The 57,671-nt window shown below is 55.6% G+C and carries 46 protein-coding genes (2 of these 46 cut by a window edge); 14 read left to right on the top strand and 32 right to left on the bottom strand.

Translation table 11 applies throughout. The annotated features are described in order from the left end of the window. The 3 genes from BR04_RS04810 to BR04_RS04800 form a co-directional block, all read left to right on the top strand. Positions 1–481, top strand: the 3' portion of a protein-coding gene (locus tag BR04_RS04810) for an MBL fold metallo-hydrolase (protein WP_496354862.1). The gene continues 359 nt to the left of window position 1, outside the view; 481 of the gene's 840 nt are visible here — the last part of the coding sequence; its start codon lies beyond the left edge, outside the window; the stop codon is at positions 479–481. Positions 482–625: 144 nt separating this feature from the next. Next, positions 626–1,384: an SIR2 family NAD-dependent protein deacylase gene (locus tag BR04_RS04805; protein WP_496354861.1), complete on the top strand. Its 759-nt coding sequence runs from the start codon at positions 626–628 to the stop codon at positions 1,382–1,384. Between the two features lie 19 nt (positions 1,385–1,403). After that, positions 1,404–3,260: a response regulator gene (locus BR04_RS04800; RefSeq protein ID WP_496354860.1), complete on the top strand. Its 1,857-nt coding sequence runs from the start codon at positions 1,404–1,406 to the stop codon at positions 3,258–3,260. A gap of 15 nt (positions 3,261–3,275) precedes the next feature. Here BR04_RS04800 and BR04_RS04795 read toward each other — a convergent pair whose 3' ends face one another. Together BR04_RS04795 and BR04_RS04790 are read right to left on the bottom strand one after the other, a co-directional pair. Continuing rightward, positions 3,276–6,197: a caspase family protein gene (locus BR04_RS04795; protein WP_496354859.1), complete on the bottom strand. Its 2,922-nt coding sequence runs from the start codon at positions 6,195–6,197 to the stop codon at positions 3,276–3,278. A 302-nt stretch (positions 6,198–6,499) separates the two neighbouring features. Beyond that, the gene (locus BR04_RS04790) at positions 6,500–7,423 is read right to left on the bottom strand and encodes a formylglycine-generating enzyme family protein (protein WP_496354858.1); all 924 of its coding nucleotides are present in this window, start codon (positions 7,421–7,423) and stop codon (positions 6,500–6,502) included. Positions 7,424–7,935: 512 nt separating this feature from the next. Here BR04_RS04790 and BR04_RS04785 point away from each other — a divergent pair. Then, positions 7,936–9,657: an ATP-binding protein gene (locus BR04_RS04785; RefSeq protein WP_496354857.1), complete on the top strand. Its 1,722-nt coding sequence runs from the start codon at positions 7,936–7,938 to the stop codon at positions 9,655–9,657. Between the two features lie 66 nt (positions 9,658–9,723). Next, positions 9,724–9,879 carry an AAA family ATPase gene (locus tag BR04_RS04780; RefSeq protein WP_496354856.1) on the top strand — a complete coding sequence of 52 codons (156 nt, stop codon included), beginning with the start codon at positions 9,724–9,726 and terminating at the stop codon, positions 9,877–9,879. A gap of 156 nt (positions 9,880–10,035) precedes the next feature. On the opposite strand, the gene BR04_RS04775 is transcribed toward BR04_RS04780, so the two are convergent. From BR04_RS04775 to BR04_RS04735, 9 genes are all read right to left on the bottom strand, one after another. Beyond that, positions 10,036–11,391, bottom strand: a complete 1,356-nt coding sequence (locus BR04_RS04775; RefSeq protein ID WP_496354855.1) for an RDD family protein — start codon at positions 11,389–11,391, stop codon at positions 10,036–10,038. A gap of 80 nt (positions 11,392–11,471) precedes the next feature. Continuing rightward, positions 11,472–12,323, bottom strand: a complete 852-nt coding sequence (locus BR04_RS04770; protein ID WP_496354854.1) for a formylglycine-generating enzyme family protein — start codon at positions 12,321–12,323, stop codon at positions 11,472–11,474. Between the two features lie 46 nt (positions 12,324–12,369). Continuing rightward, positions 12,370–13,344, bottom strand: coding sequence for a hypothetical protein (locus BR04_RS04765; RefSeq protein ID WP_496354853.1), 975 nt, complete (start codon positions 13,342–13,344; stop codon positions 12,370–12,372). Beyond that, complete coding sequence (locus BR04_RS04760) at positions 13,341–14,444, bottom strand: AAA family ATPase (protein WP_496354852.1); 1,104 nt, start codon at positions 14,442–14,444, stop codon at positions 13,341–13,343. Before BR04_RS04760 ends, BR04_RS04765 begins: the two co-directional genes overlap by 4 nt. Continuing rightward, a complete protein-coding gene (locus BR04_RS04755; RefSeq protein WP_496354851.1) occupies positions 14,437–15,570 on the bottom strand; it encodes a DUF262 domain-containing protein in 1,134 nt (377 codons plus the stop codon). The genes BR04_RS04760 and BR04_RS04755 overlap by 8 nt, the downstream gene beginning before the upstream one ends. A gap of 314 nt (positions 15,571–15,884) precedes the next feature. Continuing rightward, the gene (locus BR04_RS04750) at positions 15,885–17,618 is read right to left on the bottom strand and encodes a DUF6178 family protein (RefSeq protein WP_496354850.1); all 1,734 of its coding nucleotides are present in this window, start codon (positions 17,616–17,618) and stop codon (positions 15,885–15,887) included. A 26-nt stretch (positions 17,619–17,644) separates the two neighbouring features. After that, a complete protein-coding gene (locus BR04_RS04745; protein WP_496354849.1) occupies positions 17,645–19,015 on the bottom strand; it encodes an AmpG family muropeptide MFS transporter in 1,371 nt (456 codons plus the stop codon). 85 nt (positions 19,016–19,100) lie between these two features. Beyond that, on the bottom strand, positions 19,101–19,667 hold the full coding sequence (locus BR04_RS04740; RefSeq protein WP_496354848.1) for a nitroreductase family protein: 567 nt from the start codon (positions 19,665–19,667) through the stop codon (positions 19,101–19,103). Then, the gene (locus BR04_RS04735; RefSeq protein ID WP_496354847.1) at positions 19,657–20,328 is read right to left on the bottom strand and encodes an XTP/dITP diphosphatase; all 672 of its coding nucleotides are present in this window, start codon (positions 20,326–20,328) and stop codon (positions 19,657–19,659) included. Before BR04_RS04735 ends, BR04_RS04740 begins: the two co-directional genes overlap by 11 nt. A gap of 368 nt (positions 20,329–20,696) precedes the next feature. Here BR04_RS04735 and iorA point away from each other — a divergent pair, with 368 nt between their 5' ends. The 5 genes from iorA (at position 20,697) to BR04_RS04710 (ending at position 25,746) form a co-directional block, all read left to right on the top strand. After that, on the top strand, positions 20,697–22,553 hold the full coding sequence (gene iorA, locus BR04_RS04730) for an indolepyruvate ferredoxin oxidoreductase subunit alpha (RefSeq protein WP_496354846.1): 1,857 nt from the start codon (positions 20,697–20,699) through the stop codon (positions 22,551–22,553). A 48-nt stretch (positions 22,554–22,601) separates the two neighbouring features. Beyond that, positions 22,602–23,189: an indolepyruvate oxidoreductase subunit beta gene (locus BR04_RS04725; RefSeq protein ID WP_496354845.1), complete on the top strand. Its 588-nt coding sequence runs from the start codon at positions 22,602–22,604 to the stop codon at positions 23,187–23,189. 234 nt (positions 23,190–23,423) lie between these two features. Further along, positions 23,424–24,386 (top strand): GGDEF domain-containing protein, encoded by a 963-nt coding sequence (locus tag BR04_RS04720; RefSeq protein WP_496354844.1) that lies wholly within the window; start codon positions 23,424–23,426, stop codon positions 24,384–24,386. Further along, positions 24,350–24,823, top strand: a complete 474-nt coding sequence (locus tag BR04_RS04715) for a GNAT family N-acetyltransferase (RefSeq protein WP_496354843.1) — start codon at positions 24,350–24,352, stop codon at positions 24,821–24,823. The genes BR04_RS04720 and BR04_RS04715 overlap by 37 nt, the downstream gene beginning before the upstream one ends. Continuing rightward, on the top strand, positions 24,820–25,746 hold the full coding sequence (locus BR04_RS04710) for a DUF2156 domain-containing protein (RefSeq protein ID WP_496354842.1): 927 nt from the start codon (positions 24,820–24,822) through the stop codon (positions 25,744–25,746). The genes BR04_RS04715 and BR04_RS04710 overlap by 4 nt, the downstream gene beginning before the upstream one ends. Here the strand turns inward: BR04_RS04710 and BR04_RS04705 are convergent. The 12 genes from BR04_RS04705 to BR04_RS04650 form a co-directional block, all read right to left on the bottom strand. Continuing rightward, positions 25,718–28,672 (bottom strand): sensor domain-containing protein, encoded by a 2,955-nt coding sequence (locus tag BR04_RS04705; RefSeq protein WP_496354841.1) that lies wholly within the window; start codon positions 28,670–28,672, stop codon positions 25,718–25,720. The two genes, BR04_RS04710 and BR04_RS04705, sit on opposite strands and share 29 nt — an antisense overlap. A gap of 45 nt (positions 28,673–28,717) precedes the next feature. Continuing rightward, the gene (locus tag BR04_RS04700) at positions 28,718–29,824 is read right to left on the bottom strand and encodes a lipocalin-like domain-containing protein (protein ID WP_496354840.1); all 1,107 of its coding nucleotides are present in this window, start codon (positions 29,822–29,824) and stop codon (positions 28,718–28,720) included. Then, positions 29,821–32,412 (bottom strand): ABC transporter permease, encoded by a 2,592-nt coding sequence (locus tag BR04_RS04695; RefSeq protein ID WP_496354839.1) that lies wholly within the window; start codon positions 32,410–32,412, stop codon positions 29,821–29,823. The genes BR04_RS04700 and BR04_RS04695 overlap by 4 nt, the downstream gene beginning before the upstream one ends. Continuing rightward, positions 32,409–33,170: an ABC transporter ATP-binding protein gene (locus BR04_RS04690; RefSeq protein ID WP_496354838.1), complete on the bottom strand. Its 762-nt coding sequence runs from the start codon at positions 33,168–33,170 to the stop codon at positions 32,409–32,411. The genes BR04_RS04695 and BR04_RS04690 overlap by 4 nt, the downstream gene beginning before the upstream one ends. 106 nt (positions 33,171–33,276) lie before the next feature. Then, positions 33,277–33,588, bottom strand: coding sequence for a hypothetical protein (locus BR04_RS04685; protein WP_496354837.1), 312 nt, complete (start codon positions 33,586–33,588; stop codon positions 33,277–33,279). A gap of 305 nt (positions 33,589–33,893) precedes the next feature. Further along, complete coding sequence (locus BR04_RS04680; protein WP_496354836.1) at positions 33,894–36,215, bottom strand: hypothetical protein; 2,322 nt, start codon at positions 36,213–36,215, stop codon at positions 33,894–33,896. 17 nt (positions 36,216–36,232) lie between these two features. Continuing rightward, the gene (locus BR04_RS04675; protein WP_496354835.1) at positions 36,233–37,090 is read right to left on the bottom strand and encodes a hypothetical protein; all 858 of its coding nucleotides are present in this window, start codon (positions 37,088–37,090) and stop codon (positions 36,233–36,235) included. 366 nt (positions 37,091–37,456) lie between these two features. Next, positions 37,457–38,131, bottom strand: coding sequence for an arylesterase (locus BR04_RS04670; RefSeq protein WP_496354834.1), 675 nt, complete (start codon positions 38,129–38,131; stop codon positions 37,457–37,459). Between the two features lie 74 nt (positions 38,132–38,205). Next, a complete protein-coding gene (locus BR04_RS04665; protein ID WP_496354833.1) occupies positions 38,206–40,704 on the bottom strand; it encodes an ABC transporter permease in 2,499 nt (832 codons plus the stop codon). Further along, positions 40,688–41,359: an ABC transporter ATP-binding protein gene (locus tag BR04_RS04660; RefSeq protein WP_496354832.1), complete on the bottom strand. Its 672-nt coding sequence runs from the start codon at positions 41,357–41,359 to the stop codon at positions 40,688–40,690. Before BR04_RS04660 ends, BR04_RS04665 begins: the two co-directional genes overlap by 17 nt. A gap of 19 nt (positions 41,360–41,378) precedes the next feature. Beyond that, positions 41,379–42,050, bottom strand: coding sequence for a DVU0298 family protein (locus BR04_RS04655; RefSeq protein ID WP_496354831.1), 672 nt, complete (start codon positions 42,048–42,050; stop codon positions 41,379–41,381). 40 nt (positions 42,051–42,090) lie between these two features. After that, complete coding sequence (locus BR04_RS04650) at positions 42,091–42,438, bottom strand: cytoplasmic protein (protein ID WP_496354830.1); 348 nt, start codon at positions 42,436–42,438, stop codon at positions 42,091–42,093. A 198-nt stretch (positions 42,439–42,636) separates the two neighbouring features. Here BR04_RS04650 and BR04_RS04645 point away from each other — a divergent pair, with 198 nt between their 5' ends. Beyond that, positions 42,637–44,184: a hypothetical protein gene (locus BR04_RS04645; RefSeq protein WP_496354829.1), complete on the top strand. Its 1,548-nt coding sequence runs from the start codon at positions 42,637–42,639 to the stop codon at positions 44,182–44,184. 93 nt (positions 44,185–44,277) lie between these two features. Here the strand turns inward: BR04_RS04645 and BR04_RS04640 are convergent, their stop codons facing one another. The 8 genes from BR04_RS04640 to BR04_RS04605 all read right to left on the bottom strand — a co-directional run bounded on the left by BR04_RS04640 (position 44,278) and on the right by BR04_RS04605 (position 49,421). Continuing rightward, positions 44,278–44,472: a ferredoxin gene (locus BR04_RS04640; RefSeq protein ID WP_496354828.1), complete on the bottom strand. Its 195-nt coding sequence runs from the start codon at positions 44,470–44,472 to the stop codon at positions 44,278–44,280. Further along, the gene (locus tag BR04_RS04635; RefSeq protein ID WP_496354827.1) at positions 44,472–45,674 is read right to left on the bottom strand and encodes an FprA family A-type flavoprotein; all 1,203 of its coding nucleotides are present in this window, start codon (positions 45,672–45,674) and stop codon (positions 44,472–44,474) included. The genes BR04_RS04640 and BR04_RS04635 overlap by 1 nt, the downstream gene beginning before the upstream one ends. 94 nt (positions 45,675–45,768) lie before the next feature. Beyond that, entirely contained in the window at positions 45,769–45,924 is a 156-nt protein-coding gene (rd, locus tag BR04_RS04630) for a rubredoxin (protein ID WP_496354826.1), read from the bottom strand. A gap of 130 nt (positions 45,925–46,054) precedes the next feature. After that, complete coding sequence (cydB, locus tag BR04_RS04625; protein ID WP_496354825.1) at positions 46,055–47,071, bottom strand: cytochrome d ubiquinol oxidase subunit II; 1,017 nt, start codon at positions 47,069–47,071, stop codon at positions 46,055–46,057. Positions 47,072–47,113: 42 nt separating this feature from the next. After that, positions 47,114–48,442 (bottom strand): cytochrome ubiquinol oxidase subunit I, encoded by a 1,329-nt coding sequence (locus tag BR04_RS04620; protein ID WP_496354824.1) that lies wholly within the window; start codon positions 48,440–48,442, stop codon positions 47,114–47,116. An 84-nt stretch (positions 48,443–48,526) separates the two neighbouring features. Continuing rightward, positions 48,527–48,682: a rubredoxin-like domain-containing protein gene (locus tag BR04_RS04615; protein ID WP_496354823.1), complete on the bottom strand. Its 156-nt coding sequence runs from the start codon at positions 48,680–48,682 to the stop codon at positions 48,527–48,529. A gap of 58 nt (positions 48,683–48,740) precedes the next feature. Beyond that, positions 48,741–49,121, bottom strand: coding sequence for a desulfoferrodoxin (locus BR04_RS04610; RefSeq protein ID WP_496354822.1), 381 nt, complete (start codon positions 49,119–49,121; stop codon positions 48,741–48,743). 81 nt (positions 49,122–49,202) lie between these two features. Further along, a complete protein-coding gene (locus BR04_RS04605; RefSeq protein WP_496354821.1) occupies positions 49,203–49,421 on the bottom strand; it encodes a hypothetical protein in 219 nt (72 codons plus the stop codon). Between the two features lie 483 nt (positions 49,422–49,904). Between BR04_RS04605 and BR04_RS04600 the strand changes: the two genes are divergently transcribed. Beyond that, a complete protein-coding gene (locus BR04_RS04600) occupies positions 49,905–50,267 on the top strand; it encodes a DVU0772 family protein (protein WP_496354820.1) in 363 nt (120 codons plus the stop codon). A gap of 130 nt (positions 50,268–50,397) precedes the next feature. On the opposite strand, the gene BR04_RS04595 is transcribed toward BR04_RS04600, so the two are convergent. Next, positions 50,398–52,236 carry an LTA synthase family protein gene (locus BR04_RS04595; RefSeq protein ID WP_496354819.1) on the bottom strand — a complete coding sequence of 613 codons (1,839 nt, stop codon included), beginning with the start codon at positions 52,234–52,236 and terminating at the stop codon, positions 50,398–50,400. 147 nt (positions 52,237–52,383) lie between these two features. Here BR04_RS04595 and BR04_RS04590 point away from each other — a divergent pair, with 147 nt between their 5' ends. Next, entirely contained in the window at positions 52,384–54,843 is a 2,460-nt protein-coding gene (locus BR04_RS04590; protein ID WP_496354818.1) for a TonB-dependent receptor, read from the top strand. 90 nt (positions 54,844–54,933) lie between these two features. Beyond that, positions 54,934–57,671, top strand: partial view of a hypothetical protein gene (locus tag BR04_RS04585; RefSeq protein ID WP_496354817.1) — the 5' portion only. It continues 520 nt past the right edge of the window; 2,738 of the gene's 3,258 nt are visible here — the first part of the coding sequence; it begins with the start codon at positions 54,934–54,936; the stop codon falls past the right edge of the window.

Here is a 57,671-nt window from a genome sequence, read left to right as displayed (position 1 = left end):
CGATCTGAAGGCCAGGATACGGTTCAAGGACGGATGTCCCGGAAGTTTTTCCCTGGGTTCCCTGCACATCACGTCCATTGCCCTGAGCCATCCCAATGGTGGATGCGGCTACCGTTTTACGGAAAAGGGGAAGACCTTTGTCTTTCTGACGGACAACGAGCTGGCCTACCGGCATCCCGAAGGTCTCTCCTTTGAAGACTACCGTTTTTTCTGCGAAGATGCGGATCTGCTCATTCACGATGCGGAATATTATCCGGATGAGTACCTCAGAAAAATCAAATGGGGCCATTCAGCCTATACGGACGCTCTGAGGCTGGCCATGGAAGCCGGGGTCAAGCGTCTCGGGCTGTATCATCACAACCAGGATCGCTCCGATGAGGCCATCGACGCCATTGTTGACGATGCAAAGCAGCGTATTCAGCACTCAAACAGCCCCCTTGACTGTTTTGCCGTAGCCGCAGACATGGAATTTACGCTGTAGGCCGGGCCCCGCCAGAAACAGGCCCCAGGACCCGCAGCAGAAATGCACGCCTGGGTCTGATCTGGCATTCCTTCCCGTAGTTTCAGTGCCCCGGCCTGTGCCCTGTGTTTCACCATAGTTTTACCCGAAGAAAGCAGACGGATCATGGAAATCTCCCTCCAGGAAGCCGCAGGAATCCTGCATCACAGCCGCTTTGCTGTCGCCCTGACAGGAGCGGGGATTTCCGTTGAAAGCGGCATTCCCCCTTTCCGGGGAAAGGGGGGACTCTGGGAAAAGATGGATCCCATGGAAGTGGCCCATATCCGGGCCTTCCGGCAAAATCCGGGCAGGGTCTGGGATGTTCTCCTGCGCAGCATGAAAAACATTCTGGAAAAGGCCAGCCCCAATGCGGGGCATAAGGCGCTCTTTCATCTGGAAAAAACAGGAAAGCTCAAGGGCATCATTACCCAGAACATCGATGGCCTGCACCAGAAGGCGGGCAACAGAAACGTCATCGAATTCCACGGAAGCTTTGCAAAAATCCTGTGTACCGAGTGCGGAAACCACCTTGCCCTCACGGCCCTTCAGCTTGAAACCCTCCCCCCGCTCTGCTCCTGTGGAGGTGTTCTGAGACCGGATTGTGTTTTCTTCGGAGAAGCCATCCCGAAAGAAGCCATGGAAAGGGCCAAAGAACTGAGCCTTTCCTGCGATCTCATGCTGGTGATCGGTACCTCGGCAGAGGTCTGGCCTGCTGCGGAACTGCCCCAGCTTGCCCGCGCTTCCGGTGCCAGGATCCTCGAAATCAATCCGGAACCAACGCCGCTTTCCTCCGGAATCTCCCATGGCCTTCTCCGGGGATCGGCGGCAGTACTGCTGCCCCGGCTTGTGGATGCCCTGGATCACCCTGAAACGGAATCGCCCTGAAAAGAACTCCGGAGTTTTCATGCACGGTTCCACGGTTCATATTTTCTGGAATGCTCCCATCGGAAAACAGCATCTGGCCCTGTGGCTGGAAAGGCTGGGGTTTGTCCCTGTCCGTCAGGAGGCGACGCTCCTCTGCCCCGGCCATCTTGTCTTCATCGGCTTTCCCCCTTCCGAACTCCCGGAGATCCCCCCGGAAATACTCCGTATCGGTGCAGGCCGCCCCCTGAAAGACAGCCCCTTTTTTCTGAAAACGCCCATTGCTCCGCGTGCCCTGGCCCATATGCTGAGCAACCTCCGGTGCCCGGAAAAAATCATGGCCTATCTGCCCGGCGTACCGTCGGATTTTCTGGAAATCCTGCCCTGGCTGGATACCCTGACCCGCAGCAATGCGGATATCCATCTCCCGGAACTGTTCCAATACATAGACAGCAAAAAAGCCGATGTGGCCATCCTGCCCCTGCTTACCGATAAAATACAGGCACTTCTGGAAAAAAAACCGAATCTCATTCTTCTCGGACTGGAGCAGGGAAAAGTCCAGACCCGCACCCTCTGCGCCCGCATGGCAGGGAAACTCGCACTGGAAGAGGCCCTTCCCCTTCTCCTGACCCTCCTGGACCGGGACTGTCCCGCCGAGGAAAAGGAAACCCTGATACGGGCTCTGGCCTGCTTTGCCCACCCCGAGGCCAGGATCAGGCTGCACAGGGAAGCACTGGGCATGGACACCCTGCGCAGTCTCGCCGCCATTGAAAGTCTGGATCAGGACGCAACAGATGCCGACATCGCCCTGCTTGACACCCTGATTGCCCATCCCGAAGCCCTCCGGGCGGCAGGCGCTGCGGAAACCCTGGCACGTATCGGCAGCCCCAGGGCTTACCAGGCCCTGGCCCATCATTTGCACCCGGAAGATCCCCTGGTGCGCAAGACCGTCACCGCCCTGCTCATCCGGGGAGGCGACCCGGCCCTTGCCGCCATCCTGCCCCTCATGCGGGAAACGGGGGTGCAGGAAAGAATCAACGGCTCCCTGATCCTTGGCAATATGGGCCGATCCGAAGCCCTGGACGGCCTCTGCGAACAGCTGCGCCATACAGACGCCAATGTGCGCTTTTCCGCCTGTGAGGCCCTGGGAAAACTGGATACGGAGGCCACCTTCTTTCCCTTAAGCGCCGCCCTGGATGATCCCAATCAGGCCGTAGTCTGTGCCGCCATTTCCGGACTGAACCAGCGCCATCCCCAGACCGGAACCCAGGCCCTGCGTCAGGCCATCAGCGCCCACCCAGACCGCTACTCCACCCTGGTGGCCGCTGTGGCGGCCATGCAGGCCACCACCCTTTTCCTCGGCCTTTCCCAGGATCGCAAACTGGCCAGAGACATCGTGCTGGCCGCAGCCCAAAGCCGCAACCTGAGACTGCTGCACCGCTTTCTGGAGGCCTGTTCCCGGATTGTCCATACCGGTACCCGGAGAGGCTGCGAAGCCCTGCTTAAACGGGCCATTGAAGATATCCCCCCCAACCGCCCCCGCATCCTGGTGACGGATGATTCCTCCACCATGCGCCGCTTCTACGAAACCCTGCTGCCCCAGTACGGCTATGCGGTGGAAACCGCCCGGGACGGTCTGGATGCCCTTTCCCGCCTCAAGCCCGATCCCGACCGTTTTGCCCTGGTACTCACGGATCTCAACATGCCCAACAAAAACGGCATTGAACTGACCCGGGAACTGCGGGAAGAGCTGGGGCTTACCCTGCCCGTACTGATGGTCTCCACCGAAACAGTGAAAAATCAGGAAAAGGCGGCCCAAAGTGCTGGAATCAGTGCCTTTCTCAAAAAGCCCTTCACGGCTGAGGCCCTGGTGGAGAAACTCCGCATCCTCATCCCCTGAACCGCCCCTCTCTTCTCAGCGCACCAGCCCCAGCGGAAAATCCTGACCGTAACCAAAGCCCATGGGATACTGGGGCTGTCCCCTGTGCTTTTCCGTAAGATCCGGCACCAGAAGCTCCACACAGCCCTTCAGATGCTGCACGGTAATGCGGCCCTCCATGGGATGGCAGGCTCCCCGGAGGCTCTCCAGAAGGGAATAGGTGAAGATGCCGTGCCCCAGGGTTTCCACCTCTGAAGCCTCCTGATCCGGGCTGCTGGCGGCCAGCACATGGGTACCCGTACTGCGGGAAAGCTGATCCATGGCCTTTTCCTCGGCAGCACCGCGCAGGGTGAAAAAACTGTCGATGGCCGCGCCGCTCTGGCAGGAATCCAGGAGCAGAATCTGCTTTCTGGCAGAAATTTTTCTTAAGATCTCCACCAGCTCCGATGCCGCCAGTCCCTTTTCCTTCAGATGGGAATCCGCCTGGTACATTTTGATGACATCATGGAGCACCATGTAAAAATCCGGACGCTGCCCCTCCTCCCGGCTGCCCATCACACCATGCCCTGCGTAATGAAAGACGAGCACATCCTGGGGGGTGACCTTCTCCTGAAGCGTCTGAAGGGCCTGAAGCAGCCCTTCCCGCGTGGCATCCCCGTTCCGGACGGAAAGAATCTCCGTTTTTCCGAAAAGGGGGCTGGCGACGCCTTCCAGGGTTCTGGCAAAGGTTTCCGCATCCTTAACCGCATAGGCAAGTCTGTAACGGGGATTCCGGTAGGTATCGATCCCCACGGAAAGAATGTAGAGGCTGGGCCTCAGCGCAAGGGGAGCGGCATAAAACAGCACAAGCTCCTGGGGGGCGGATTCCGTACGGCGGGCATTGTAGGCCGTGGCCCGGAAACGGTTCTGTCCCGGAAGGAGGGAAAGGGTAAAGGTACGGACTTCCTTTCCCGACAGAGGAGACTGCCGGATAAATCCCCGTCCCGTGCCTTCCACCAGCTTGTCGTTATGGTAAAGACGGATCTCATCAATGCCGCCCCCCTGATCCTCTGCCACAAGCGTCAGGGTAAGGGTACCCGGCCCGGCCCCCTGCCTGTCTTCAGAGGAAGACAGGTGCACCCGGGGAGGGGGCAGAAACCTCTCTGCACCGGCTTCCGGCTCCCCTTTGTCCCGGAAATCCTGTTGTGCCAGAACCTGGATGCCGAGACCGGGCAGGTTGTAGCGGTCATAGAAACGGCTCAGGGGGTAGAACAGGGCCTCCCTGTCCGGCCCCTGATTGAGATGCCAGCCCACAAGGCTTTCCGCATCCGGGCCTGAACTGTCAAAATATCCGTCCGGCGTCCAGAGCAGCCAGCGTTTTCTGTCCTTGTGCACAAAGAGGCTCATGAGCAGGGAGCCGTCATCCGTACGGTACCAGCGCAGGGTGCCATCTCCCAGAGCCGCAACAAGGCTTTTCTGATCCCTTGCAAGGGTCAGCGCCCAGACGGGGGCCGGAACGGGGGTCTGCCAGAGGGCTTCTCCCTCGGGAGTTCGGGCATAGAGATGCCAGTCCGCCCCCAGGAGCACACGCTTCCCGTCCTGCTGGATATCCATGCTGTAAATGCGTTCATGGGGTTTCAGGAAGCTGCGAACCCGGCCATTGAAGGTTGCGGACATCTTTCCGGCCCAGTCCGTAACCCGCAGCCCTTCCCTTTCACGGGTACAGGAAAAGAGGGCTTCTCCGGGGGCTGTCTCCCCGAGGGTACGGCGGGACAGGGAAAAATAAAACGGTGTTCCGCCCAGAGGCGTGGCGGCAAGGTGATCTCCCGCAAAGCTGAGTCTCAGATGGGAGGCATCCCTGGCCGCATAGGAGGGAAGGGCCGCTTCATGGTAAAAGGCCAGGGTTCCGTCGGCCTTCATCCGGCCCATATCCGGAAAAAAGCCGCTGTAGGCAAGATCCGCATCCCCCATGGGAAAAAGGGAAAGCACCGTGTTGCTGGCCGCAGGAAAATCCTCAAAGGCCCCCTGCCCCCCGTCTTTCCAGCGCCGGATCTGCCGGACAGCATAGTTGCCCCGGTACAGCCTGTAGGTTCCGCCTGCGAACAGATACAGCCCGTTCCCGGAAAAGGCCGGGGTGAGCATCTGGTTGCCCGGAGTTTCCGCCCCACGGATATCCGGCCTGTACAGAAAGCCCAGGGTCTTGCCATCATACACCTCCAGATGGGGGCTGTCGTTGAAGGTCACGGCAATGCGCAGGCCATCGGGGGAAAAGGCCAGATGGTAGGGCTGCTGTCCTCCCATGGGCTGTACCCTGGCCATAAGGTTGAACCCTGCATCATAGAGACGCAGGTAGCCGTCATAGCTCACCGTGGCAAGCCGGCCTTCCGGATCAAAGGCCAGCTTATGTGTATGCCCTCCATACTCCCCAAGCCGTTTATGCAGACCGAACCCGGCAGAAACAGAAAAAATCCGCACGCCGTTGTTCAGCCCCAGGGCTGCGGCCAGATAGCGGCCATCCGGGGAAAAAGCCAGATCCAGACTGGCATTTTCAAGCCCTGTAATGCTGTGGACAAGCTTTCCCGTTTCCGTATCAAAAATATAGATGCTGTACCCTGTCCAGCCTCCCAGGGCCGCAAGCCTGCCATCCGGGGACAGGGCGCAGGCATAGAGCATCCCCTCACTGCCCTCTCCGATAAAGGGGCGGAAGGTGCGCAGAAGCTGCCCCGTAGCCGCATCCCAGAGTCTGGCACTCTTGTCTTCCGAGGCCGTGAGCAGATAACGGCCCCTGGCGTCCCCTGTGATCCGGCCCATTCTTGCCGTATGCATACCGGTATCAAGGCGCAGGAAGGGAGAAAGGGGCAGAGGGACAGGGGACTGCAGGGAAGGGGCTGAAGAAGGGAAAGCCTGCAAGGCTGTCCGGGGAGCGCATCCCAGGACGGACAGAACCACCAGAAAAAGCAGGGGCAGGAATTTTTTCATGCAGATTCTCCTTTCACAGGGGCTGACGGACAGAAGAGCAGGAACGCACCTGCCTGTTTTTCATTTTTCGGTTTCCGGCCTGATCCTCCTCTGGAGAAACACAGACCGCACTCAGGAGGATGGGACAGGACAGGAATGGAATGGATGGAGGGGAAAACTTCGTCCGGCGGCGCGTGTTTCGGGACGTATGGCCAAAAACCCGGCCACGTCCCGAAACACGCGCCGCTTGGGGCGGCCTTGCGGCCGCAACAGAAAAAGGAAAAAAACGCCACAAAAGGTAAAAAAGTTAAAAGGACAAAAGGTCAGAATCCTGCGAGGCGGAACCCCAGGCCGCTGTCGCGAAAGCCGGCCCCGCTCCTGCGGCGATCGGCCGAACGGCAGCTCCTAACGTAGCTGAGCCAGCAGCCGCCCCGAAAGACGCGGTAATCACCGGCTCCCGCATATATGGGATCCGTTCCGGACAGGGTTTCATACTCTTTTTTATACACATCCTGAACCCACTCCCAGACATTGCCGTGCATGTCATAAAGCCCCCAGGCGTTGGCCTGCTTCTGCCCCACCGGATGGGGGCCACAACGCTTGCAGGAGTTCTGTTTCTCCGGCCAGCCGGAACAATCAGAACCTCCTTCATACGTCACACAACTGTTCCCCCCATACCAGGCCACAGCATCCAGGGCCGGGGCATTCCTCTCACCCAGAATTTCCATGGGGCCGAAAGAGAGGGCCGTCTCACTTCCCGCACGGGCCGCATACTCCCATTCGGCTTCCGTGGGCAGGCGCACCGTAATCGTCTTATCCATGGCGTTGAGTTTTTGAATAAATTCCTGAACCTCATTCCAGAAAACGCTCTCCACCGGGCAGTCCTTACCGCAGCTTGTAAAGTTAGAAGGGTTCTTTCCCATCACCCTTTCCCACTGCCCCTGCGTCACTTCTGTGCTCATCATGTAAAACGCTTTGGAAATTTTTACACGGTGGCGTTTTTCATTGTCCCCATCCCATGTTCCACGCCCCGGCTCATCTGACGGAGACCCCATCCAGAACTCCCCGGCAGGAATCTTTACAAAGCTCATGCCCAGGGAATTGGTCAGGGTTTCTCCGGAAAACGCCCCCTTTGTCCGGTAATCCTTTTCCCATACGGGAATGAAAGACTCATCCATCCACCCAAAAACAGGCAGGGTCAGAAACGCGATAATCACCACCCCCATAAAAATCTGCCGCAGCACCATGCTTCCTCCACGTTTTAAAATCCAGCTCTCAGAAGAAAAACACACCATAAACCATAATCCCCTAAGGAAACAAGTTTTTAAGGGTCATTATATAGTCCAGATGCCCATCTGTGAAACACCTGAAAACCGGACTGTTGCTCTGATTTTTTTTACATAAAGCCCTCACCCCATTCCGATTCCCAGTGGAAGAGGGATCCTTAATGTAGATGCGCCATCCTGGCGCATTCTTTAAAGCGGCTGGAAGCCGCTTCTACTTTTTCAGTGATCTCTGCTGTGTTTTGGGGTTTTGTCATAACAAAAACTTGTGAAGTTACTCAGAAGTTGCACACGTTTTTCATCAAAATCAAAAAACAATCCGTATTTCTAAAAAAACCGTTCCTACGACAACGCACCATGCCTTGCCATACAGCACATCCCTCTCCTCTTCGCCCTTGCAAAACCAGGAACGAATCGCTATCCTCAAAAAAAACAAGGCAATAAAAGGAGTCTGACCCCAAATCAGAATAAATACCATGAAAAAAAGAATCCTCTACGGCGAGGCCAATTACGCGGCCATTGTCCGTGAAAACGGCTACTTTGTGGACAAGACCGCCTATATCGAAAAGCTGGAGATGGTCAAAAACCCCGTATTTCTCAGGCCAAGACGCTTTGGCAAGTCTCTTCTCTGCACCCTGCTGGAGTGCTACTACTCGGTTTTATACAAAGATAAATTTGAGGAGCTTTTCGGCCACACATGGATTGGAAAAAACCCCACCCCCCTGCACAATGCCTTTCTTGTGCTGCATCTGGATTTTTCCACCATTGAGACCGGTGAGCTGGAAGCCATGGAAAAAAGTTTTGATCACACAGTAAACCTTTCCCTTCAATCCCTGGTGAACAGAAACATCTGTTTTTTAGAGGATAAGCCGCTGCTGAATCCGGAAAACAGCTCCGTATCCAATCTCAAGGCTGTTATCAATAAGATTCAGGACAACAGGCTGCCCCCCCTTTATGTCATCATCGACGAGTACGACAACTTCGCCAATCAGCTCATCACAGGTCATAAAGACCATCTTTATAAGCAGCTCATGGCCGAGGACGGTTTTCTGAAAACCTTTTTCAAGCTTTTAAAAGAAGGCAGAAAAACCGGAGCCATCCACAATGTTTTCATCACAGGCGTTCTGCCTGTCACCATGGATGAGCTGGCTTCAGGCTTCAATATCGCCACCTTCATCACCCTTGAGCCGGATTTTGAAAACATGATCGGCTTTACCCAGACCGAGGTGGATACCCTGCTGGATGAGATTTACAAAGACTATGCCATCACCCCGGATACCCGGAACGAAGTGCAGGATGTGATCAAAAACCAGTATAACGGGTATCATTTTATCGACCCTGAAGGCGAGGCCGTCTATAATTCCACCATCCTTCAGTATTTTCTGAACTGGTTTACAAAATACCGCACCATGCCGGAATACCTCACCGACCTGAACCTTAAAACCGATCTCATGTGGGTGCGCCGCATTACAGGCTCCAACCCGGACAATACCAGGGAGTTTGTGGATCAGCTTCTCATACAGGGGTCCATCCCCTTTGACAGAAATTTTCTTATCTCAAAATTCAACATGTCCCAGTTTTTTGAAAAAGGCTTTTTCCCCATCTCCTTTTTCTATCTGGGAATGCTGACCAGAGAAAACCGTTTCATGCTCAAACTGCCCAATCTCAACATGAGAAGAATCTTTGTGGAATACTTCAATGAACTGCACCGCATTGACGTTTCCACCCGCTATGCGGACATGATGCAGCATTTTGTCAATACCCTTGATTTAAAAGCCCTATTTGCAGGCTACTGGCAGGAATATGTCTCTCAGCTTCCGGAAGCGGTTTTTACTCAGGTGAACGAAAACTTCTACCGCACCACCTTCTATGAGCTGTGCTCCCGCTATCTCTCTTCCTGGTTCACCTGGAATGTGGAACGCTCCTACCCCAAAGGCAGAACGGATCTTGAGTTTGTGGGCAAATTCCATGAATGCTTTGCGGGTATCCGCATGGTCATAGAGTTTAAATATTTTTCCAACACCCAGTTCAGAAAATTCAACACCTCCATTGAGGATTTCAGGCTTAGAGAAGAGGATACGGAACAGATTGCAGGTTATGTGGAAGGACTTAAAAAGGAGTATCCGGAGGCAAGGGTCAGCCAGCATGTCATTTACTGCTTCGGCAATGAGGGCTTTAAGGTTGTTGATCTGCCATAGGGAATACTGAACCACATTTTTTCTGATGCCAAACCGTCCAAACCCTTTACAGAACTGGCGCCCTCCATGAAAAAAAGAATCCTCTGCGGTGAGGCCAACTACGCGGCCCTTGTCCGTGAAAACGGCTGCTTTGTAGATAAGACTGCCTGTATCAAAAAGCTGGCGATGGTCAAAAACCCCGTATGTCTGAGGCCAGGACGCTTTGAAAAGTCTCTTCTCTGACCCTGCTGGAATATTATACTCCGCGCGGTCATTCTTGAAAAAAAGTGATGAGCATGGTGCTTTCTGCCCTCACGCCCGGCCCCTCTCCCACTGGGTGGTGGCTGGGCTGAGGGCTTCATTAAAAAAATCAGAACAACAGTCCGGCTTTCAGATGTTTCACAGATGGGCATCTGGAGTATAAAAAGTCTCCTGCCACTGGATGTCACCCTCTTCATCCAGAATCAGCCATCCCTCCCCTTCACGCAGGGAAATACGATACCGGGAAAGATCGCCCTCAATCTTCAGGCTCCCCTTCTCCAGCCTTGCCATCATGGCTTTCACAAAACCGGAATTCCCTGAACGGCCCAGAATCTGCCGGAAAAGGGAAGGGCTGAGGGCTTCCGCCATGGCGCCGGACTCCAGCATATGGATGCGCATGACAGCGTCCACCTGATGCATGAGATGGAGGGCGCGGGGCGTCACCCTGCCCCCTTCCTCCGGAATGGACTGCCTGGAGTGGTTGATCCAGCCGCCATCCGAAACAGGCCGGGCGTAGGAACTTCCCCCGAAAAACAGGTTCCCGTCGATGGAGGCCATCATCCTCACGAAAGCGCCCATGGGCAGGGCCAGGGCAAAGTGCAGCACAACAGTAGCGGCAAAGGGCAGGAGGGCACTGTTCCAGGGACGGGAAGGCCTTGGGCCTGACATCACGCAGCGGGCCCGGAAGGTCAGGCGGCGCAGCAGCATGGCTCCCCCGCTGAGTGCCTCCACATCCCCGTCACGGGGAAGCACCAGAATGCCCATGGCCCGCTGTCCGAAACTGTGCCCGCGCCAGAGCAGGGGCAGCAGTACAAAGGTGCTGATCATGGCCAGAAGACCGGCCACGCCCTTCAGTTCGCTCAGCAGGCTGCGGGTCAGGCTGGCCTCCGACCAGAGCAGCCAGACGCCTGCGGCACCCCCCACAGGCACCTGCATGACCATAAACATGAAAAAAATATGGAAAAACGACGAGATGGCCGCCCAGATCCGAAGCCCCAGGGGAGCGGAAGGCAGGGCTTCCGGCGCCTTTTCCAGCTCAAGGGTCTCGGGCAGAAGACAGGAGAGGCTGGCAAGGCTGAGCCAAAACCCCCGATCCGGAAAATGAAACCAGAAGGAAGCGGAGGGCTCTGCCGTGGCGGAGACGGGGGGAGGCGGGACGCCGGGAAAAGGCCCTGGAGAAGGAGAGGGGATCTCAGGAGCGGCACCGGGGGATAGGGGCCGGACATCCGCCGGGGGCGGAGGCTGAAAAAAAGGCTCCCCATGGCCTGAGGAAAGCATACGGCAGGCAAGCCCCGCCCCCCTCAGGGTCTGAACATAGCGCCGGGCTGCGTCCTCGGACAGCCCCCGCTTCAGAACCTGGGGCTGCCCGGTGAAAAGGGCACTCACCGCCTCCGGAGATTTCCGGGAAAGGGTGGCAAATCCCTGAACCGCCCTTTCCCGCGACACTCCGGAAAGGGGTCTGCCTTCAAAAATCACGTCAAAGGACTGCTCCATGCCTTGCTCTCCTTTCCGTTAAAGGGATTGGTCTCTTCTGGAAAAACACCGCCCGCCTTACGGCCGCAAAGGGAAAAAGGTTAAAACCCTGCAAGGCGGAACCCCAAGTCGTTGTAGCGATAACCGGCACCGTACCCACCGCGATTAGCCGAACGGCAGCTCCCGCCGAAATCGCGCCAGCCACCGCCCCGAAGAACGCGGCTGCCGCTGCCTGCCGCATATATGGGATCCGTTCCGGACAAGGTCTCATACTCTTTTTTATACACATCCTGAACCCACTCCCACACATTGCCGTGCATGTCATAAAGCCCCCAGGCGTTGGGTCTACAAGAGGCCACCTTGACAGGTGTTTGTCGGTAACTGTCCTTGGGGCATCCGGATAAAGGATAATTACCGTCATGATTGGCATCACTCGTGAAAAGGCAGGTTCCAAAGGCAAAGGGGGTTTCCGTACCCGCACGGGCCGCATGCTCCCACTCCGCCTCCGTGGGCAGACGAACCGTAATAGTCTTATCCATGGCGTTCAGTTTTTTAATAAATTCCTGAACCTTATTCCATGATACCTGTTCCACAGGGCAGTCTTTGCCGCAGTTTGTAAAATTGGAAGGATTGCTGCCCATCACCCTTTCCCACTGCCCCTGCGTCACTTCCGTGGTCATCATGTAAAACGCTTTGGAAATCTTAACACGATGGCGTTTTTCATCACCGCTACGCCCCGGCTCGTCTGACGGAGACCCCATCCAGAACTCCCCGGCAGGAATCTTCACAAAGCTCATACCCAGGGAGTTGGTCAGGGTTTCTCCGGAAAACGCCCCCTTTGTCCGGTAATCCTTTTCCCACACGGGAATGAAGGATTCATCTATCCACCCAAAAACAGGCAGGGCCAGAAATGCTACAAGCACCACACCCATAAAAACCTGCCGCAACACCATGCTTCCTCCTTTCTGAAGGGGGAAACAGCCCCCTTTCTCCATGATCTCACCCAAGCTTCAGATGCGGCCCGATATGGCCCACATAAATTGTCTTTGTGGCATTCTCCTGAAAAAAATGAATACGGAACCCCTGAGACAGTTTGATGTGATTCTGAAAAAATTCCTTGCGGCCTTCCGGCAACCAGAATTCCCTCTCCTTCCTCAAATCCTGCCGGTTCATCACGCTTTCCGATTCCCCACTCATTCTGTGATTCAGCCCGGCCTTTCTCAAGCTCTCCGCAGAACACTCCCTGTGCATGTTTTCCTGCCACTGCTCACAAAAGGTATTCAGGGCCGTGAGGGTTTCCTTCACCTGCTGGAGAAGGGCAGGACTTTGGGACCAGGAACGCAGCTGGTTGATGGCGTTCCCACAAAAAACAAGGTGAGGAAAAAATTCTTTCCGCTTTTCATAAAGCCTCCTGCCCGAATCCATGCCCTGATTTCTTTTTTCAAGCAGGGCCTGAATTTCTTTTTCCAGAATCTCCAGTGAGCAGAAATTCACCACGTCCTTTTGAACCAGAAAAAGTCCTCCATCCGCGCCCATACTTGTCACCTCAAGCGTCAGCGGTGAGGTATTCCATGGATGGCGGGTGGGAAAACCTGTAACCGGAACCTCCCTCCAGGCGGCTGCCCGAAGGGCAGAATAAGAAGCCTCTCCCTGAAAGCGAACCTCAAAAAAATCCAGACCCAGATCAAAATCTTCCTGCCTGAAAAGGGGCTGACTTGTGGCAAGACTTCTGAAAGCGCGGATCAGATCCCTGTTTTTCTCCAGGTTTTTTCCATACCAGTCCTGCCAGTAATATCCCTTTGCCAGACACAGCCGAAACCATGAAGCATCCACACTCTCATCCACAAGGAGTGTCCGGATACCCACATTCTGAAGGCGTATGCAGATTTTCAGAAACTCCGGAATACAGCCGTCCGCATCTTCGATGCCATCAAAGGGAAGGCAGTGATGGTTGAAAACAAGATCGGAAATCATAACAGCTTCTCCAGCTGCCTGTCACTCTCATCAAAAAAACCGCTGGGCCAGAAACTGATCCTGCCTTCGGAATCCACCTCGGGGCTGCTTACGAAAACCTCATGGCCTGAGGCCCTGTCCCGTTCCAGATAAAAAAGTCTTACCTGTTCATGGGAAAGAATGCTCTCCCGCACAGCCACACGGACACCATTGAGAAAATGATCCGAATGGGACTCAATGAAAAGCTGCACCCCGCCCATGGCGGCAAGGGAACAAAGCCGCCCCAGAACAGACTGACCACCGGGGTGCAGGTGGGCTTCGGGGTTTTCCATGATCAGCATATCCCCAGGCCTTGCCCTCAGGAGGGCCACAAGAACGGGCAGCACAAAGGTAAGCCCAAACCCCACATTCTGAGGCTTGAAGTCTGCGGTGATATCCCCCCCCTGTTCAAAGGCATAGTTCAGGGAAACCGTATTCATGGACTGATGCAGCTGGGCATGGATGCGTATTCCGGGGGAAATCTCAGCCATCCACTTATCGAGGTTATCCAGAAGGGAAAGGGAAGGCGCATCCGGGTGCTGCATGGATTTCAGCGCTATGGGCATCAGCCCGTACTCCGCGATATAGTGGGCCGTGTATTCCCCATGGTTGCCAAGGGAGTTCAGATCCTTGATATGGTAATCCGATGCCTCGTAAGCGGCCTTCGGGCTGATGCGGTCTGCGGAAAGGTACTGAAATTTTTTTGTAAAAAGGCTGAAGCTTCTGTCCACGGGCAAATGGGCTTTTGCTCCTGAAGGCTGGAGGTCGGAGCGGGCGGCATAATGAAAATTGAAGTTTACGGGTGGGGTATCCTGCCAGACCAGTGTAAAATCAAGACTTTCCTCTTCGGCATTTTCAGAAAGGATGTCCTGACCCGTTCCCAGAGACACATAGTCCCCTTTCAGCAGAAGCCCCTTATCCGGCAGGGTATTTTTTTCCATGGACTGACGCAGGAGGAGCAGTACCTGAATCAGGGAAGATTTGCCCATGCCGTTCAGACCACTGAAAATATTGAGGGCTACTAAGGGAAAAGAAACATCCTTTAAGGATTTGAATCTCTGAATCCGCATGAACTCAAGCACAAAGCACCTCCTCAATCATGGATGCGACCCGTTGATTTCGGATATGAAAATGATCCTTTTTCTGGGTTGAATAGGAAATGGATCGAAAATACTCATGATCCTCTGTCATGCATTCAAGGTGCTTCTGCACGAGCATTTCCTTTCTGCTCAGCAGTGCCCCCATTTCCTCATCTGAAAGCCTTACAAGGGCCGTTGTCCACACCTCAAAAAGAGCGGCATTCTTTCGCCGCCTGCCCGGTTTCTGGCTGAGGGTTCTTTTTTCAAAAGCTTCTCCACCAAAGAGAAGCCAGCAGCGTTTCATGGCGCAGTGAAAATCCCGCTCCAGAGAAAAAAGATCTTCCGAAGAAACCTTAGAGAGCTTGTCCATCATCTCATCCAGAAAGGTGGCCATATTTTTTCTGCTTTTCCCGTAATCCATTGCGTGGAAAGCCAGAAAACGCAAGACCAGCTCCTGATCCACCATCCTCCGGCTCTGGTCTCCCACAAGTCTTTTCAGGCAGTCTTCCTGCGCCAGCTTTTCAAGGTAGCCCCGGACAGGCGGTGCTGCCATGGCATTGCGGATTTCCTGATCCGTCAGCACAAGGCCGCCGGTGTTGATTCTTCTGAAAAGTGAATACTTCACCGCATCCGGTGTTCCCGGCTGGATCAGAAAAAGGGTGACAGGACACTCGTTCATACGCCGCTGATAGGTTCGGGGCAAGTCATCCCAGCTCAGCCCCTCAAAGTCTTTGAGATATTCAAGCCCCCGCAGCTTCAGCTTTTTTTCCACAACAAAGCTGCGGATGGAAGAAAGGCGCTGCAAACCATCCACAATCAGCCATTTTTCCTCTTTGGAAGCATCAAAATAAAAGGCCGGAAGGGGAAACCGGATCAGAATGGATTCAATGAGGCGGGACATTTTCTGGGCATCCCAGAGATCGGCATGACGCTGAAAATCCGTGTTCATGTCAATCTCGTCATGCTTGAGACGTTCAAGGATATTGTAGAGGGTATCCGGTTTGGAAATAATGCTGATCTCCGCAGGGTTAAAAGGCTCCTGCATTACAGAATCCGGTTCCTTCTCGTCATCGGGATTTTCCGGAGTCTCGTCATTATTTTCAACGTCAATTTTTTCTTCACAATCCATAAATATCCTTTCTGCCGAAAAACAAAACTGATCACTATCTTTCTTCAGCTATCGTTCCCATACTCCAGCGTGGGAACGCCATACCGGGCGCTCCTGCGCCCAAAGCCAGTATCCTCGGGAATTCATTTTCCAGGAAATGGATATTGATGAAGCGCAGGGACGATCCAGATCAAAACATGGAGTGTATCCGGTTTCTGGACTTCCTACAGGCTTTGGGGGCATGACAGTGTTCCGGGATTCAAGACGCTGGAGCGTGGGAAGGATAGCTGACTAAAGGGGGGGGGATAGCCCCCCCTTTCCATGTTTTCCCACGCTCACGCAGGCCGCAGCAGAAAAAGACGGACATAGCGATGGTCCAGAGCTTCCGGCCGGATGGCGGCCAGTTCGCCGTCCATCTCCTGAAAGAGGGCTTCGAGAAGCCTGCCCACCCGGTCTGCAATCTGGTCTGCCTCCAGACCGCTGCGCTCCGAAAGCCAGAACAGAAAAGCCTTGCGGGACAGGGCGGAAAGCACAAACCCGGCCGGGCCTTCTTCCCGCATCCCGTGCAGAAAGGTACGGAAACGCTCCTCATGCACAGGCTTCAGGACGGTGTCCGGGGTTCCCCTTTCCAGGCTGTCCTGAACCCAGAGAGTAAAGAGCAGGTTCTTCCAGGTAAGGAGCCTGCCCATGGCGTCCACCCCGGAAAGTCCCAGAAGGGCCAGAAGGTCATCCAGGGCCACAAGATCGGAGACCACGGCTTCCGCCGCCAGAATCTCTGCATCAGAGGCAAAGGGAACATAGTACCGGCCCGTTGTGACGTCGGCATCAAAACGCAGGGGAAGCTCCAGCAGAAGTCCGCCCAGAACGCCCATCCCCTCCTCTTCCCAAAAGGAAAGGGGCAGACGGCTTTTACGGAACCAGGCCGCTTCCATCCAGCGGGAAACCCGTCCCTTCAGACGCATCACCGGGCCAAAGCCTGAACGGAAAACGGCTTCCATGCGGTAGGTGCGCAGGATACGGGCTGCCGTCTCCGGAGAGGGAGAGGCCTCTCCGGAGATCCGGGAAACCCCCACCCGCAGATAGCCCATGATCATCTGCCCTGTGGCATCAAGGCTTTCCCGTGAACGGGGTACTGCCCCCCTTGCGGCCAGAAAGCGGTTGCAGAGGTGGGCCAGTTCGAGATGCAGCTCCGCGAGAATCTCCCCGGTACCCACCCGGGCAAGGGCCTCGGAAAAATGGGGATCCGCAGCCATACGCAGACCGTGACCGGGCAGGGAAAACAGCCCTTCCCGGCTCCCCGTTCCGGCAAGTCTTTTCCGCCCCCGGCTTTCCAGCTCGCCCTCTGCCAGCGGTACCAAAAGACTTAAGGCCTCCTCCCTGGGGACAAAGCCCTTTTCCGCCATGCGGGCCTTGCGCCAGTGCAGGGAGGCTTCCTCCTGCTCGGCGGGAAGCGTCCAGGCCATCTCCTGAAACACCCGGAAAAAAAGGGGATGGGACAGATCGGCAAGATGGCGCACAAAGGCGGCAATGGAGGCTTCCCGCGCTTCCACCTTTTCCGGATCGCCTTCCATCCCTTCGGGAAGGGGCCGAAGCCGGAAGTAGAGCACATCGTCCAGGGTCTGAAAGCCGTCGGGAAAATCCGAAGGATCCTCGTCGTGCTCCCGGATACGCACCTCCACGTTCCGGAAAAGCCAGACATCCATGAGGTCGCCTTCCTCCTCCACAAGAAACTTCACAAAGCGCTTCGGACTGGCCAGCAGAAAACGCTGGAACCAGAGAGCCATGGCCCCGTAGTCGGGGATCTCCCTGTCCCAGCATTCCATGTCCAGCACAAAATGCCACTGCCGGTCTGAAGCCATGGCCAGAACCGGCAGAAAATCATCCGGCCCGATGCGGTGCATCAGCAGAAAAAAATCCTCCTCCGGAAAGGAATGCACCAGGGGAAGGGCTTCAGGATCGGAAAGCAGGACTTCAAGGGCAGCTTCTTCGGAAAGGCCTTCAAGCTGCCGCCTTTTTTCACCCAGGAGGGCAAGACGCTGCTCATGGGAAGATACTGTGGGGGATGTCATCCGTGAGACCTCGATTTTGAATAAGTTCACTCTTTGCTTACCCGGCCCGGTTGCAGCAGGGTATCGGGATTGGCAAGGCGAAATAGCAGCAGGGCCAGCAAAATCCCCGGAATGCCGATAAAGGCGGAAGAAATGAAAAACCAGAACCAGCCCACGTGCTCCACCAGTACCCCCGTGAACCCCGCAAGGAACTGGCCGGGAAGGGTCATGATGGAACTGAAGAGGGCATACTGGGTGGCGGTATAGGCCGTGTTGGTGAGGCTGGAAAGATAGGCAATGAAAACCGCCACCGCCATGCCGGAGCTGATGTTGTCTGCCATGATGGCCAGCACCAGGCCGTACAGCTCCGGCCCGAGACCGGAAAGCCAGGAAAAGGTGAGGTTGGTGAGGGGGGCGAGAACAGCGGTGAGAATCAGCATCCGCATGATACCGAAACGGGCCACCAGCACCCCGCCCAAAGCCGCACCGGTGAGGGTCATGGCCAGACCAAAGGCGGCCGCCACATTACCGATCTGATTCTTGGTGAACCCCAGATCCAGATAAAAGGGATTGGCCATCACCCCCATGAAGATGTCGCTGATGCGGAAAAGACCGACAAAGAGCAGGATGAGAAGCCCCAGAAAACGGAAACGCCGCCAGAAATCCGCAAAGGGCCCGATCAGGGCTCCGGCAAACCAGATGCGGATCTCCCGAAAAAGCCCCCTGCCCTCCGCCTTTCCAAGGACGGCCATCTCCCGTTCAAGACTCCGGGTATCCTCATCCACAAAAACTTCCGGCTCCCGGATGATGAAGGTGGTGACCATGCCCACCACCATGAGAAGGGCCATGATTCCATAGGCAAAATCCCAGCCCGAGGCCGAGGCCATGTGCAGGGCTCCGGCCCCTGCGGCAAGGAGGGCCACCCGGTAGCCCAGCACGTAGCTGGCCGCCATGGCCCCCTGGAGTTCCTTGCCTGTGGCTTCGATGCGGTAGGCATCAATGGCAATGTCCTGGGTGGCGGAGGCAAACCCCGCCAGCACGGCCCAGAGGGCGATCCAGGCAAGATGCTCCCTGGGATCGGAAAGGGCCATGCCCGCAATGGCGACAAAAAGAAAGATCTGGGCCAGAAACATCCAGGAGCGCCGCCTGCCCATCCGGGCGGTGAGAAAGGGGAGGGGCATACGATCCACCACCGGTGCCCAGAGAATTTTCATGCTGTGGGCCATGCCCACCCAGCTCAAAAAACCGATGGCCGCAAGGCTCACCCCGAGATCCCGCAGCCAGGCCGTGAAGGTACCGCCCACCAGCAGAAGGGGCAAGCCTGCGGAAAAGCCCAGAAAAAGCATACCCAAGACCCTGGGGTGACGATACACCCCAAAGGACGACGCCCAGCTGCGCTGCCTGGTCTGAATCTCCATAACGGATGGTTCTCCTTAGTCTGCATCAGGGTTAGCTCAAGCGCACCGGCTCTCCCAAGAACGGGTGCCACACTACACTCCAGGCCTAGAGCAGAACCTGGGAAAGGGAGCGTTTGGGCACATGGTGATCCCCCTTTTCATCCCGCCAGTAACGCACGGAACCGTCCGGGCCCAGGGGCTCCAGCACCACCTTTTCCGCAGGACGCCCCAGGGCCAGAACAAGAAGAATGTCCAGGTCTTCCGGAATGGCCAGCACCTGCCGGAGCCGCTCCTTCTCGATATTCGCCAGCATACAGCAGCCGAGTCCCCTTTCCGCAGCCCCCAGGGCCAGGGTCTGGGCTGCGATCCCCAGATCGCAGAAAAGCAGGTGTCCCGCCTTCACAGGCCCGCAGATGACCACATAGGCGGCAGGACGTTCTCCCGGTTCCGGCCCTTTCCAGTCCTTCAGATAGGCGGCCCAGCCGAGGGCCGGAAAAATCCGGGCGCAAAGCCCCGGCTCTCCGACCAGAAGATAGCGCAGCTCCTGAAAATTCCCGGCGGAAGGGACAAGGCGGGCCAGATCCACAAGGGCTTCCAGCGCCTCCCGCTCCAGTGCTTCCGCTTCCACAAAACGACGGATGGAACGGCTTTTCACCACCAGGTCACGAAACATCCGAACCTTCCTCTCCCCTTACACAGGCAAAACGCTGGAAGCGGGGAAGGTTCTGCTCCAGCCAGATGAGAATTTTCTCAAACTCGGCCCGGACTTCGGCCAGGGCCCGGCCCCTGTGGCTGACCCGGCTCTTTTCATCCAGATCCGCCTCCCCAAAGGTTTTGCCCAGCTCAGGACAGAAAAAGAGGGGATCATAGCCAAATCCCTTGTCCCCCCGGATTTCGGAAAGGACTTCCCCCTCACAGCGGCCCTCATAGGTCAGGGCCTGCCCCGTGGGTACGGCAATGGAGATCACGCACTCAAAGGCAGCATTCCGCCTGGCCACCCCTTCCATGGCGGCAAGAAGCTTGGCGTTGTTTTCCGCATCCGTGGCCTTTTCCCCTGCGTACCGGGCCGAATGTACACCCGGTGCCCCTCCAAGGGCCTCCACCACCAGGCCGGAATCATCGGCCAGGGCGGCAAACCCCAGGTAACGGGCCGTGAGGGAGGCTTTTTTGTAGGCATTGGCATCAAAGGTATCCCCATCCTCTTCAATGGCGGGAATGGGGCCGAAATCCGAAAGATTTCTGATGTCTACCGGGAACCCTTCCAGCATGGCCCTCAGTTCACGGGTTTTTCCCGTGTTGGTGCTTGCAAGCACCAGAGTGATTTTCTGGTTCATTGTCCTCTTCTCCTTATGTTGAGTCCGGTACACCGTACCATACAATGCCCACCTTATAGTCGAGGGTCTCCGGCTTGTAAAGCAAGGCTGCGGATTGGAAAGGGCCTGACCGGAGCCCCGGCCAACCGCCATCTCCGGAACCATGCCGCCTCTTCCGCCCTGAATTCCCCTGTCCCGGAAGCATACAAAACTGTTTACACCCGGAACATCCTTAGTATATGAATTTTCGACATTGTATAGGGTTCATTCCGGGATCCAGACCATCCTGCGGATGCGCCTGTGGACGACGCCACCTCCAGACCGCCTTCAAATCCGGGGTTTGTGAGCCATGCCGTTCCCTCTTTGCCATTTTCACCAAGGAATTGACCATGCACAGACTTCTCACCGACAAACCCGGCGAAGCCATGTTTCTGCTTGGAAACGAAGCCATCGCACGGGGCGCCATGGAAGCGGGTGTGGCCTTTACATCCACCTATCCCGGTACGCCCTCCTCCGAACTTTCCCTGAACTTCTTCCAGATGTCCAAGGAAAGTGACCTGTATTTCGAATACAGCACCAACGAAAAAGTATCCCTTGAAGTGGCCGCCGCAGCCGCCAACTGCGGTATCCGCAGCATGTGCATGATGAAGCATGTGGGCCTGAACGTGGCCGCAGACGTCCTCATGACCCTGGCCTACGTGGGCGTAACCGGTGGCCTGGTGATTCTCACGGCGGACGATCCTTTCATGTTCTCCAGCCAGAACGAACAGGACAACCGTTATTACGCCAAATTCGGCGGCCTGCCCATGCTGGAACCCTCCTCCGTGGAGGAAGCCAAGGAAATGGTGAAAGAAGCCTTCACCCTTTCCGAAACCCTTGGCCGTCCCGTCCTTTTCCGCACCACCACCCGCATCAACCATTCCACAGCCGTGGTGACCCTTGGAGAACTTCCCGTCCGCAAAACAAAGGGAGGATTTAAAAAAGATCCCATGCGCTGCGTGACCGTGCCTGCGGTGTCCAGGGGCCTGCATGTGAAACTCCTGGCCGACCTCGACAAAGCGCAGGAAATGGCAGAAAAGTCCTCCTTCAACTTCAGCGAAGGGGAAGGCCGCCTCGGTGTCATTGCCAACGGAGTGAGCTACACCTATGCAGCGGATGCGGTAAAGGATCTGAAAGCCGAAGGTCAGGTAAAAATTCTGCGTCTCGGATTCACCAACCCCATGCCCGCCCAGACCATCAAGAATTTCCTGAAAACCTGTGACAAGGTTCTGGTGGTTGAAGAGGGCGAACCCTTCATGGAAGAGGCGGTCAAGGCCTTTGCCCAGGAAGAGGGCCTCACCCTGCCCATCGCAGGAAAGGACAAGACCCTCTTTTCACGGCTGTATGAGTTTGATCCCGCCATGGTGCGCAAAAACATGGCCTCCTTCTTCGGCCTTGCCTGTGAGACAAAACAGCCCATTGATGCTTCCGGTCTTCCCGACCTTCCCATGCGCCCCCCCACCCTCTGCGCGGGATGTTCCCACAGATCCGTCTTTTATGCCGCCAAAAAGGCCTGTGAAGGCATGGACGTGGTCTTTCCATCGGATATCGGCTGCTACACCCTGGGCTTTCTCCCGCCCCTTGGCATGGGGGATTTTGTGGTCTGCATGGGAGCTTCCGCAGGTACGGCCTGTGGCTTTTCCACGGTGACGAATCAGAAGGTGGTGGCCTTCATCGGTGATTCCACCTTCTTCCATTCCGGACTTTCCGGGCTGATCAACGGGGTGTTCAACAACCACAACTACACCCTCGTCATCCTCGACAACCGCACCACCGCCATGACCGGCCATCAGCCCAACCCCGGTGTGGACATGACCGAGCTTGCCATGGAAAACTACAACATGGTGGACATCGAGACTGTGGTACGGGCCATCGGCGTCAAGCATGTGTCCGTGGTACGGGCCTACAACGTGAAAAAAACCGTGGAAGCCATACGGGAAGCCGTGGAATTTGAGGGCGTTTCCGTCATCATTGCCAAGGAAAAATGTGCCCTCTACGCCAAGGCCCTCAAACAGCTCAAGGGCAAACCCTTTCAGGTGGATCCGGAAAAATGCAAAAACCACAGGGAATGCATCGACGCCCTGGGATGTCCGGCCTTTTATCTGGAAAACAACATGCCCCGCATCCATGCCCACCTCTGCGTGGGATGCGCCCTCTGCGCCCAGGCCTGCCCTGAAAAGGCCATTGTCCCGGCAAAGAGCCTGTAACCGCCAACGGGCCGGTATTCCGGCCCTTACCCAAAATAAGGGAAACCCATGGAACCCAAACGTCTCATCATTGTTGCCGTCGGCGGTCAGGGCAACCTGCTCGCCTCCCATGTTCTTGGTGAAGCCGCCCTCATGTCCGGTATTCCCGTCCGTATGAGCGAAATTCACGGTATGGCCCAGAGGGGGGGCGTTGTGGAGTCGGCCCTGATTTTCGGAGACGCCAAGTCCAATATCATCTCCGACGGGGAAGCCGATCTCTTTGTGAGTTTTGAGCCCTGCGAAGCCCTGAGGGCCTTGAAAAAATGCAATGCCAATACCGTCACCATCACCAACACCCGCCCCCTGCCGCCCTTTACCGCAGTTCTCGGTAAAGGCAGGTATCCGGAGCTGGACACCATCAAAGAGGCCCTTTCGGCCCGAACCGGCCGTCTCATTGCCTTTGACGCCACAAGCCTTGCCGAAGAAGCGGGGGATCCCATGTGTCTCAACATGGTGCTTCTGGGAACCCTCGTTGGAACGGGAATTCTGCCCATTTCCGCAGAAGCCGTCCGGGAAGCCATTCGTACCCGCACCAAAAAAAGCTTTGTGGACATGAACCTCAGTGCCTTTGAAAAGGGATTTGCCCAAGCGGCCTGACAGAACGTGCTGCGGCCCCGGCAAAGGGAGCCGCAGCACTCTTCCTGAGGCTTCTCTGCTGAAAACCCCCAGCTTTCATCAACATCCGCCCTGTCGGCCCAGACCGACAGCACCCAGCTTGGCTGTCTTATCGTTTTTTGAGACTTTCTTTCGGGTTGGAATGTGTTAAGGTTAGCTTCTTAATCCGCAGCTCAGACCGGATCTCAGACAAGAATTTGAAGACTGGAAACTCCGATGAACCGAATTCTTATTGTGGATGATGACAGCTCCATCCGTTCCGCCATGGATGCCTATATCGGTATCAACGGATTCCAGACCGCTGTGGCGGGCAGTGCGGAAGAGGCCATTGACTATATGGCGGATCATGGCCCTGTGGATGTGGTGATCACGGACATCATGATGGGAGGCATGTCCGGCCTGGAGCTTACGGAATACATCCGCACCCACTACGATACGGATGTCATCATCATGACGGGCTACAGTGCGGAATACTCCTATGAAGATGCCATCCGCAAAGGAGCCAGCGACATTCTTTTCAAACCCGCACGTTTTGAGGAAATCCTCCTGAGGCTCAAGCGGGTTCTGCGGGAACGCAAACTCACCCAGGAACGGGAAATGATGCTGGCCAGACTTCAGGAACTGTCCATCACCGATGAACTGACCCGCCTGTACAATTCCCGCCATTTTTATACCCGCATTGAAAAAGAGGTGGAACGCTTTCACCGATACCAGCACCCCCTTTCCCTGCTGCTGCTCGACATCGACCACTTCAAGGATTATAATGATACCTTCGGTCACCTTGAAGGGGATCGGGTGCTCATGCGCATGGGGGCCATTATCAAAAACTCCCTGCGGGCCATGGATTCGGGATACCGCTACGGCGGGGAAGAATTCACCATCCTGCTGCCGGAAACCGATACAGGGGAAGCCCTGGTGGTGGGAAACCGTATTCAGGAAGCCCTGGCTGCGGAGACCTTCCGCCCCGGAAACAGCACACAGGCCGTTGCCATCACCGTCAGTGTCGGCATTACCGCGTACCTGAAAGAGGAAAGCATCACCGCCTTTGTGCAGCGTGCGGACATGGCCATGTACTGCTCCAAGAAAAATGGCCGCAATCGGATCACAACCCTTTTGGACAAAGACTCCAAGGAATACAACCAATGCCTGAACTCCTGGTGCTCCGGAATCCCGGACTGAAAGACTGCCGGGACATCATCACCCTCTACCAGGCGGAAAACTGGTGGCAGGGAGCTCCGGACACCTCCATGGCTGCCCGCATCATTGCCGGCAGCCATCTTTTTTTAACCGCCCGGACGGAAGACCGCATTGTCGGCATGGGCCGGGTCATCAGTGACGGGGTCTCGGACGCCTATATCCAGGATGTCACCGTGGACAAAAGCCTGAGAGGAAAGGGAATCGGCGGTCTTATCATTCAGGAACTCTGTCGCCTCCTTCTGGAACAGGGCATTGACTGGATCGGTCTCATCGCAGAACGGGGATCCCATCCCTTTTATGAGAGGCTGGGGTTTGGCGTCATGCCCGGTGCCCTGCCCATGCTCCACCAAAAAACCCTTCACATCATGGGCTTTGGCCCGGAACTCTCCGACCCGACATCAGAATCAGGAAAAAAATGAAGTTTCAGAGAATATCCCTACAAGATTACGGAACATTCGCCCCCTATTTCAAAAACCAGCGGTACCCCCTGTGCAGCTACTCTTTGCCCTCCCTGCTCTCCTGGCAGACCACAGCCTATCATCCTGTGGCAGCCTTTACGGAAGACAGCCTCATCATTGCTGCGGAATATACCCAGAAAACGGAGCTGCGCCACCTTATCCTGCCCCTGTCCCCGGAAAGGGACTGGACACCGGAAGCGCTCCACAGGCTCTGCCTGGACTCGAATTTTCCCACTTACTGGTTTGTACCGGAAAGCTGGATAGAAAAAACGGGAAAGGAAGCACTCGAAACCTTTTTTGACGTGGAAGAGCAGAGTGCCTATACGGATTATATCTATCTGAAGGAAGATCTGGCAGAACTCAAAGGCAGAAAATTTTCCAAAAAACGCAATCTCATTTCCCAGTTTGAACGCAATTTTTCGAAAGACCGCATCGCAACCGCTCCCATGGGGCCCCAGGATATTCCCGAATGTCTCGATTTTCTGGAAGCCTGGTGCCAGGAACGCAATTGCGACCGGGATCCGGAAACGGACATGGCCTGCGAAAAAATCGCCGCAGCCAACGCCATCCGGCTCATCGACAACACGGATTTCAGGGGGCTGCGTCTTTCCCTGGATGGCAAAATGGTGGCCTTTGGCATTGCCAACCGCCTCACCCGGGATATGGGCGTACTGCACTTTGAAAAAGCCCTGGGATCCATCAAGGGGCTGTACCAGTACTTTGACCGCGAATGCTGTCGCAGACTCTTTGCACCGGAAATTTCCTTCATCAACAAGGAATCGGATATGGATGAGCCGGGTCTTGCCCATGCCAAAAATTCCTATCATCCCATCCGCAAAGAAAAATCCTTTGTCCTTACCGTGAAGTCCCCGAACGCGGCATAACGGTGCGGAAAAGAACGCCCTCCTCCTCCCCGCCCTGACCCGGCATCCGCCCGCCCCCTCCAGGGTTCAGGCCAGGGAGGGACGGAGCCGGTTTTCCGATGAGAAAGCCCTGACCGTAATCCACACCAATGTCCGTCAAAAGTGCCAGGGCTTCAGGTTTTTCCACAAATTCCGCCACAGTACGGATGCCCATCTCCCTGGCCATCTGCACAATGGCCCGCACCACGCTGCGATCTTCGGGTTTCTCATGCAGATTCCGCACAAAAGAGCCGTCGATCTTGATGAAATCCACCCCCAGCTCCCGCAGATAGACAAAACTTGTAAAACCCACGCCAAAGTCATCCAGGGAAAAGCGGCAGCCCAGGGCCTTCATCTGGCCGATAAATTCCAGGGCCCTGTCCATGTCCTGAATGGCGGCAGTTTCCGTGATCTCAAAAATAAGCCGATCCGGATCGGCTCCCGTCTCCTCCATACTCTTTTTCAGAAACACGGCCATGCCCGCATCAGCAAGATCCCTGCCCGAAAGGTTCATGGAAAAAGAGACCCGCCGCCCTCTGGCTTCCAGTGCTTTCTGGTAGGCAAAGGTTTTCCGGGCCACCACCCGGTCGATGGAACCCACAAGACCATGACGCTCCGCTGCCCCGATAAAGGCACCGGGCAGAACGATTCTGCCATCCGGCTCCCGAAGACGCACAAGGGCCTCATAATGCAGAACCGTCTGGGAAGAAAGGTGCAGAATGGGCTGGTACCACACCTCAAAACGATCCCCGGCCAGGGCATCCAGAATACGCTGCTTCTGATAGAAGGTGGCCCGCCTCAGCTCCCCTTCCCGGTCTTCGGGCACAAAAATCCGGCACCGGTTCTTTCCCAGTTCCTTGGCCTTGCCCAAAGCCGCATCCAGCACCGCAAGAAAGGTCACCGCATCCCCCGCATGGTCGGGGATAAAGGCCAGTCCTGCGGATACGGTCACACGAATGCCCCCCTCCTCAAAACGGGCTCCCTCCACATGGCTGCGAATTTCCTCGGCCAGCGCCAGGCATTCGGCGACATCCCCCCGATTGATAAAAACCGCCATCTGATCCCCGCCAAAACGTCCCATGAACCAGGAATCCGGCTCCAGCCTGGCATCCAGAACCCCGCGTACCCCCCGGATCAGAGCCCGCAGCACCCGATCCCCCCTGGCATAACCGATCTGGTCGTTGATCAGCTTGAAGCTGTCAATGTCCAGCAGAATTCCCGCCCCACCGCCGGAAAAAGCCTCCCCCAGCCTGCGGATAAAACTGTCCCGGTTGAGGAGTCCGGTCTGCACATCATAGGTTTCCAGATACAAAGCCCGCTCTTCAGCCTGCTTTTTCTCCGTAATGTCTTCCTGAATGGCCAGAAAATTGACAATCTCTCCGCCCAGCCCCCGCACCGGAGAAATCAGTCCCTTCCCCCAGTAATGTTTTCCGTTTTTGGTCTTGTTTTTAAAATCCCCCCGCCAGGAATGTCCCGAAAGAATGGTTTCCCAGAGGGCGGCATAGGCTTCGGGACGGGTCTCTCCGGAGGCCAGAATCCGCGGATTCTGACCGATCACCTCTTCCCGGAGATAGCCTGTCACCTTTTCAAACATGGAATTCACGTAGGTGATGCAGCCATCCCTGTCCGTGATGAACACGATATTGGTACTCTGCTCCATGGCCATGGAAAGCTTTTCCAGCTCCGCCGCCACCCTTTTCTTTTCCGTAATATCCTGCATTGTCCCCACCAGCCGCTGCACCCGTCCGCCCTCATCTCTCACAGCCCTTCCCGTAATCGCCAGGATACGCAGCTCACCACCCACCTGAACGCCATGTTCCAGACAAAGGTCACTCCCTTCAGACCAGGCCCTTTCCAGAGCTTCACGGATACGCGGCCTGTCCGCAAGCACCACCTTTTCCAGAAATCCCTTCAGAGAAAGCACACGGCCCTTTTCGGACAAGCCCAGAATCCGGAACATCTGGGTACTCCAGTAGGTCCTGTCCGTACCCCGTTCCCATTTCCAGCTTCCCATGCCCGCCATCTGCTGGGCTTCGGAAAGGTTCTCCTCACTTTCCTTCAGGGCACGCAGGGTACGCATCCCCTCACTGATGTCCCGCACCAGCATGGCGAACACCGGCTTCTCTCCGGTTTCCATGTACTGAAGTCTCAGCTCCGCCTCGTAGCAGGTCTTGTCCTTGCGGCAGATATGGGCCGTAACCATCCGGCCACACTCCGCACACTCCCGGATATCCCCCACCAGCTCCCGGAATCCATCCTCCGTGAGTCCCATGAAAAGCTGCCAGCCATGGAGAATCCGCAGTTCTTCCAGCCCGTAGCCGGAGTTGAGCAGGGCGCTGGCATTGGCTTCCTCAAAAAGAAAGGTGGAGGCATCCAGCAGAAAAATCTCTTCCTTCAGGCTTTCAAAAATACGCCCCAGACGCAGATACTGTTCCCGATCCCGGCGGGCTTCGGTCACATCCATGACACTGGTGATCTTGTGGCACCTGCCATGTTCATCCCTCAGAAGTCCGGCTGTGGCCAGAATCCGGAGAAGACGGCCATCCCGGTGCCGTGCCTCCCAGTCCATGGGAGGTTCCACACCCTTCTCAAAAAACAGCGCCAGGGCCTGTTGTCCCATCTCCCGTGTTTCCGGAGGCAGCACCAGGGTAAAGGCTTTCCCCAGAAGTTCCTCCCGGGAATAGCCAAAAATACGGGTATAGGCGGGGTTCACATCCACAAAAAATCCGTCTTCATCCACAATGCAAAGCCCCGTGTCCGCCACATCCCAGGCCCCAAGACGCAGCAACGCCTCCGTCTCCAGCGGCTTCTGTCCCTTTTCCAGGACCTGGGAAATTTCAGCAACACGCTTTTCAAGGGTTTGCAAAAGAGCTTCAAGATCCTGGGGCAGTACGGAGGGCTGGGCCATAACAGACGTCCTCATTTCAGATGGGAAAATACAAAGGATCGATACTCACAACCGCCCGGCCATGGAGCCGGCATAGCCCGTTAATTCGGCATAGCCTTCGCCCTGCACGGCTTTCCCCCTATGGGTACCGGACAGGACAATGCTGCCTTCCCAATACACGGGCGTTCCCGGTGAATCTTCAGGCCGCATTTCCTGATCTTCAAGGCGGCTTGTCAGCGTCAGGACAAGATCCAGGGTCGGCAAGGCAAGACGCCAGGATGCGGGATAGGCACCGCCCGTTACCGGACTGTGCCATACGGACAGAACCGATAATGCCATATCTTTCGTGGGGAGTGGAAGACTTTTTCCGGAAGGATCCACCAGGGTTCCGGAAGTCATGAGGGCCGTTCCGTCCTTTGTCCGTACCTGAAAAAGCATGAGATCATAGCCGTCTGAAAGCTGAAGGGAAAACCAGTCCCAGCCCACGGCATCGGGATCCAGAGGTTCAGAGGAGAATTCATGATCCATCCAGGAAAAACCCGACACCCCATGTTCCTCTCCCTCAAGGCTCACATTCCCCTGGGTTCTGAGGCGGGTAAAGGAATAATAGCAGCTCGCCCGCTCCGGGCTATTGCCCTTCAGGCTGTAGCCCTGATCCCCATGCCGCACGAGAGGCTTTTCCGGAACAAGATTCAGATGAAAGCTGAAATCCCGGGTCTTTGCCGTAAGCCTCTGCCCGTTTTCTCCCAGCACAAAGCCCCAGTCTCCCATGCCCAGCTCAAAGCCCTCTTCTCCCAGAACCTGGCGCAGCAGCCCCGGATGTTCCCGCATGAGCCGTGTGGCATGGACATGTTTTTTCCCCGTGATATCCGAAACTGCGGCGTGGGCCATCCACACGGTTTCGGTACGCCATGCAGAGGCGTTTTCAGGTGGCACAATCCGGCCCGGAGCCACCAGACGGGAACGAAAAAACGTAAGCTGGTAGCCGAAAGGTCTCCCGGTTCCGGTACGCAGATTGCCCGTATAGTACCACCACTCCGTACGAAAATCCGGATGAGACCCATGGTCTTCAGGAAAACGGAGAGCACAGGGCCCCTCCACCTTCGGAAACTCACCGCTAAACCCCGGAACAGCCCCAAAAAAACATCCCAGGAAAAAGAGAAAGATCCTCATGCATTTCCCTCCCGCAGGGCTTCGGCAGCATCGGCCCGCAGGGCCACCGCAATGGCGGGATCTGCTGCCAGAAGACCGGCCACAAAGATCAGACAAAGGCCAAGGGCCAGCCCCGGCAGGTCAGGGGTCAGGATAAAGGTCCAGCCAAAGGACTGACGGTTGACCCCATAAATAAGCAGCCCGGAAAGTACAGCGCCGCAGCCAAGTCCGGCCAGCATGGAAAAAACCAGCAGCAGTCCCGCCTCCCAACGTACCATGGCACGAATCTGTCCCCGGGAGGCCCCCAGGGTTCTCAGGGTGAGAAGCCCCACCCTTTCGGCCATCACCCTCAGGGTCATGGTGGTGGCAATGCCCAGTCCTGCAATCCCCAGAGCCATGGCCAGCAGCACAAAGGTAACGGCAAAGGTTTCATCAAAAATTTTTAAAACCGTTCTTCTCAGCAAAAGGCCTGCCACCACATCCACCCTGTCTCCAAAATCCGAGAGCAGGAGATCCTGCACCCTTTCCACGGCCTTTTGTCGTTCAACGGCATTTAAACCTCTGTCTTTTTTTACAAAAAGACGCAGACCGGAAAGCCCGTCCCTGCCCGTTTTCCGGGAAAGGGCCTCCCTGTCACAGAAAATGGCAATGCGCCGGGTTCTGAAATCCCGCACCACGGCCACCACCTCAACCTCCACGGTGACCCCGTCCACAACCAAAGAAAACCGCCTTCCCGTATCCAGTCCATAGAGGTTCAGGGCAGGCTCGGAAACCATAAGGGGCAGGGCCCCGTCTCCGCTGAAGGAAAGGGCCTTGCGGGGATCACCGGACACGGCCAGAAAATCGCCGTAACGGAAAAGCATGGCCAGATCCAGGGCCTCCAGATCCAAAACCATACCGTCCCTGTCGATATTCACCCTGCGATAACCCAGAAGATCCCAGTCTTCAAGGCTCTCCAGACGTTCCAGAACCTCTTCTGGCAGAGGATAGCGATGACCGTTCCATTCGGCCATCTTCGGTCGCACAAAAAGATCCCCACCGATACTCTGTTCCACCCAGACCCGAACCGTTTCCCGGAAACTGGTCACCATAACGGAAAGGGCCACAAAAAGAGCCACCGCTGTGGTCAGAGATCCCGCAGCCAGGGCAATACGTCCACCGCTTTCCCGGAACTGCCGTGCGGCCAGAAAAGCCGGAGCCCCCAGCCCCCTGCCCGGAAAACGGGCCAATACCGGCCCCATGCGGGCAAAAAACCAGGGCATGAAAAGGGCCGTTCCTCCGAAAAGAGAAAAGGCGGCAAGGTAGGCTCCCAGCGGCAGTCCGTCAAAGGCGGGTAAACGGAAAAAAAGGGGAACCAGCAACCAGAGTCCGCATCCCAGCCAGAGAGAACGTTTTCTGCTTTTCTTCCCGCCTCCAAGGGTATCGGTGACGGCAAGTACCCGCTTTGGAGAAAGGGCCATGGCCTGCAAGGCCGGTTGCAGGGCTGCAAGCCCCGAAACCAGCAGGGTCAGCATCAGGGTGAGCAGCAGATCCGGAATCCGGAGATGCGACAGCGCCCCGGCTTCACTTCCCCAGAAAAGGGTGGTCAGGGTTTTTCCCACCCCCTCCTGCAACAGGGGATAGCCCAGAAGGGTGAAGGGCAGGGAAAGCAGCCACCCCCAGGCTCCCAGCAGCAGTCCTTCGGTGAGAAAAAGAAAAAAAATGCTCTGCCGTGTCGTCCCCAGTGCCCGGAGCATGGCCACTTCCGGACTGCGGGAAGCCGCATTGAGGGCAACGACACTGTAGACCAGGAACATCCCCACAAAAAGGGAAGCAAACCCCATCACGAGAAGATTCATGCGATAGGCCCGCACCATGGCAAGACCTGTTTGCCGGAAATCCGATGCCGGTACCAGACGGACTTCAGGCGGCAGCAAAGACTCAATACCGGAAAGATCCGCTCCGGAATGAAGAATCAGATCAATGCGGTCCAGCACACCGAAACGGCCCGTACTTTCCTGAAAGGTTGCCATATCCCCAAGGGCAAGACCTCCGTCTTCGGCAAGGGCAAGTCCCTCCTCCGCCAGAATCCCCGCCACAAACACCTTGCCGGGCTTTCCCCCATGCAGGAGGGTGAAGGCCTCTCCCAGCTCCAGCTCCAGACGACGGGCCAGGGTTTCCGTGACAAGAAGGGCTCCCGGCCGGGTAACGAGATCGCTGATCCCCCCTCCGCCGCTCCCCTCCGGACGCCAGGCCCTGAAGGGCAGATCCAGAAAAGGATCCAGACCCATCAGCAGAAAAGGCCGCCCGCCCTCCCCCTGTCCATCCCCGGCCAGCACATGCACCGCCACAAAGGGCGCCGCCGCCCGGACATCGGGATGATGCAGCAGAGATGCCAGAAGACTTTCCGGGATGCCTTCCGGCCCGGAGAGGACATGCCATTCCGCCCGGCCTGCCAGACGATCCATGGAGGCGGCAAACCCCGCCTCTGCCCCGTCGATGGCCATGCGTACACTGGAAAACACCGACGCCCCCAGGGCAATGGCAAGGAGGGCCGCAAGGGTTCTCAGACGATGGCGGATCATGTGCCGCAGGGAAACCCTGAGCAGAAGGAAAAAAAATGCCCTCATGCCCCCTCCCTCTGAATCCTGCCGTCCACAAGGTGTACCCTGTGACTGGAAAAGGAATCGGCCATGTCGCTGTGGGTGGCCATGATGAGGGTCCGGCCTGCCTGTACCAGATCTGCCAGGAGGCGGATCACGGTCAGGGCATTGTTTTCGTCAAGATTACCCGTAGGCTCATCCGCAAGCAGGAGGGGCGGATCATTGATCAGCGCACGGGCAATGGCCACGCGCTGCATCTCTCCACCGGAAAGCCTTGCCGGAAGGTGATGCATTCTGTGCCCCATCCCCAGGGAATCCAGCAGGGTTGCCGCCCTTTTTCTTGCAGCGGTTTCCTTTTTTCCCGCAAGCAGGGCGGGCAGCAGGACATTTTCCTCCGCAGACAGGGTGGGCAGAAGATTGAAGGACTGAAAAATCACCCCGACCCCATGACGGCGGAAGACCTCCAGATCAGGAGCTGCACCAGCAGAAAGATCCTGCCCCCCGACCCAAAGTGTCCCCGAATCAGGCCGATCCAGACCGGCAAACAGGGACAGGAGTGTGGTCTTTCCGGAACCACTGCGCCCCTTCAGGAGCAGAAAAGCCCCCTTTTCCACATTGAGATCCACATGATCCAAAGCCATGAAGGGCTTTTCCGGAGCCTCATAGAAACGGCACAATGCTCTGGCCTGCACCAGAATGCCCTTCCCGTTTTTTTCCGGAACAAAAAAATCTGTCCTGCCCTTATCGGCATGGTACATACCCTGTCTTTCAGAGGAGATCGACATAGGCTTCCTTCCTGGGAAGAATGACCTCTGCATAAAAAACCTGCAAAAAAGGCGGGAAAGCCTGCCTTCCCGCCCATACCAATAAAAAAATTATCTGCCTGGATACTTATCCGGGAATGGAGACTGGCGCATACAGCCCGATTTCCTCCATGGTTTTCTCATAACGTCCCCGCATGTCCACATGGGCCTCATCAATGCGTTCCTTTACCGGTGCCCATTCCGCAGGACATTCATGCCGCAGCTGCTGGATGCGATCCTCAAGCTCGGCAACGATAATATGCAGATCCTCCACATGGGCCGTGACCTTCTCCTTGTCCTTTGCCGCCAGACGGTCAAATTTGCGCATCATGTCGTAAAGCTTGGCTTTCCATGCGGTGAGTTCCATTTCGGTACCTTTGCAGTAGTCCTTGACATCCATGGGGATTCTCCTTGTGTCTTAAGGATTTGAAGGAAGGAAAACATAAGGGGATACGTTGGCTTGCTCAAACGAACGGAGCAACCTGAAGATTTTTATATAGTAAGAAGCCTCCCGTCCCTGTAAAGGCCATAGCCTCTAAAAAAAAAGAAACCCGTCCTCCCGGGAAAAACGCCGGACACGCCATCTCTCTTTTCAAAAAAACAGTGCCCATAAGGAGATAAGGTTTTGGGACAAAGCACAAAAAAATCCCCCGGCACCCCTGCAACAGGCACCGGGGGAGACGTTCTTAGGACAACCCCCTCAGCTTATTCCACGGAGAAGCCCACAATTTTGGCGTCATCCACAATTTTTCTGCCCTGCTGATTCACCGCATCGATGATATCAACCCCCTCATCAATGCGTCCGTTGCGGTTCACATCCACGATCACATAATATTTTCCAGCCTTCATGGGCGCACGCCAGATGGTCATCATGCCAGCCCCGTTGTAACAGGACGGCTGCACAGCCACCGTGGATTTACGCCCCCGGACATCCACCGTATTGTTCAGTTCATCGGGATGACCGTACCGGGTAAGATCAAAGGTCGTGGCATCCAGGATATACACATCCACATACTTACCATTGTATATCCCTTCAATGGCTTCAACGGGATTGGGATTACCAAACCATCTGAAGTAGGGGTTAAAGACAGCCTTCACGCCATAGCCCCCCCCTCTGGAGTTCGTATCTCTGCCATGGGCCTGGAACACATCCCTGTAATCACAGTATTCCGAATAAACCGTCCAGTGCTGTTGCCTGGTGTTCCCAAAAACCCCGCCGGAAGCAATATTCGCGTAAGCAACACGGGGAAAACCATTGGCCTGGGTATTCAGGATTACAATACCAAGAGCCTTGTCACTTCCATCAAAAATACCATTGCGATTCCGGTCTATGATGATGCCATACCCACTGTCTTCAGGTTTGGGATTGATCACCTTGTAATCACCGTTGAGATCCCAGATCTTAAAAACACCGGTTCCAGACTGATTCCGAACGGAAAGCTTACGATCCGCAATATAGTCCCCCGATGTCCAGGTTTCCCGATGCCGGACAACATGAATATCATAAGGTTCCGCACCCAGAGGCATATTCTTCACGTTCAGATACACCACAGTCTTGCCATCGGGGGTATTGGATTCATCAAAAAACTGTGTGGGAGCATTTCCGGCAGCATCAGAACAGGTCGCATACTCGGGAAGAGGCTCTACATAAAGAATACGAACCGCTCCTGGCAGCACCATGTCCCCTGCACCCACAACACCGTCATCGTCCAGATCCACAATCAGATCCAAGGGCAGATCTGCTCCCAGTTTCATACCCGGATACGTATAGCTGTCTTTATTCGTGGTTCTCGTATTCAGAAACTCCACTTTTTCCACAAAAGGAAGCAGACGCAGACCTGCTGCGGGCTGTACGGGAATCCCCTGTTGCTTCAGGATCAGCGCATTGGCAGGATTCCTCAGAAGCAGCCCGATCTTATTGCCCGCAAGGGGAGGATTCTGCTGCGGGAAAACAATGTTCTCCATATTGAAGAAAAGCCGCTTTTCATTGTTCTGTTCAGGGATGGCATTCACGGCATTGCCAGCTTCATCCCTGATTGTAATGAACACATCGTTTGCAGGCGTGTTCAGCACAATGAAACCCGGCGCCCCCATGCCATCAATACCGTCAATGTAGTCATCCACCATGCCATCACGGGTCGTATCAATTCCCAGATCAAAAATACCGTTCTGATCCACATCCATCACAATCATATACGCCATGGTATCTTCATTGGGATTGATACGCTTGGGTCCCACATTCAGATCCCAGAGCAGCTCACCCTCCACAACACGGGCACCTGCCGCATCCGTCTTGACTTCCACGGTTTTGAAAATATCGCTGTTCAGTACAGCACCATTTTCAAGCATCGCTCCCGTGAAGGGAAGGATGTAAAAATCCACATTTGTGATGTCCCGGCGTCCCACCTTGGCAGGAATGCGCTGCGCTTCTACATACACCTGGGTCTTGTCACTGGGGGTAAGGCCATCCGCTTTCCGGCTGCCGCTCTCTTCAAAGGCATTTTCCGGATAAAATTTTCCATCTTCGGAATTGAGGTAAGCCGCATACACAACGGGCTTGGGATTGGTGGTCTGGTTCGGGTCTTTTTTAAACCGAACCCACATGGGATGCCGGAAATCCGTCTGATCATCGGTCAGGCTTTTCACCCGGACATAAAAGGCTTCTATGTCCACTCCCCCCACCTTGCGCAGTACAGGGGGCTTGCCTGCGGTTTCCCGATACAGTCCCATATCGTACCAGAGGGGTACCTGATCAATGAGTCCCTTTTCATCCGCCTCCACTTCAATACGGCTGATCTCCCGGCCCTGGGCATCCAGTACGGAAACCGCATACTGTTTTTCCTTGGCAAGGCCCGCCACCCGGACATACAGGGTGTCCAGAGGAGAAAAGGTTTTGGTTTCCTGCAATTCTGAGTTGTACAGGGTAACCAGTTTATCCCCGAGCAGGGGTCTGGTATCACAAGCGCTCATAAAAAAAGTCATGGACACCAGCACCAGTGCCCACACAAGATTTCTCGCAGTCTGCATAGCTCACCCGTCCTTTCTTACTCGCTTTTTTCACCAAGCATTTTTCCCAATGGAATCTCAATGGCCGCATACCCGATCCAGTACAGATCGTCTTCCTTGTCCTCCTTGACCTCAGCCGCCTTCTCTTCCAGGGCATTGACAAGACCAAGACCGAGACTGAACCAGCCGGATTTCAGTTTGGCCCCGAAATTCACGATATGATCTTCATCTTTACGGTTGATGCCCTGCACTTCGGCAATAAGATAAAGGGTCTCCCACAAGCCCAGATCCGCACCCGCACTGTAGAAAACTTCTCCGCTCTCTCCTTCGTTGTACAGTACTTCCGCCACACCGGTTACAGAGAACAGTGCCTTTTCCGTTCCAAGGGGAATCTGGATGGTGGCAGAAAGGTAGGGGTTGAACAGAATTTCCTTATGGGATGAAAACTCGTTGTCCTCCAGGGAAACGGCGTGGATACCCAAAGCCAGCTGGGGGACAAAATAGTCGGTCATGTGAAAGATTCTGGCCTTGAAATGAAAGGTGTCCATCTCAAGATCCGTCTTGTCCAGGTTGTCCCAGACAAACTGACGGCGGGTGTATCCCAGCTCCACATCATCCGAGGTTCCCGCCATCAGCGTGAGGGCGGTGAGATAGAGGTCATCGCCTTCAATTCTGCCGGCATCCTGGGCGGATCCTGCCAGATAAAAATTGCCCTTTCCCAGGGTGACGGCTTTGGGAACGGTCAGCAGACCATTTTCTCCCCAGTTATACACAGGAGAAATGGAACGCTTAAAAAGAGCGAAGGAGGCCTCCCGGCTTCCTGCCCATGCCCCTGTTGCCCCGCCCAATATCATGGACGCAAGCAAACAGACCACCCACCATGTCCTCTTCATCATACTGTCCTCCTTTGTCTTCCTTGTTGGTTCACCTTCTCCATGATTCCCGGAACCAGGTCTTCCATCCACAGTCCCGCACCTTTATTGAAAACTCCCGCTACAGACAGGATTCTTCAGAAAACAGCAGCCACTGAAAAGACGCTTTCTTCCAATGGAAACAGGGAAAAGGATAGTCATGCGAGACGCTCGAATACCGTGGATACGGTCATAGGTATGGCATAAAATCAGAAAGGAAACAAGATTGGAAGACGATGAAGAACAGGATGCGTTCCCCGAACGCCGTTTCTCCTCAGGATTCAAGGCGGCGGATAGGCACTCCCGTCTTCCCCGCCACCCCCAAAAGCAGTCCCGAATCCAAAAAGGGGATCAGATTTCCGGCGCCAGTCCCAGCTTTTGCAGACTTTTTTCCACATGGGGAAGAATACGCCGCACAATCTCCTCATAGCCTGCGGCATTGGGATGAATTCCGTCGGATCGGTTCATGGAAGGCACGGCAGCCACACCATCGAGAAAAAAGGGGATGAGATCAACTTTCTTTTCCTGGGCAAGCCGGGGGTAGACCGCCTCAAACTCCCGGACATAGGCGGGGCCCAGGTTAAAAAACATACGCATACCGCCGAGGATCACAGGAATCCCCGCTTCTTCAAAGCGATTCAACAGATTGCGAATGTTCTCCTCCATGGCAGGAACATCCAGACGGCGCAGGCCATCATTGGCACCGGTAACAAGCAACACCAGGTCAGGCTTCAGACGCTGCACAATCCAGTCTGCCCTGGAAAGGGCACCTGCGGAAGTCTCTCCGCTCACCCCGGCATTGATCACGGTCACAGGCCAGCCCCTTTCCTGCAACACCGCCTCCAGCCGTGCCGGATAGGAGGCCTCGGGCAAGACCCCAAGACCTTCCGTAAGGCTGTCTCCCATGGCAACAAGAATAAAACGGCCCGCAGAAGAGGCCTGCTCACGGATCTCGGCTTCGGGCTTGCGCTCACAGGAAAAAAACAGCAAAAAACAAAGGCAGAGACAGACAAAAGACCGTTTCATCCAAAGCCCTCCTTAAAAAATCGTCACGGATCGCCAGTATGACAGGCGAAAAAAATTCCGCTGCCCAGTTTTCTTCAGCCCTGATGGGCCCGCACCGCATCCGCAGGCCGCGTCCCCATGGAAGGCAGGGCCGCTCCCAGTCCCAGCAGCACAATCAGTGCAAAGGCAAAGACCCCAAGCCCCACCAGCAGGGGAATCTCCGGATCATAGGAAAGCCCGAACCCCCTGATCACCACAAAGGCGGCCAGGCCTTCTGCAATCAGCATCCCCAGAATCATGGCAATGCCCCCCTGAATACCGGTCTCAAGAATACCCGTTTCCAGAAGAAAGCGATGATCCGCGCCCACAATGCGCAGCAGTACAGCATCTCTTGCCCGCTGGGCCGCCGTGGCGGCAAGTCCCCCGAGCCAGACCAGAAGCCCTGCAACAAAGGCCGCAAAGGAAAAGGCCTGAAGCAGTCCTGCCATCTGCCGGGCGAGATCTGCATGGCGCTCAATCATATCCCGCACATCAATCATGCGGATATTGGAAAAACGCTCCGCAAGCTGACGTTCCAGGATTTCCTGACTGTCCCTGTCCGCAGACAGGGCGGCAAAAAAGGTATGGGGCGCGTCTGCAAGGTCTTTTTCCATAAAATTAAAAACAAAAAAGGGCCTCAGGCTGCCATCTTTACGTTTACGCACACTGCTGACCACAGCCGTCATCTCAACCCCCTGAATGCGGAAGGTGATGTGATCCCCAAGACGTAAGGGGTAGGTCGCCCGAATATAGTCCAGAATGGATACCTGAGGCATATCCCCGTCCTCCCGGAAAAGAGAGGCCCCTTCCACAAGGCTTTCATCTTCCATGGCTCCGTGCCAGGTAAGGCTGAACTCCCGTCCCAGATTGTCCCCCCTTTTTTTCCTTTCCTCCCCCGCATCTATGGGGGTTCCGTTCACGCCCACAACCCTGGCCCGTACCATGGGAAAAAAGAGGGCTTCCGGCCCCACAAAGGCTTCCACCGTTTTTTTCTGATGCGGCTGGATGTCAATGACATACAAACTCGGAGTCTTTTCCGGAAAAGCGTCAAGAAAAAGCCGGGTGAGGTTGCGCTCCATCAGTACCAGAGCCAGCACCATACCCGTAGCAAGGGCCATGGAAGCCACTGTGGCCACGGGGGTTGCTCCGGGTCGCCTCAAAGCCTGCATCACCACCCGGTGACGGGCTCCCCTGGCAGGAAAACGACGGGCCAGAGCAACCAGCAGCCAGGCACAGAGCACGGTGAAACCGAAAAAAAACAGCAGGATCAGAATCGGCATACGGCTGCCCCCAGCCTGCTGGAGCATCCGGCCCGCAAGAAAGACAAGAAAAACCACCCCGGCCCAGAAAAGACTCTGGGCCATCCATCCTGCACGCTGCTCTCCCCCACCCTGTTGCAGAATCCTCACCGGCGGAGTGCGCACCATGCGGCTGAAGGGAAGGATGGAAAACAGCAGGGTAAACCCGCCGCCAACGCCAAGGGTCCTGAGCAGGGTGTCCGGGGAAAGACGGATATTCAACCCCCTTGGCAAAAGATCCGTCATCAGGGATTCCATGAGAAGGGCCAGCCCGAACCCCACCAACCAGCCCAGAAGCAGAGCGGGGATCACAAGGCTCAGGAGAAAGAAGGCCATATGGCATCCCACCCGCCAGGGTCCGGCACCCAGAACCTTCATCAGGGCCACCCCCCTTTCCTTACGCATCCATAAGGCCACAAGACTGCCCCGGATACCGAAACCGGACAAGACCAGAATACCGATTCCACAAAGACGCAGGTAATAGAAAAGATTGTCCAGCCAGCGCAGGGCACGGGAACCCGTGTCCTCATAGGTACGCAGCTCTTCACTGCCGGGAACCAGCACCTCGGAAAGCTGACGCTGCACCAGAGCTTTGTCTTTCTCCGCATGAAGCCCCACCAGCAGGCGGTAGCGTACCCGGCTTCCCGTTACCGCAAGGCCCGTCCCCTCCAGATCTTCATGATGAATAAAAACCCGGGGCGCCAGCCCCCCCATGTCAAGGGGCCGATCCGGCTCAGCCAGTACCGCATCCTTCACCACAAAATCCCCGTCTCCCAGACGGATTTTTGCACCGCTTTTCACCCCCATGCGTCTCAGAGCCATGGGATCCCCAAGCAGGGTTCCCTTTTCCAGCACTTCATGCAGGGGACGTCCGGATCGCAGCCGTACCTGCCCGTAAAAGGGATAGCCCGATGAAACGGCCTTGACCGCCACCAGGGCGGGTCTTCCTTCTTCGGGAAGGGCCATGGCCAGAAGTTCCGTGACAAAGGCCGTTCGGATACGCCCCTCTGCTTCCAGCATCGCTGCCCTGTCCAAAAGGGGAGACGAAAGGGCAAAGGCGGAACGCAGCTCCATATCCGCTGCAATAAAGCTTTTGGCCTCCCGTTGCAGCATGCGGTCTGCGGCCACGCGCAGGGTCTCCACACCGGAAAAGGCCGCCACGGAAAGGGCCACACAGACAAAAAACAGCAAAGCGGTTTTCGGTGCATGCCGCCATTCCGCACGTACGGGCCCCCACATCCTAAAGAGCGCTGTCATGGCGCACCTCTCCGTCGGACAGAAGGATACGCCGATCCGCCCTTTCCGCCACTTCCCGGCTGTGGGTCACCACCACCAGGGTCGCCCCTTCCCGCTGTTGCAGATCGATGAGGAGGGCCATCACCTCTTCAGCTGCCGCTGAATCCAGGTTCCCCGTGGGTTCATCGGCAAAAATAATCTTGGGCCGGTTCACCACAGCCCGGCAGATGGCCACCCGCTGCTGCTCGCCGCCGGAAAGCTGGCGGGGCAGATGCCCCCTGCGCTCCCACAGTCCCACCTGCCGCAAAAGGATCTCCGCCCGGAAAGGAGCCTTGGGTTCCTTTGCCAGTTCCGCAGGAAAAAGAACATTTTCAAAGGCTGTCATGCCGGGAATCAGATGAAAGTCCTGAAAAACAAACCCGATCCTGCCATTCCGGAAGGCCGCCATACGGGATTCAGGCCAGTCCGTGATATCTTCACCATCCAGCACCAGCCTTCCCGCCGTGGGGGTGTCCAGACCGGAAAGCAGGGTCAGCAGGGTGGTTTTCCCCGAACCGCTGCGGCCCTGTATGGCGACAAACTCTCCGGTGCGGATATGGAGAGTGAGGGGACGGACAACGGAAAGCCTTCGGCCATCCACCGTGTAGGATTTTTCAAGGTTCTGGGCCAGAATCATACATCCTCCAGAGAAAAGCTCACAGGATATCCCGGATCTCACGGGCAAGTATCCCGATGTCCATACATCTGAACCGACCCTCCCAGTAAAAAGAAAGCCGTCTCTTATCGTCCAAAAGCTTTTCCAGTATGTCCGGACGGACATGATGGCAGAGAAAGCGACAGAGAAGAAGGGCCGGAACCAGAATCTCCGGCCTGTTCTTTTCCAGGTAAACGGAAAGAGACCCTGCCATATCCCGGACAGAACCGGGCGATGCCTGCCCCAGACGCGCCAGTCCCCACAAAAGCCCTGGCTGCAACAGGGGATTTTCCAGATACGTGCCTCCGGGATTCGCGTAAGAACACAGTATCCTGTGATAGTCATCCGCCATACGGGGAATCCGGGCCATGATCTCCCCCAGAGCTTCAGCGCAGCCCCAGCCGATACCACCGGATTCGTCGTTCAGCATCCAGATCAGCCTGCGCATGATCCTGCGTACACCTTCGGAATCTTCGGGAAACATCCCCTCACACACCGCCCCCAGCCCCTGAATGCCATGCCAGCGGACAGCCAGCTCTCCATGGCAGAAAGCTCCCATGAGCGGGCCCGCAACCCGACGACCGGGAAGCCGTTGCAGGGCCTGCTCCATGGCCTGGGAATCTTCCAGCCTCAGGCAGGAAAAAACATGGGTTTTCAGCATCTTGCGATCCATAAACTCTCCTTGCCCAGCCCCTGTCAGCCCCCGCCATGTATCAGAAGATCAGTACCCGATAGCCGCCATCCCGGAAAGCCGCAATGGAGGGATGCCCCTGCATGTCATCCAGCAGGGAAAGTCCCGCTTTTTTTGCCGCATCCAGAGTTTTCATTTTCGCAGCACAGGCCTTGCACACCCCGGCCACAATATCCGCATCCAGAGCCTTCTTCCACAGGACATGGAGGGGATGGCCTTCCTTTTCCAGTTCTGGAACAAGGGCTGTGGAAGCACCTTCCAGTACCAGCGCCACCTCATCTCCCCTTTCGTGCATGTCCAGGCCATTGAGCAGTACATGGATGAAACACAGGGGATCACCATTAAAAACAAAAAGTGCTGTTTTCTGCATATTGTTTCCTCCGGGTTCTTGTACGAAAAGCCACTCTTGCTGTTCCATGATCCGGAAAGCCTGTTTCACGGCCCCGGTCACGGCCAATATGCGCCTTGTATTCTTATCCAAAAAAAATTAAAAAAGCATTTGCTTCCTGTTTTCATGTCCCATACGCCAGCACACCTGCCAGAATGGCAACATTTTCAAGGAGGTCGCATGTCCCGAACTTTCTTTCTTTTCGCTTTCTCCCTGTTTCTGTTTTGTTCTCCCGCAACAGCTGCCTCCGCAGAAAAAAAAGAGGTCTGGACACAATGCGCCCCCACCAGGGAAGCCGCACTGAAAGAGCTTGCAGAACAGATCCAGATCACAATCCAAAGTGACAGCCATACCCGGCAAAGCGTCCGGGAAAATGACACGTCCTTTCTTTCAGGATGGTTCAGCGCACCGGAATTTTCCTCAGAAAAAACCTTTGAATCCCGTCAGAAAGTCCGCCTTGACCTGGTCAATATCAAAACGGTTCCCTCTCCGGATCAGAAAGATGCCATCTGCCTTCAGGTACAGCGCAGCGACCTCATCGCCTATGCGGCGTCCCTCCTTGAGCAGACACGCAGCTACAGCCCGGAGAAGCTCCCCAAAGATTTAAAAGAAAAAAAACGCACCCTGACCGCCTGGATTGGCGACATTGAAACGGCAAGCAATTTTGCCACCCTCTTTGGTGCGGAACTCCGGGAAAAAAAATCCCATGACAGACTCCTGAAACAGAAAAAAGAACTGACAGATCTGAGCGCCACCCTTTTCGAACAGTCTGTTGTGATCCGCAGTGGTCTTGCCAGTGCAGGCCTCATCCTCAACGGGAAAAGTGCAAAAATCGGAGAAGAAATCTATCTGCCCCCAGGAACCCATCATTATCGGGTAAATGCCACAGGCCACTGCCCTGTCACCGGAAGTTTTCTCCTGGAAGATAAAAAGGATCAGGTTCTCCATGTCACTCCGGAACCCCTTCCCGCACTCACCCTCACATCCAACCAGCCCAGAGCGTCCGTTACCATTGACGGTGCACCCTGGACGGCGGGTAAGGAAAAAATCCTTGACCGCTGCGAAGGCAGCGTTGCCTACACCGTAACACTGGGGGAGGAGAAAAATCAGGGAAGCATCGCCCTCAAACCCGGACTGAAAGCCCGTGAAAAGGTTTACCTCTATACCAATAAAGAAATGGACAGCCTGAAAACCATGGCGGAGGTGTTTACCAAAGGCAAAAGCGTTGAGCTGGGGTATCTTTTTTCCACTGCAGGCTCAGATTTCAAGGATCTGCACAATATCCATAAAGTCACTCTGGCGGGCTACAAAAATTTCCGTTTTCTGAGGATGGGCCTTGGAGCCGCCTACGGAAGGGCCGACGCCACGGAAGACTCCCTTACCATGGAAGCCTATATCAGCTTTCTCTTCCAGCTTTCCGCCCTTGGCGCTCAGGAGCGGCCCCTGCATTTCTTCGGACTCTTCCCCATTATCCCCTTTGCTGGTCTGGATATCGGTGCGGGGTACCACGACATCCACCACGAAAAACTGGGAAAAAGCATTCATAACTTTCCCAGGCCCACCTCCCCGGATCCGGAAGACAATCTCCGGGATCACGGGCTTCTCAGGGCGACGGGCGGACTTCAGATCCCCATCAACAAGCATGTGGGACTGAAATTTCTATACGGCAAAAACTTCTATATGGAGAAAGCCTCAGAGTTTGGTGCTTCTCTGGTAATGAATTTTTAACCCCGAAGTATCCGGGAATCGGCCTGCGGACCGGAAGAAAATCCGTCCGCAGGCTTCCCCCTCCGCAGGGACAGAAAAAAACAGGGGGGCAACTCAGTCCTGACGCTCCTGAATACAATCCGAAGGGCAGTTGCGGATCGCTTCAAAGAGACAGGGAGGCACCCCCTCACTTTCCCGCACCACCACAAACCCCGTAGCACTCCACCCGAAAACCTCGGGACAGAGTTCCACACAGATACCGCAACGAATGCAGGTCACCAGATCCACTTCCGCCGCATACACAGCCATCAGGCCTCCTTGCCCAGAATTCTGAGCCCCATGCGTTTTCCCAGCTCATGGCAGAGCATCAGCTGCTCATGCTCCGGAACATACTGCACCCGCAGCCCCTCTTCGGGCAGTTCAAAGCCCATGGCGGAAAGCTCGGCATTGAGCAGTTTCACCGCTTCCCCACTCCAGCCGTAGGAACCAAAGGCAGCCGCAATTTTTCCCTGGGGTTTCAGCCCCTTCATATACGTCAGCACATCCATGAGGGCGGGAAAAATCTGGTTGTTCAGGGTAGGAGATCCTACCAGAACCGCCTTTGCATCCATCACTTCCGTCATGATGTCCGATCTGTGGGATTTGCGCACACTGATGGGCCGCACCTGGCTGACCCCCGCATCCGCAAGCCCGCTCACAATGGCGTCCGCCATCATTTCCGTGGAATGCCACATGGTGTCGTAAAGTACCACGGCCTTGTCCAGGGTCTCCTGACGACTCCATCGCTCATAGGCGTCAAGAATCACGGAAGGGTTTTTACGCCAGAGAATGCCATGATCCGGACAGATCATGTTTAAAGTCAGCCCCATATCCTGAACGGATTTTAAAAGCTTGCCGATAAGGGCGGAAAAGGGCAGCAGGATATTGGCATAATAGGTTTTGGCATGGAAAAGCAGCCCGGCGGCCTCCATCTGATCATCGAACATCTCACTGCCCGCATAGTGCTGTCCAAAGGCATCACTGGAAAAGAGGATGCCCTCTTCCTTCAGATAGGTGAACATGGAATCCGGCCAGTGCAGCATCCGCGTTTCAAGAAACATGAGGGTGCGGGAAGGCCCGATGGAAAGCTCCTCGCCGGAGGCCACCTCCTTGAGGTTCCACTTCTGGCGGAAATGGCGGGCCAGGTTTTTGGCTCCCATTTTGGAACAATAGAGGGGTTTTTCCTCCCCTACCACTCCCATAATCCGGGGCAGCGCGCCGGAATGATCCATCTCCGTATGGTTGCTCACCACCACATCAATGTCTTTGGGATCCATCACCGCACGGATATTGGCAAGAAGTTCTTCGGCAAACTCCGCCTTCACCGTATCGATGAGCACATTGGTTTCGCCCCGGATGAGAAAGGCATTATAGGTTGTACCAAGAGGTGTCGCGTAACCATGGAAATCCCGGACATTCCAGTCCCGGACGCCCACCTCAAAAATATTGGGTGCAATTTCAACAGGTCGCATCGTAATTTTCCTTATCCGAATCAAAGGCGGGAACGGGTAAAAAAGCCGGGACACCTGTAAAGGTGCCTCCCGGCTTCTTTTATGGGACAGACAATCAGGCGGCGGTGAACTGGTCTTTTTCCGCACCGCATACGGGGCAGACCCAGTCTTCGGGCAGATCGGCAAAGGCCGTGCCCGGAGCAATGCCGCCTTCGCTGTCCCCTTCCGCAGGATCGTATTCCCAGCCGCACACCTCACATACGTATTTCATGTTTTTCTCCTTCATATTGAGTGAACCTGGTTTCCACAACCGGAACAAGAGGCCCCATTCCTTCCCCGTACGCCCCATGGAAAACCATCTTCCGAACCGTGAAACAAAAACGCCTCACGACAAAAGCACCTTAATAGGTAAATTCTTCCTTTTCCACCTTAAAGCGGAAGGTGTAGTAGGCCCAGGCCTGATAGGCAATGACAAGGGGCACGAGAAAGACCACCACCCAGAGCATGATGGTCAGCGTCAGGGGGCTTGAAGAAGCGTTTAGGGCGCTGAGACTGTACGCCGGATCCAGACTGGAGGGAAAAAGATTGGGAAAAAGACCGATCACTCCAAAGAAGGTGGTGGCCACAATCCCCGCAGCACTCATGCCCCAGGCGGCAAAATACCGGGCTCTGCCAAGGAGGATCCGTACTCCGACAAAGGCACAGACGGCCAGAACAGGCACCGCAAAGAAGACGGGGGTTGCAAGATAGTTAGCAAAAAGATCCGTGTAGAATGCGCTTGCCACCACAAAAACCGCCAGCACCAGCAGCACGACGGGCCAGAGCATACGGGCCGTACGGAGGGCTCTTTCCTGAAGGGCCTCACCGGTGCGGATGCAGAGCCACAAAGCCCCGTGCTGCATGAAGAGCAAAACAAAGAGCAGACCGCCCAAGATGCCGTAGGGGTTGAGGAGGGTGAAGAGGTTGCCGTGGAGAATGCCGTTCCCGTCAATGGGAAGCCCCATGAAGATATTGGCAAAGGCCACACCAAAAAGAAGGGCTGGAGCAAAGCTTCCCACAAAAATGCAGACATCCCAGGTCTTTTTCCACAGAACACTGTCGGAAAGCCCCCGGAATTCAAAACTGACCCCCCGGAGGATAAGCCCGAAAAGAATGAACATCAGCGGGGTGTACAAGCTGGAAAACATGGTGGCATACACCTGGGGAAAGGCGGCGAAGGTCACCCCGCCTGCGGTAATCAGCCAGACTTCGTTGCCATCCCAGAGAGGGCCGATGGCGTTGATCATCTTGCGCTTGTCCGTCTCGTCCCTGCCCAGAAAGGGATAAAGGGTGCCCACCCCGAGATCAAAACCGTCTGTCATAAAAAAGGCCGCCCAGAGCAAGCCCCAGAGAAAAAACCAAATGACCTGCAGTTCCATAGATAATATCCTCCCGATCCGCACAGTCGGCGGCGTTGTTTATCAGGCCTCCGCCTTGGGCAGATCCGGCCCTTTCATGGCTTTTTTGGCGATCATGGTGAATCCGGCAAGCCCCAGCAGCCCATACACCACAATAAAGGCAATGAGGCTGGTAAGCACCTGCCCGCCGGAAACCGGAGAAACGGCATCCGTGGTTTTCATGAGCCCATAGACAATCCAGGGCTGACGTCCCACCTCCGTGACCAGCCATCCGGCCTGGGTGGCGATGTAGGGCAGGGGAATGGATAAGAGCATCATCTTGAGATACCAGGGTTTTTCCATGAGACGGTTTCTGAAAAGCCAGCCCAGGGCACAGGCAAAAATGAAATAGGCTCCAAGCCCCACCATCACCCGGAAGGCCATGCCCACCAGGGCAATGGGCGGACGCTCATCCTTGGGGATATCCTTTAAGCCAATGACCGGGGTGGAGAAATCATGGTGGATGAGAAAGCTCAGAAGACCGGGAATCCTGCCGATCTCAATGCTGTTTTTCTCCCCTTCGGGATCGGGCCAGGCAAAGACATAGCTCGGTGCGCTGGGCTGGGTTTCCCAGTGAAATTCCATGGCCGCCATTTTGGCTGGCTGGGTATGGGCCACATCCACGGCATGAAAATCACCCTGAATGGCCACAAAAAGGGAAAAAATGAGACCGGGAATGAGGGCCATGCGGAAAGAGCGGGTAAAGACCTCTTCATGCTGTTTTTTCAGAAGGTGCCAGGCGCTGATACCCATGACAAAAAAACAGGCCAGCACGAGACTGGCCGAAAGGGTATGCATGATGGTGAGCCAGGCGAATTTCTGGGTGATCACCGCCATGAAATCCGTAATTTCAGCCCGCTGTCCCCTGAAGGATTCCCGGAGAGTATAGCCCACGGGATGCTGCATCCAGGCGTTGGCAATGAGGATCCAGATGGCGGACACATTGCCCGCAATGGCCACCATCCACATCACCCCTGCATGAACCTTGACGGAAAGACGCTTCCACCCGAAAATCCAGATACCGATGAAGGTGGATTCCAGAAAAAAGGCGGCCGTGGCTTCAATGGCGAGAAGGGAGCCGAAAATATCCCCCACATAAGCGGAATACTGGGACCAGTTGGTGCCAAACTGAAATTCCAGGGTAATTCCCGTAACCACGCCTACGGCAAAGTTGATGAGAAAAAGTTTTCCCCAGAATTTCGTCATGCGCAGGTAGGTTTCGTCCCCTGTCCGGGCATAGCGGGTTTCCATCCATGCCACCAGGATGGAAAGGCCCAGAGTAAGGGGGACAAAAAGAAAGTGGAACATGGTGGTTGCCGCAAACTGCAACCGGGAAAGCAAGACAACATCCATGGCGTCTCCTCCTTAAGAGACGGGCTGCGGCATCCCATGCCGCAGCCCCTTGCCGGTTCCGGGAAAACCCGAAGCTCCGACCCATTAGCGAATCCTGTCATCCTTGCCGGCACCCTCGCAGTCCGGCGTATAACAGGTGTTATCGAGAAATTCGCAGGTTTTTTTACAGGACGGACATTCCTCAGGCGGGGTCTCCGCCTCCATCTGATAGCCGCAGCTGCTGCATTTCCATTGGCTCATCGGGCATCCTTTCCTCGTTTAAGAAGTTGATACACAACACTCTTTTCGCAAAACCTGTCTAGTCTTCCGCTTTCCATACGCCATGAAGATTGCAGTATTCCCGAACCACAATCTTTTCCGCCTCAATCATGAAGGTCGCTTCGGGTTTTTCGCCCGGATTGAGATCCTTGCGGTACACCCGGTTATCGGCGATGACCTCAATCCATTCGATATAGTGTTTCTCCAGCATGGGATGTTCCACACTGCCAACCACCACCTTCACACCACCAGGGATACGTTCAATCACGGGCACATGCTTTTCCTTGGCCGCATCCACGGTATTTTCCGTCAGATGCACCATGGGCTGACCACAGCAGACCAGAGCACCAGCCCCCCCATGCATCACTTCCACCACATTGCCACAGAGATCACAGCGATATACGTCCAGTCTTGCCACCATGAAAAAATCTCCTTTTTTTAACATTAGGATTTCAAAAATAAACTACCTTAGCGGAACAGTCGGTTCACATGAACCATCCCGTCAATCCGGATGCGATCCTTCCGGCCATATGCCCCTGGCCATATGGGCCGCCTTTTCCTTTTCCGCAAGCTGCTTCAGTTTATACCCCGCATCCCTCAGGATACCATAAAGGACACCGCAGCCCACATCCTCCCGATCCGCATCTCCCTGATCGGCGAGGGAGAGCATTTCCTGGGCAAGAGACAGAGTCTTTTCAATATTGCTGTTGCATGCTTTCACGGTATGTCTCCGCCGCCCCTTGAACGGGGCTGCCTGTATGGGGGTTACTGTAACACGCCTGCACCGACTTGCAATACGAAGAGGTCGTTTTTTCCTTTATCCAAAAACCATGCCAGTTCTTTTTTTAAAATAAAAACCCTTATTTCAAGGTTTTCGATAAAAAACAGACTCCTTGCCCCTGTCCCAGACCGTGATCCCCGAAAGGACGAGAACCATAAAAAACAAAAGAATCTTGTTCATTTACAAACCATTACCCCTATCAAAAACCGTATCATATTCCGTTTGAGACACTACTGCCTTTCAAGACGTCATGTACGCCTTTCTTTGAATCCTGCCCCCTGTCTTTTGGAGATACTTCACTTTAAACCCATACAAAAACAGGCAGATATAAAATAACGCATGACCATAAAAAAAATGGCACAATACATGCAGATATCCTTCTGCAACACTGAACCTCAAAGGATGGATGTAAAGGAGGGTAGCATGATCGCCATTGAAGAGCTGAAAAAAGATATCCATCTTCTCAATGAAATTGACTGGGAACTGACGCCGGAAGATGCCGTCAATCTTTATCTGGAATGGGGCGGTATATGGAAACCCGGTGGCCTGCGGTATTCCGTACGGGGAAAGCATGACAAGTCCTTCTACTTTACCGTGAATACCTGGGAAGATCCTCCGGTCATCTATCTGATCCGCCGCAATTCGGAGGAAGCTGTGGAACTGGCCAAAATTCCCCTCCCAGAAGGACTGAAACAGTCTTTCTTGGAATCCGTGGGGTACAACCGAGGGGTTTATGCCCTGGAAGGCGAGGTTAAGGAATGGCTTCAGAAAAAACTCTACCACTGACCGTATTTCCCCAGGACGCCTGCCTACATTCCCGCCGGAAAAGGTGAGACCCTCACCTTCCTACCATAAAGGGCGGTGGCTTTTTAAGCCACCGCCCCTCTCATTTAAACGGAAATACGATCTGTGCCCCTCAGGGTACAAAAATTCTGTTTTCCACAATAGCGTCCTGATGACGGTACAAACCGGATATGGCCCTGCGGAAAGGGATCAGAAAATCCGGAGAGACATCGGCAATGCGGTTCTTCAACGCTCCAGGATCTTGCCCCAGATCAAAAAGGTACTCTTCCTGAAGCTCTGCGCTGTACACATATTTGAGATTCTTCTGCCGCAGAACAAAAAACTGTCCGTTATAGGGCTGCACCAGAACCTGCATCCTTTCCGCATTGTCTTCTTTCCCCAGGACAGATCTTCCCATAAGGGGCCAGAATCCGGAAATCCCCAGCAGATCCAGTACCGTTGGGGCAATATCCACCTGGGTAAAGGGACTTTCCGCAATACGTCGGCCCTCCAGACGCTCCGGCCAGAGAATCAGGAGGGGCGTCCGGAAATTGCTTTCCCCATACCCCACCTGGGGAGAAAAGGTACCCGACTCTCCCATGGGAAAACCATGATCACCGGTAATGACCACAAGGGCCTCCCGGCCTCCCGGCCGGGTCTTCAGCTTTTCAAAAAACGTTTGCAGCCAGGCATCCGTTGCGGCAAGGGAGTTCATGTAATGTTCCCTGTAAGACCTGGCTTCTGCCACCACCCGCCGCTCTGCTTCCGGCAGTCCGCTGAATCCCATATGGTTGGTGATAGTGGCCAGGGCGCAGAAAAGGGGCCGTTCCCTGTCCCTTTTTTTTTCCAGATCCGCAAAAACCCTTTCAAAAAAAACATCTTCCTGAAGCCCCCAGGGGTTCCAGAGTGCTTCGGCGGGCACCCCCTGGAGCATTTCCCTGTCCATACCCCGAACAAGATCAAAACCGTTTTTCAAAAAGAAAGGGCCGGTATTGTCATAATTGATATTGTATTGGGCCTGGTAAAAGGCCGTCTGATAGCCCTGTTCCCTGAGGATATCCGGGAGACACCGCAGCCGGGTTCTGGGAAAGTGTTCCATGATTTTCCCCCGGATACTGGGGATCACAGAACAGAGGGAAGCCACATGCCCTTTGGCCGTCTGCACGGAATTGCCATAAAAGGAGTCCACATACAGTCCCTGGGGAATAAGACTGTTAAAAAAAGGCGTAACCGCTCTTCCCCCTTCCTCATACTCCACAAAGCCGGGATTAAAGGACTCCACAAGAATCACAAAAATATCAGGGAGTTCTTCCGGAAGATCATGACCGGAAACAAAGGACTTCCCATAGGAAAAGGCGGGGTCTGTATCATGCGCCAGCACAAAGGCGGCTGGAGAGGCACCAAGAACAACCCGGAGGCCCTTCTGCAACAGATTTCCCCACTCATCCGTCAGACGCGGGGCAACGACAAGAACGAACAGGGCAAGGCCACCGGCGGAAAATGCCACAAAAGACGCTCCGCCCGGAACGGATCCCAGATGAAAACGGGAGAGTACCACCAGAATCAGGGGAATGACAAAAGCATCGCTGATCTGAAAAATGGATGCCAGCACATACAGTACTTCAGCAGGAGAACTCAGGGCGCTTTTGTTGTAGAAAAAGATCGCCAGGTCAAAATACACCCCCACCCGGATATGGTAAAAACCCGCCAGAATCTGCACTCCGAAAAGGGACACAAGAACCCAGCGCCCCCAGGGACGCCCCCTGTGACAGATCCGGGCGCAGCATTCACCTGCAAAAAGACAAAAAAAAAGACCGGGAAGCATCAGGCCAAGACCTTGGGCATCCAGGGGAAAGGCAAAACCGCTCATGCCCTTGCCCATGAGCTTCAGATACAGGAGCACCTGGGACAAGAGAAGAAGGAGGGTGAAGGGGGAAAGGGGCAGGCGCGGTGTCAGACTGCGTAGTTTCATGGATCTCCTGGATTTTTACATGGCAAAAAAAACGAAGATATGGGATGCTTCTGACACAAAAAGTCAAAAGAATGCGGATATATACGGATTTTACTCCAAAATCAAGACGGATCCTTCCCTGCCCCGGAAAAGCAACGGAGTCTCGCCATGCCCCCTTTTCTGCTGATTCCCATCCTCTTTTTCACCCTTCTCTTTACGCCCCTCTTCTCTCGGGCAGAGGACGACAGCACAACGTCTGAACCGGACTACCTTCTTCTCGAGCCTGTTTTCGTTCCCGGCAGCCCGGAAACGGAAAAAAACGGCACAACACGTTTTGAAGGCCCTCTGCTGGACACCATACCTGCGGGCAACCGTACCCTCACGGATCTCCTCCAGAGCGCCGGTGGTGTGCAGATCGAAGAGCTGTCCGATTCCGGCCTGACGGGCGGTGAAATTCTCCCCTCCCGTATTTCCATCAGCGGCGCCCGCTTCCATGAAAACGATTTCCGCATGGATGGCATGGGCATGAATGCCCTCATGTCTCCGGCCTCCTCAGACAATCTCATCCATGACATCCCCGGCCATGCCATGGCCCTCTTTCCCGATCTGGATCTTCTCGACACCCTCACGGTCTACAGCCATGACATTCCGGCAGCCTATGGCGGGTTTACAGGTGGTGTGGTCTCCGCAACCACCCGCAACCCCAGAGAGACCTTTTCCGCCTGGACTGAATGGCGGGGCACACGGGATGCCTGGACCTCCTTTCATATTCCCTGGGAACTGCAAAAAGAGCTGGAAGCCAGTCCCGGTACAAGCTACCAGCCCAGATTTGAAAAAAATGAAATCAGGGCCGGTTTTGAAACCCCTCTCTCCCGGAATCAGGCCCTGCTTTTTTCCGTAAAACGCCTGACATCCTCCTTTCCCGTGGCCCAGCTCAGCACAAAAGATACCCAGACCCGCACCGCAGACCACCTCCTCGCCAAACTGATCCACCGCCCGGATGCGGGAAAAACCGTTGAACTGCTTTTCCAGGCAACGCCCTATGAAGCGGAAAACTTCATCGGAACAGCACGGGACAGCCGCTTTCTCTACAGGGGCGGCGGCATGAAAGGGCAGGTTTCCGCCACCATCGAGGCCAGTCCCGGCGTCTTCAAAGCCCATGCGGGATACATGGAAGCCCGTAACGAAAGGGAAGCCCCCGGCCTCTGGCGGGCATGGGAGCCCGGCCCCGCAACGGCCTGGGGAGAAACCGGTGACATGAATTCCAGCCGTGAAGGCGGGTTTGGTGATTTTTCCCGAAAACAGGACAGTGCCTCCCTGAACCTCGCCTTCACCAGCCACAAAAGGGAAAGGGGAAACTTCGGTTTTTCCCTGGATACGGGCCTTTCCCTGGAGCATCACACCCTTCGGGAAACAAGGCCGGAGACCACACTGGTCTATACGGCAAGCCGCAAGGTTCCGGGTCTGCTCTGCCCCGAAGGCTCCCTCGACTGCCTTCCGGGCGACCAGTTCTTTTACCGCAGAACCGTTTACAAGGCCTATGATGTGGAAGTGAAACAGCTGGACATGGCGGCCCATGTGTCAACGGATCTCCACTGGAAAAGCTTCCTCCTGAGACCGGGACTCCGTGTCCAGTTTCCCGACAGCCAGACAAGCCCTGCCCTTTCCCCCCGTATCTTTGCCGCATGGCGTCCTCTTCATAAAAAGGAGTTCCGCATCCGGGCCGGGGCTGCCCGTTACCAGGGCGGAGACGCCATTTTTCTCAAACTCAGGGAAAAACGGGGCGCCATCGCCCAGATCGAACACCGGGGACTGGAACTGGGCCGCCCCGGTGCCTGGACACTTTACAGCGACGACAGCCGCCTGTACCGCTTCAACGCCCTTTCCCTTCCCTACAGCGATGAATGGACTCTGGGGACGGATCTCCCCCTTATGGGCGGTATGCTGGACATGACATGGATGGAAAGACGCACCCGGAATCAGATCACCTCAGGAGAACCCCTTACGGAAGAAAACGGTGATCGGGTGACAAGCTATACCAATAACGGAGCCAGTGACTACAAAGCCCTGCACCTGTCCTGGGAGCGTACATGGAAAAAACAGGAACTCTTTGCCAGACTCTCTTTTGAGGAAAGCCTTTCCGCAACGCAAAGCTACAATGACGAAGCCTCCCTTTCTCCGGAAGAACGCTATGTTTTCTTTCAGGGTCGCTTTCAGGATAAAAACCAGCTTCCCAGAACGGACTACGCCCGCCCCTGGTCCGCAGATCTGCTGCACACCCTGGATGCCGGGGCAGGAATCCGCATCAGCACCCGCATCCGCTACAGGGCCGCCTACAAAATCCGGACGGATACGGGAGAAAAAAAGGAGCTCCCCTCCCATCTGGCAGGCCTCGATGCAAACGGTTATCCCCTGGAAGCCCTGGTTCCCGTACTGGAGGAAGAAACCCGTAAAAGCCATATCCGCTTTGATACGGGTCTGCACTGGAAGCGGATTCTGGGAAAGGGCCTCTGTCTGGAGCTTTCCGCTGAAGTTCTCAATGTCTTTAACCATGCCATTCTTACCGGCCCTGCCCGCATCCCCCTCACAGGCCGTCAGCTCTGGCTGGGAGCCGGGCTGCGGTACTGAAACGAAGAGGGATTGACCGAAGGGGGCTTCTGCTATAGTCTCGGGATTGCAAGGTATTTCAGTTACCCCCTGCTTTTTCCGGAGGATGCCATGAAAAAAACCCGCCCTGTACACTCCCAAAACCAGCACGACCGGCCCAGCCGCCTCATTGTCCTCACCCTGGGAATTTTTCTGGGAGCTTTCCTCCTCCAGGCCTGCGGAAGCGGGGGGGGAAACGGAAGCGTATCCGCCACCCCCAAAGCCGCAGCCACCCTGACTCTGAATGGTATTATTGAAGATCCCCCCATCGCCGATGCCCTCATTTATCTGGAGGGAAAGGGGCAGTCCGTACGCAGCGATGCCGAAGGACGCTTTTCCCTGGAAATCCTGCCCGAATCCCGGGGCCTTGGTATTCTCCGCTCTCAGGGGGGACGGGACACCCAGACCGGAGCCCTTTTTGAAGACCTTTCCCTCGCCACCCCCCTGGCCCTTTTTGCTGAAGGAGAATCCCCCATCCTTTCCCCCGCCACGACCCTGGTGGTGGCGGTCATGGCCCAGCAAACCGATATTCTTCAGGCCCAGAATCTTGTCCGGAGCTGGCTGGGACTGCCCGATGACCTCCCCGTCACCCGGCGGCCCACGGAAGATCCCCGCATGTTACGCCGCACCCTTTTTCTTTCCCGCCTTGCCCAAACCCTGACTCCTTCCGGAGAAGCCTTTGCCCAGATCGCCAGCAAACTGGCACAGGAAAAGCTGCCCCCCCTGTTTAATCAGGATACCAGCCTGAATACCAACGGCCTTGCCGCCTTTCCCGTACTTGCAGGAAAAGAGACGGAACTTCAGACTTTCCATGCCGCACTTGCAGAAGCTGGAAACAATACCACCCTGATGACCCAGGCCACCCGGAACCATCTTTTCGCCACAGCTCTCATGGAAGCTCTGGAGGGCAGCATTGCCCCGGCGGATCCCCTCTTTCAGGAACGCCGCAGTACCTATGCGGTCAATACGGCCCTTCTGGCCCAAAACCTTTCCACCCGTGAAGATGCCTTTGCCGATGTCTCCACCATGGCCCGTTTTCTGCGTTACGCCCTTCCCAAAGCCGACCTGCTCCAGATCAGTACGTCCAAAGACAGCCCCAGCGGCTACACCGTATCCGGGCCTCTGGCCGAAGGCACTGTCACCCCCCAGGATCTCTCCCGGATCTTTGAAGATTCCCAAAGCACAACCCTGCTCGCGGAAATCCTGCGTACAAACATTCCCTATCAGGTGGAAGTTCCCCTCCTGGCCCATGAACACCCCAAAAAAGACAATGCAAAACGTCTTCACTACTATTTCAATTCCAATCTTTCACCTGTGCTTCAGGCGGAAAGACTGGTGGACAGGGTGTATGACGACCTGACCCGGGACGGGGTACTGGCTCAGGTGGTGCGGGTAAAGGCAAAGGAAGGCTTTTTCGATGAGGCGACCCATATCATCCGAACCCGCATGTACGACGACATGGCCCTGGTCAGTGCCCAGACCTACCTCGCCCAGTCCCTTGCCTCCTGGAAGCGGGAAACCGAAAGCCGGACAATCCTGAAAGAGGCTGAAAAACGTCTTCTTGAGCGCATGACCCTCAAGGGTAACAGCGTGGATACCGAGGATCTCCAGCAGTTCGTCCATATCCAGACAACCTGGGCAAAACTTCAGGACAGTCAGGCCATGCAGGCGCTTCTAAAGATCCTGCGCACCGAATTTCTGGGACAGAATCTCAACTTCAGCAGCCACAGCCGCCTTGCCATGACAGCACGCAGTACGGTAGATGCCCTGTTAGCAGAATATCCTCCCCAAACCACCCCCCCCCTTGCTCCGGAACTGGTCGCAGGGCTTCATGTGCTGGAAGAGCTTGCCGCCAGCACGCCTCCCAATGAAAACGTCAAAACCGGACAGTGCCATTACAAACTCCGTATTTACATGCTGGTGGAAACAGCCCTGCGCTATGCCGAAGCCGGACTTTCGGAGGAGGCCCTGCGCATCATCGGCACCATCCTTTCCTTACGTGAAAAGGATAACCTCCTGTCCGACACCGCATCCGGCCCTCAGGCCCTCAACCTCACCTTCGGAGAAACCCACGCCTATATGCCCGATGTGGCGGCTCTCCTCTTTTCCATGAACCGGGCACAGGAGGCCCTGGATCTGGCGGCCTCCATCCCCACCACAAGCACCAATTCCGCACGGTACAGGGCCAGGGCCTTTGCCGAAGGGGCAGACTATCATGTCCGTCATGGGGATCTGAACATGGCAATGACATTCGTGGAAGACTATGTACGGGCCACCAGCAGCCACGCGGATGAAACCCTTGCGGAAAAAATCCGCTTTCTCACCTATGAGACCAGCGATCTGCCCAGAGGGGCGGAAATCCTTCTGCAAAAAGGGGACAAGACAGGTGCTGGGATTCTTCTGGAAAAGGCCCTTTTCTACGCAGATCAGATGGAAGGTCTGGACAGGGCCGCTCCCAAAGACTGGGTCTCCCGGCAACTCACCAGAGGTTACGCCCGTATCGCCCCCCTGCTTGTGCGTGCGGGACAGCCGGAAAGAGCAAAACGTCTCCTGACCGAAACCCGGAGCCAGATCACGCCTGCCTTCAGCCCAGTGGACGCTCTTGAGGCCTGGAGGGTTCTGGCAAAAGCCTTTGATGCCTGCGAAGAGCCCCTTGAAGCGGATCTGGCCTTTGACCATGCGGTAACGGCCCTCAAAAACCAGTTCGGTACCCGCAAAACCCTGGATGTCATGAAAAAAGGGCTTGAACTTCTCTCCGATCTCACGGGAAGTCAGCGGACGGAAACGGCAAAAAACCTTGCTCTTTTCCT

Source organism: Desulfobotulus sapovorans DSM 2055 (assembly GCF_059569355.1).
The sequence above is the reverse complement of the archived record's forward strand: the minus strand, read 5'-3'. Positions and strand labels throughout refer to the sequence as shown.

Bases quoted from the DNA above. Each gene is read 5' to 3' on its own strand.
- BR04_RS04610 (WP_496354822.1), bottom strand. From the start codon at position 49,121: ATGGTGGCAAGACTGGACGTATATCGCTGTGATCTCTGTGGCAATGTG.
- BR04_RS04620 (WP_496354824.1), bottom strand. From the start codon at position 48,442: ATGGATGTTGTCTTGCTTTCCCGGTTGCAGTTTGCGGCAACCACCATG.
- BR04_RS04655 (WP_496354831.1), bottom strand. From the start codon at position 42,050: ATGGATCGCAAGATGCTGAAAACCCATGTTTTTTCCTGCCTGAGGCTG.
- BR04_RS04735 (WP_496354847.1), bottom strand. From the start codon at position 20,328: ATGAACCAGAAAATCACTCTGGTGCTTGCAAGCACCAACACGGGAAAA.
- BR04_RS04750 (WP_496354850.1), bottom strand. From the start codon at position 17,618: ATGACATCCCCCACAGTATCTTCCCATGAGCAGCGTCTTGCCCTCCTG.
- BR04_RS04670 (WP_496354834.1), bottom strand. From the start codon at position 38,131: ATGAAACGGTCTTTTGTCTGTCTCTGCCTTTGTTTTTTGCTGTTTTTT.
- BR04_RS04800 (WP_496354860.1), top strand. From the start codon at position 1,404: ATGCACGGTTCCACGGTTCATATTTTCTGGAATGCTCCCATCGGAAAA.
- BR04_RS04775 (WP_496354855.1), bottom strand. From the start codon at position 11,391: ATGGAGCAGTCCTTTGACGTGATTTTTGAAGGCAGACCCCTTTCCGGA.
- BR04_RS04640 (WP_496354828.1), bottom strand. From the start codon at position 44,472: ATGGCTGTGTATGCGGCGGAAGTGGATCTGGTGACCTGCATTCGTTGC.
- BR04_RS04650 (WP_496354830.1), bottom strand. From the start codon at position 42,438: ATGCAGAAAACAGCACTTTTTGTTTTTAATGGTGATCCCCTGTGTTTC.
- BR04_RS04715 (WP_496354843.1), top strand. From the start codon at position 24,350: ATGCCTGAACTCCTGGTGCTCCGGAATCCCGGACTGAAAGACTGCCGG.
- BR04_RS04615 (WP_496354823.1), bottom strand. From the start codon at position 48,682: ATGAGCCAATGGAAATGCAGCAGCTGCGGCTATCAGATGGAGGCGGAG.
- BR04_RS04695 (WP_496354839.1), bottom strand. From the start codon at position 32,412: ATGAGGGCATTTTTTTTCCTTCTGCTCAGGGTTTCCCTGCGGCACATG.
- BR04_RS04790 (WP_496354858.1), bottom strand. From the start codon at position 7,423: ATGGTGCTGCGGCAGATTTTTATGGGGGTGGTGATTATCGCGTTTCTG.
- BR04_RS04635 (WP_496354827.1), bottom strand. From the start codon at position 45,674: ATGCGACCTGTTGAAATTGCACCCAATATTTTTGAGGTGGGCGTCCGG.
- BR04_RS04745 (WP_496354849.1), bottom strand. From the start codon at position 19,015: ATGGAGATTCAGACCAGGCAGCGCAGCTGGGCGTCGTCCTTTGGGGTG.
- BR04_RS04720 (WP_496354844.1), top strand. From the start codon at position 23,424: ATGAACCGAATTCTTATTGTGGATGATGACAGCTCCATCCGTTCCGCC.
- BR04_RS04645 (WP_496354829.1), top strand. From the start codon at position 42,637: ATGTCCCGAACTTTCTTTCTTTTCGCTTTCTCCCTGTTTCTGTTTTGT.
- BR04_RS04600 (WP_496354820.1), top strand. From the start codon at position 49,905: ATGATCGCCATTGAAGAGCTGAAAAAAGATATCCATCTTCTCAATGAA.
- BR04_RS04740 (WP_496354848.1), bottom strand. From the start codon at position 19,667: ATGTTTCGTGACCTGGTGGTGAAAAGCCGTTCCATCCGTCGTTTTGTG.
- iorA (WP_496354846.1), top strand. From the start codon at position 20,697: ATGCACAGACTTCTCACCGACAAACCCGGCGAAGCCATGTTTCTGCTT.
- BR04_RS04725 (WP_496354845.1), top strand. From the start codon at position 22,602: ATGGAACCCAAACGTCTCATCATTGTTGCCGTCGGCGGTCAGGGCAAC.
- BR04_RS04680 (WP_496354836.1), bottom strand. From the start codon at position 36,215: ATGCAGACTGCGAGAAATCTTGTGTGGGCACTGGTGCTGGTGTCCATG.
- BR04_RS04685 (WP_496354837.1), bottom strand. From the start codon at position 33,588: ATGGATGTCAAGGACTACTGCAAAGGTACCGAAATGGAACTCACCGCA.
- BR04_RS04780 (WP_496354856.1), top strand. From the start codon at position 9,724: ATGAAAAAAAGAATCCTCTGCGGTGAGGCCAACTACGCGGCCCTTGTC.
- BR04_RS04755 (WP_496354851.1), bottom strand. From the start codon at position 15,570: ATGGATTGTGAAGAAAAAATTGACGTTGAAAATAATGACGAGACTCCG.
- BR04_RS04700 (WP_496354840.1), bottom strand. From the start codon at position 29,824: ATGAGGATCTTTCTCTTTTTCCTGGGATGTTTTTTTGGGGCTGTTCCG.
- BR04_RS04770 (WP_496354854.1), bottom strand. From the start codon at position 12,323: ATGGTGTTGCGGCAGGTTTTTATGGGTGTGGTGCTTGTAGCATTTCTG.
- BR04_RS04675 (WP_496354835.1), bottom strand. From the start codon at position 37,090: ATGATGAAGAGGACATGGTGGGTGGTCTGTTTGCTTGCGTCCATGATA.
- rd (WP_496354826.1), bottom strand. From the start codon at position 45,924: ATGAAATACGTATGTGAGGTGTGCGGCTGGGAATACGATCCTGCGGAA.
- BR04_RS04705 (WP_496354841.1), bottom strand. From the start codon at position 28,672: ATGGCCCAGCCCTCCGTACTGCCCCAGGATCTTGAAGCTCTTTTGCAA.
- BR04_RS04765 (WP_496354853.1), bottom strand. From the start codon at position 13,344: ATGATTTCCGATCTTGTTTTCAACCATCACTGCCTTCCCTTTGATGGC.
- BR04_RS04660 (WP_496354832.1), bottom strand. From the start codon at position 41,359: ATGATTCTGGCCCAGAACCTTGAAAAATCCTACACGGTGGATGGCCGA.
- BR04_RS04690 (WP_496354838.1), bottom strand. From the start codon at position 33,170: ATGTCGATCTCCTCTGAAAGACAGGGTATGTACCATGCCGATAAGGGC.
- cydB (WP_496354825.1), bottom strand. From the start codon at position 47,071: ATGGAACTGCAGGTCATTTGGTTTTTTCTCTGGGGCTTGCTCTGGGCG.
- BR04_RS04590 (WP_496354818.1), top strand. From the start codon at position 52,384: ATGCCCCCTTTTCTGCTGATTCCCATCCTCTTTTTCACCCTTCTCTTT.
- BR04_RS04785 (WP_496354857.1), top strand. From the start codon at position 7,936: ATGAAAAAAAGAATCCTCTACGGCGAGGCCAATTACGCGGCCATTGTC.
- BR04_RS04805 (WP_496354861.1), top strand. From the start codon at position 626: ATGGAAATCTCCCTCCAGGAAGCCGCAGGAATCCTGCATCACAGCCGC.
- BR04_RS04710 (WP_496354842.1), top strand. From the start codon at position 24,820: ATGAAGTTTCAGAGAATATCCCTACAAGATTACGGAACATTCGCCCCC.
- BR04_RS04795 (WP_496354859.1), bottom strand. From the start codon at position 6,197: ATGAAAAAATTCCTGCCCCTGCTTTTTCTGGTGGTTCTGTCCGTCCTG.
- BR04_RS04665 (WP_496354833.1), bottom strand. From the start codon at position 40,704: ATGACAGCGCTCTTTAGGATGTGGGGGCCCGTACGTGCGGAATGGCGG.
- BR04_RS04595 (WP_496354819.1), bottom strand. From the start codon at position 52,236: ATGAAACTACGCAGTCTGACACCGCGCCTGCCCCTTTCCCCCTTCACC.